We start from the raw sequence: 56,613 nt of genomic DNA on the forward strand, positions 1-56,613 counted from the left end.
TCCAGCGTCGCAATGACTTTCTCGGTCTCCGGCTTTGCTTTGCCGTCAGCTGACCAATAGTCCCACGGCATCGTGTTCATCAATGCTTCGGCATAGATAGCCGCCGCATCGTCATCATCCGGGTGGGCAGCCACGAATTTTTCCATGGCTTCGGCATATGCGAGATCCAGCGGTTCGCGGGCGGTTGACGGATCACCGTTATAGCGCTTCGCCTGTGCTTCGATCAGCGCCTGTTCCACTGGTGTGGCCGTGCCTTTCAGGGCCAAGGCGCGATTGATAGCGGCGAAGGCGGATTTCCGGTCGGCCTCGCTCATCACCGCTTTGCCCTTGCTGGTCACATTGATATTGGGACCGGTCGCCAGAGCCTCTCCCCAAAAGCACATTGCGCAACCGGGATCGAGCCGCTGGGCTGCCCGGAACGAGCGGATGCTTTCGGCATGATTGAAACCGAACGCCAGCACCATGCCCTGATTGAAATAGCGATTGGCGGCCGCGGAACTGGTCGAAATTTTGCGACTATAATTGCCCATGCCGTCAAATAGCGGCGCGCCCGCCATTTTGACGATCTCCGCATCAGTCGTGCTTGTAGCGGCAACAGAACCGGATTGAGCCTCTGCGGATGCGCCGCTGTACCCGCCTAATGCAAGTATAGCTGCACCCAATGTCAGATGTGATCTTTTCATATACGCCTCCCGTAAGTCAAAATGTGGGACTCATTAGATACGCAACGTTACACGGACGGTTGTAGCGTAATATGGCGACTATTTCGAGTCCCTCCGGCGGTATATCGGGCTCGGACGGTTTAAGCCGACCTGGCGGAAGGAGGTATCGTCGATATCGGGCAGCGACGCGCCTAGCTTTCCAGCTCGATATCCCAGTACAGCCAGTCATGCCATGTATCGTGCAGGAAATTGGGCGGGAACGCCCGGCCATGTTCCTGCAGGTGCCAGCTGGTCGGCTTGATCGGGCGATTGGCGAGCTGCATATGCGCTTCCTTCGGCGTCCGGCCGCCTTTCTTGAGATTGCACGGCAGGCAGGCAGTGGCGACATTCTCCCAGGTCGTGCGACCTTTCTGACGGCGCGGGATGACGTGGTCGAAGGTCAGATTGTCGGGTGATCCGCAATATTGGCACTCGAACTTGTCGCGCAGAAACAGGTTGAAGCGGGTGAAGGCCGGATATTCGGACGGCTTGATATATTTCTTTAGCGCAATCACCGACGGGATTTTCATGTCGAGATTGGGGCTGTGTACCTCGCGCTCATAGCTGGAGACGATATCGACCCGGTCGAGAAACACCGCTTTTATCGCAGTTTGCCAAGGCCACAGACTGAGCGGATAATAGGATAGAGGCGTATAGTCAGCGTTGAGGACGAGCGAAGGGCAGCTTTCCGGATGCCTTAGCAAGTCGGGGTGATACATAAATACTGTCTCCCTTGTCCTTTACTGCCCATTCTTTATCCCTAAGAACGTGACATGACTATGACACAAAGAACAATATCCTCATCATGACGTCAAGTGGGCAAATGAATCGAGATATTGTGGCGCGGTTCGCTCCAAGCCCCAACGGATTGTTACATTTGGGTCATGCCTATGCCGCGATGGTGGCTCATGATTTCGCTCGGGAGCGGGGAGGCCGGTTTCTGCTCCGGATCGAGGATATTGATGGCGGGCGCAGCCGGCCCGAATTTGTCGAGGCGATATTGGCGGATTTGCAGTGGCTCGGGCTGACATGGGACGGCGACGTGATTTACCAGTCCGACCGTTTCGAAAGCTACGCCGCTGCGGTGGAGCGGCTGAAGGATATGGATATGCTCTACCGCTGTTTCTGTACGCGGACGAGCATGCGGCAGGCACAGGAAGCGGGTCCGCAGCCGGAAGGGCCGGACGGTCCCGTCTATGCGGGCACCTGCCGTCATCTTGATCCTGCTCTGGCTCGGGAACGGGCGCGAACCGAGCCGCATAGCTGGCGCCTGGATGTTGCCAGGGCGATTGTCAGGACCGGGCCGCTCGACTGGTATGATGAGCGGCACGGCAAGCAAATTATCCATGCGGAAAAGCTGGGGGATGTTGTCATTGTCCCGAAAGATACGCCGGTTGCCTATCATCTGGCGGTGACGCTCGACGATGCAAGGGACGGGATTAGCCATGTGGTGCGCGGCGACGATCTTTTCGCTTCCACCGATATCCATCGCCTGCTGCAAGCCCTTCTGGACTTGCCAACCCCGACCTATTTTCATCATCCGCTGTTGCTCGACGAAAGCGGTGCGAAACTATCAAAAAGTCGCGATTCTGCCTCTTTGTCCGTATTGCGGACTGCGGGTCGCAGCGGATATGAATTGCTACAGGAACTCCGCGCAGCAAACTTCCCTGTTGGAATATCGCTTTCGGCGGCTTAAGGTGAATTTATGAGCTATATTTTGATATTGATGATCATCGTGGCAGCGGGCGCTGTCGTTTATGCACTGGTTCGCGGGCTGATCGCCTTCGCCAATATGGAACCGGGCGATGTTGATGCCGATGGCATCACGGCATCGCACAAGAAGCAGAATGAAATGATGTTTGCCCGCGTCAAATATCAGGCGATTGCGATCGTGCTGGTGGTCGTGTTGCTGGCACTGGCGGGCGGCCAGAGCTAGTCGGCTCCCCCGATGGTAAAACTCAACAAGATTTACACGAAAACCGGCGATGACGGTACGACCGGACTGGTCGACGGTTCGCGGCTGGCCAAGAATGCTCCGCGCATGGCAGCGATCGGCGATGTCGATGAACTGAACAGCGCCCTCGGTCTGGCGATTTGCGACATCACGGACGGTGCGCTGGTCCAGACTTTGCGGGTTGTCCAGAATGATCTGTTCGATCTGGGTGCCGATCTGGCAACACCGGCAGCAGAGGGTGATGATTTTGCGCCTTCGCAAATGGTGCTTCGCGTGGTGCCGTCACAGGTCGAGCGCCTGGAAACAGAAATCGATACGGTGAATGCCGATCTAAATCCTCTGACCAGTTTCATATTGCCCGGCGGCTCGAAAGCGGCCGCGGGCATTCATTGTGCGCGGGCCATTGCCAGACGCACCGAGCGTAGCTGTGTTGCCGCGGCTCAGGAAATGCGCATCAATCCACAGGCGCTTGCCTATATCAATCGCCTGTCCGACTATCTGTTCGTGCTTGGCCGGGCGCTGAACAATGGCGGCGCAGACGATATTTTATGGGTGCCCGGAGCATCGCGCTAGGCGGCAGTTTCGCAACGCTTTCCGAATTCCTGCAACCATCCGGCGCAAATATGCGTTGTTGACCCAGTCATTGTTCGCTCTATGTTCTGAAAGGAATCAGAGCATTCACCGGAGTAGGACCGATCGCAAGCCAATCTCAACGCCCGTTTCCGTCCTCGCCCGGTTCGGCCAATGCTCCCCGATCAAGCGTGCTGATGGATCGTTTCCGGGAGGTGAGGAACCATTCGGTGCGCCTCGCCGATGGCTTGAGCGATGCCGATGCAACCGCGCAATCGATGGATGATGCTTCACCGACAAAATGGCATCTTGCCCATATCAGCTGGTTTTTTGAAACCTTCCTGTTGCGCGATCATGTAGCGGGCTACCAACTGTTCAACGAGGCCTATCCCTATTTGTTCAACAGCTATTATGAAGCCGAAGGGGCAAGACATGCCCGGCCGGAGCGAGGCTTGCTGACGCGCCCGTCGCTGGCAGAGGTGATGGCCTATCGCAGCCATGTCGACAATGCGATGACCGAAGCGATGGCCGGTTTCTCCGACGAATTGCTCGATCTGGTCGAACTCGGTCTGCATCACGAACAACAGCATCAGGAATTGCTGCTGACCGATATATTGCATCTTTTCTCCCGCAATCCGCTGAAGCCTGCTTATTCCAGCGCAGCGCCCGTCCGTGCCGCTGAACCCGGACCCCTGCGATGGATCGAAGGCAGGGCTGGCGTCCACCAGATCGGTCATGATGGTCAGGGCTTTGCCTTTGATTGCGAAGGTCCTCGTCACGACGTGCTACTCCATCCCCACGCGATCGCCAGTCGTCCGGTGACCAATGGCGAATGGCTCGCCTTCATCGAGGATGGCGGTTATCGCGAGGCACGCCACTGGCTGTCCGACGGCTGGGCCTGGGTGCGGCAGCAAGCCATCGAAGCGCCATCATATTGGAACCAAAGTTCAGATCAGGAATGGGCCGAGTTCGGACTTTCGGGTAATCACAGGCTCGATCCGTCGGCACCGGTCAAACATGTCAGCCACTATGAAGCCGATGCCTTCGCAACATGGGCTGGCGCGCGGTTGCCGACCGAAGCGGAATGGGAAGTGGCCGCCGATGACGGCTTGCCTGGCACCGGTGCCGTCTGGGAATGGACCGGCAGCGCCTATTTGCCCTATCCCGGCTTCAAGTCCGCCGACGGCGCGGTCGGCGAATATAATGGCAAGTTCATGTCCGGCCAGTCGGTCCTGAAAGGTGGCAGTATCGCCACCCCGCCTCAGCATATCCGGCCCAGCTACCGGAATTTCTTCTACCCCCACCAGCGCTGGCAGTTCTGCGGACTGCGGCTCGCCAAAGATATTTGACGCAAAGGACGCCCCCTCCCATGGACATGACCACTTCAGTCGTTGATCATACCTTTCGCAAGGACGTAAGGCGCTGTTTCGAACAGCAGACCTATGCGATGCCGGCCCGCTGGCTCTATGATCGCCGCGGATCGGAACTGTTCGAGGAAATCACCGAGCTACCCGAATATTATCCGACCCGCACCGAGACAAAATTGCTGCAGGCGAACGGGGCCGCTTTCGCAGCGGCAGTGGGGCCGAACCGGGCGGTGATTGAATTCGGTTCCGGCAGCTCCACCAAGACTCCCCATCTGCTGAAGGCGATCGATCCGGCAGCCTATGTCCCGATCGATATTAGTGGCGAGTTTCTCGAGCATAGCGCATCGCAGTTGCAGGACGAGTTTCCTGACCTACCGATACATCCGGTCGAGGCCGATTTCATGAAGCGGGTTGAACTGCCCGAGGCCGTTGCGGGCATGCCAAAGCTCGGTTTCTTTCCCGGCTCCACGATCGGCAACATGATCGCCCGTACTTCGGTCGATCTGCTGCGCTTCATGCGGGAAACATTGGGTGAGGGTGCGCAACTTCTGATCGGCTTTGACCGGATCAAGGACCCGGAGATACTGGTCAACGCCTATGACGATAGCGCCGGTGTGACGGCGCAATTCTCGCTCAACCTGCTCCACCGGATCAATCGCGAACTGGACGCGGATATCCCCGTCGAGCAATTTCGGCATATTGCCGTCTGGAACGACCTTTATGCCCGGATCGAAATCTATCTCGAGGCCCAGGCCGACGTGGAATTTTCAATCGACGGCAAAGTCTACAAATTGGTCGAGGGCCAGAGGTTGCATATTGAAAACAGCCATAAATATGGCTTGCGCGATGCCAGGCTTATGTTGCGGGCGGGCGGCTGGACACCGTTGCACGAATGGAGCGACGAACGGGATTATTTCACGCTGATGCTCGTAGAGGCGCACCCGCTCAAGCACGCACCCTGAAATTTATTTGGTTGCCGGTCCGGCCGATTCGAGCTTCTGATAGTTTGCCCGCCAGATGGTGATCCAGTCATAGGCACCCCGGCATTCGGGCATCGCGGTGGCGTCGGTCATGCGGAACCGTTCCCCGTCCCAGACATAATTTTCAGCGCTGCCGCAATCACCCAGTCCACGGCCCTTACCGTAGCTGCTGAGCGTCTGGTCCTGCTCGTCCCAGCTGGCGTTGATCAGCAAGGGATCAGTGCCTTCGCCGCCCCAACTGGGCTGACGGTCAAATTTCGCGGGCGTGAAGGTCCAGCCCTCGGCACTGTCTTTCCGATATTCGCCGATAAATGGCGCGCTGGAAAAATTATAGGCGCCGGAGCCACAGGATATCAATATCAGTGCCCGGTGTAGATCACCGCGTTTGCCAAGCGGATAGGCTTGATCCTCGATCAGGCCATAGCGCTCCTGCTTGCATTTTGAATCCTCGGCGAGCGCGACAAGGGCGCTGGCTTCGGGCACCAGTTTTGCGGGTTCCCACCGGTCGACAAGGATCACCGGTATACTGGTGTTGGCCGGCTCGAACGTCCGGTTTCCCTTCGCGACCAGAGCGCTTTGGGTGCCGGCGCGGTTCTGTTTTTGGTCGATGTAACGCAGGGCGGCGGATGAACCGGCCAGAGACGTCCGGGTGATATTCTCGCCCGCCGGTCCTTGCAAAACCAGAAGCTTCCCTTTGATAATCGCCTGCGCCACTTTCCTGGCATCTTCGCCAACAATTTCGATCGGATAGTCGCCCTGGACAATTGCGCCTGTATCAACCAGCTTTCCGTCGATGATCATCTTGTAGCGGTCCATTCCCTTGGCCTCGAACAGGACGCGCACTTTGAAAATATCATCGCTGTCTGCGGTCCGGACGATGGAGACCGGCCCGCCCCAGTCATCAAAACCTGCTTCGCCATTCTCCGACATCAGCGAGACGGCTTCGCAATTGCCGCCATTGTCGCAGCCAGCGGCCCAGTCCTTGAACGTGCGGATTTCTCCCGGCTGTGGAACCGGCAAAGCAGCAGTCGTGGCGAGTATCGCGAATATTCCAGCGATGAAACTGATAGGGGGCATAATTGCAATCTAGCCAGTTTGACCGACAATCGCTAGTGGCTTGTTGAATCATAATGAATAGCCAGAAAGACATGAAATGAAAGCAATCGGCATTATCGGATCGGGACAAATGGGTGCCGGCATCGCACAGGTTTCAGCGCAGGCAGGCTATCATGTCTATTTGTCCGATGTCAGTCTCGAGATTGCCGAACGCGGCAAGGCCGGTATTGCCAAGCAGCTGGCGCGGCTGGTCGAAAAGGAAAAGATCGAACAGCAGGCGGCCGATATCGCATTGGGGCGTATCGAACCGATCGTGCAGCTCGACCCGATGGCCAATGCCGACATCATCATCGAGGCCGCGACCGAGCGTGAAGAAATCAAGCGCCAGATTTTTGCCGCAGCGTCCGAGGTTCTCGGCCATCAGGCGATCCTGGCGAGCAATACCTCGTCCATTTCGATCACCCGGCTGGCTCAGTCGGTCAAAGATCCATCGCGCTTTGTCGGCGTGCATTTCTTCAACCCGGTGCCGCTAATGGGACTGGTCGAGGTCATCCGTGGTCTTGCAACCAGCGACCAGACCGCAGCCATGGCGAGTGATTTCGCCAAAGCGGTCGGAAAAACGCCGGTGATGGCCAAGGATTCACCCTGTTTCGTCGTCAATCGTATCCTGCTGCCGATGCTCAACGAGGCTTTCTTCGCATTGGGTGAAGGCACGGCGTCGATGGAAGATATCGATCGCGGTGTTCAACTGGGACTTGGCCATCCGATGGGGCCGATCACCCTGGCCGATCTGATCGGTCTCGACACATTGCTGGAAATCATGCGCGTGCTGCAGAACGACTTTGGCGATCCGAAATATCGCCCCGCCCCGATCCTGATGAAATATGTCGAGGCCGGCTGGCTGGGTCGCAAGACGGGTAAAGGCTTTTACGACTATTCTGGCGAAGTACCGGTCCCGACGATGTGAGCGGATGACCGTTCATCCCGGGATTTTTCAAGGGATTAAAGGTTAGAATGAGTTTATCGTCCTGTGCAAGGCTCAGGTCGAACGGATATAGGATGACATATTATGAGTGACGAAATCAGAGACTATAATATTGATATCCCGAAGACCGCGCTGGACGATCTGGATATCCGGTTGCGCCATGTGCGCTGGCCTGATCCCGAGCCGGTTGACGACTGGTCGCAGGGCATTCCGCTCGATTATGTCAAAACCATCGTCGAACATTGGCGGACCAGCTATGACTGGCGGCGCTGCGAGGATGAGCTCAACCAATATAGTCATCATCTGACCGAGATCGACGGCGTCGACATCCATTTCATGCATATCCGATCGCCGGAAGCCGAAGCACGGCCCCTGATCATGACCCATGGCTGGCCGGGATCGATCGTCGAGTTCATGGATGTGATCGGTCCGCTCACCGACCCGGTGGCTTATGGCGGCGAAGCAAAAGATGCCTATCATCTGGTGGTCCCGACGCTGCCGGGTTTCGGTTTCTCGGGCAAGCCGACCGTGACCGGCTGGGGAATGGAAAAAATCGCCAAGGCCTGGGACGTGCTGATGACCCGGCTCGGCTATGACCGTTATTTCGCGCAGGGCGGTGACTGGGGCGGGATGGTGACATCGGTTATCGGCGCGCAAAACCTTGGCCATTGTGCAGGCATTCACGTCAACATCGTCGTGGTTGGGCCCCCTTCCGAAGAAATCATGGCTGATCTGACGCCGGCCGAGAAAGCATCGCTGGCGCATTTCGCTGTCTATCAGACGCAAGGCACCGGCTATGCAGAAATCCAGCGGACCCGGCCGCAGACGCTCGGCTATGGTCTGGCGGATTCGCCGGTCGGCCAGATGGCCTGGATCATGGAGAAATTCCAGGGATGGGCGGAAGGAGCCAAGGCGCCCGATGAAAATTTCGATCCTGACCGTCTGCTCGACAATGTCATGATCTATTGGCTCAACAATGCCGGTGCCTCGTCGGCGCGATTGTATCGTGAAAGTTTCGGCGCGCCCAATATTGACCCGGTCGACATTCCCTCCGGATGCAGTATTTTCCCCAACGAGATCATTACCCCCTCACGCCGATGGGCTGAACAACGGTTCAAGGATTTGCGCTACTGGGGCGAGCCCGAGAAAGGCGGCCACTTCGCAGCGATGGAAGTGCCGGAATCGTTCATCGCCGAAGTGCGGAGCTGTTTCGGCGCAATGGAGCTCTAGCGGCAGGTGCTGACCCTGATCACCCGGCGGCTGTTGACGGCAATCCCGACGCTGCTGGTGATCATATTGGCTTCCTTCTTTCTGATGCGGCTGGCGCCCGGCGGGCCGTTTGATGGCGAACGCCTGCTCGATCCGGCCACACAGGCGGCATTGCAACAGGCTTATGGTCTGGATCGACCGCTGTGGGAGCAGGCATGGCTCTATGTTTCGCGGCTGGTGCAGGGGGATTTCGGCCCGTCTCTGGTCTACCGCGACTTCACCGTATCGGAACTGATTGCGCAGGGCCTGCCTATCTCCCTGATGCTCGGGGGGCTGGCGATATTGCTGGCCCTGGCCATCGGCGTGACGGCAGGCCTGTTTGCCGCTGTGCGAGCCGGAAAAGCCGTCGACAAGACGATCATGATGCTGGCGACGGTTGCCACCGCGCTGCCGACCTTTGTCACCGGGCCGGCGCTCGCGCTATTATTCGGTCTGTGGCTGGGTATGTTGCCGGTCTCGGGAACCGGTGAAGGGGTCGCATGGCTGATCATGCCCGTGGTCGCGCTCGCGCTGCCGGTGTCGGGAGCGATCGCCAAGCTTACCCGCGCCGGACTGGCCAGCGTGCTCAAGCAGGATCATATCCGCACCGCGCGGGCACGCGGCCTATCCGAAACGAAAATCCTGATGAAACATGGATTGCGGCCCGCCCTGGTCCCGGTCGCCAGCTATCTCGGTCCGGCAGCGGCGGGTCTTTTGACCGGCGCGGTCGTAGTGGAAACCGTCTTCGGGCTGCCGGGCTTGGGCCGCTATTTTGTCCAGGGGGCGCTCAATCGCGACTATCCGCTCGTGCTTGGCGTGGTCACGCTCTACGCCGCGCTGATCATCCTCTTCAACCTGTTCGCCGACCTGATCTACGGCTGGCTCGATCCCAGAATGCGGGAAGGGTGAGGCGATGCTGAAACGCCATTTCCCTTTATCGATTGTCCTCGTGATTGTCGCATTGGCCTTGGTATTGCCGTTCTTGTTGCCTTGGACCTATGACCAGATCGACTGGGATGCCGTGCGTGCGCCGGCGTTCACCGGTTCGCATATTTTCGGTACCGACGAGATTGGCCGGGACCGTCTGGCACGGCTGGCCGCAGGAACGCAGATCACTCTGATGGTCGCTATTGCGGCGGCGCTGGTTTCGCTGATCGTCGGCATCACCTGGGGAGCGACCGCTGGCTGGATCGGCGGAAGAGTCGACGAGGCGATGATGCGGATTGTCGACGGTCTCTACGCGCTGCCCTTCATGTTCATTGTCATCCTGCTGATGGTTGTCTTCGGGCGGTCGATATTGCTGGTGTTCGTCGGCATCGGGCTGGTCGAATGGCTGACCATGGCGCGCGTGGTCCGGGGGCAGGTGATGGCGCTCAAGCAGCGGCCCTTCATTCTTGCTGCCGAGGCAGCGGGGACGCCGTCGATCATGATCATGCTGCGCCATATTTTGCCGAATATCGCCGGTGTCGCGTTGGCCTATTTGATGCTGACCGTCCCGCAGGTGGTGATGGTCGAGAGCTTTCTGTCCTTTCTCGGGCTTGGTGTGCAGGAACCGCTGACCTCGCTGGGCATCCTGGTCAAGGAAGGTGCCGATGACATGGATATGACACCGCTCGGTCTGTTGCTGCCCGGCGGTCTGCTGGTGGTGATACTGGTCTGCCTGACGATAGAGGGCGAGCGGCTGAGAGACCGCTTCTCGTGAGCCTTTATGAGATCCGCAATCTCGCCGTGGCCATCGCCGGCAACCGGCTGGTGGAGGATGTCAGCCTGACCGTCGAACCGGGCCAGTGCACCGCGATCATCGGTGCGTCCGGTTCGGGAAAAAGCCTGACCTGCCTGACGCCGTTCGGGCTGACACCCGGTATAGCGACCGGCTCGATCTGCCTGGACGGTATCGATCTCGCCAGTGCAGATGCCGATCAATTGAGAGATGCGCGGCGCAGGCTGAGCGGCTTTATTTTCCAGCAACCACTGACCGCGCTGACTCCCCATCTGACGGTCGGCGCGCAATTGCAGGAAGCGACGATGCAGGCGGGATCGGCGCGGCCTTCGCGGAGAGAGCTGGCACAAAAACTGGAGCGTGTCGGCCTGTCTCGCCCCGACGAGCGACTGGACCAGTTCCCGCATCGATTATCCGGCGGTGAACGGCAGCGGGTTATGATCGCCGCCGCTATCGCGCACAGTCCCAAATTGCTGATCGCCGACGAACCGACCAGCGCTCTCGATGCTTCCTTGCGAGCCGAGATCATGGACCTGCTCGATCAATTGCGCGCCGAGCGGGGGCTGGGGATGTTGCTGGTCAGCCATGACCTTGCTTCGGTTGAGGGCCATGCCGATCAGCTGCTGGTGATGGACAAGGGCAGGGTAGTGGAAAACGGGCCGACGGCCGACGTCATTGCCCATCCTGCCGAAGATTATACGAGGCGCCTGATCGCGGCCACGCCGCGTCTTGACGAGCCATTGCCGAAGCTAGCCGAGCCTGGTGATGAACTGCTTGAGACCAGAGATGTTGGTGTAGAATTTCAACGGCCCGGTTGGCGTCGGGGAAATATCCTCGCCGTAGAGAATGCGGGCATCATGATCCGGCAAGGCGAATCCCTCGCATTGTTAGGCGGCTCCGGTTCCGGAAAGTCGACACTGGGGCGCGCCATCGCCGGTATCGGGCCGGTGACCCGGGGCGAAATCCTGTGGCAAGGCAGCGCGCTTCCCGAGCGCCGGCAGCGCAGTCTGGAAATGCGGAGGCTTATCCAGCCGGTTTTTCAGGATCCGGTCGCCAGTCTCGATCCGCAGTGGCAGGTTCTCGACATCGTCACCGAACCGCTGCGCAATCTGAGGCCCGATCTGACAAAGGCCAAACGCGACGATCTGGCGCGGCAGGCGCTGTCCGATGTTGATCTGGCGGAAGGTTTCCTGACCCGTATGCCTGCCAGCCTGTCCGGTGGACAGGCGCAACGCGTAGCGATCGCCCGGGCGATCATTGCGGCTCCGCAATTGCTGGTGCTGGACGAGGCAACATCGGCGCTCGATCCGCTGGTCGGAGCAGAGATTCTGAAACTTCTTCACCGGTTGCAGGTAGAGAACGGGCTGAGCCTGCTATTCATCACCCATGACATCGCTGCTGCCCGCCGATTATGCCACCGGATCGCGGTGATGGATGATGGACGGATCGTCGAGACCGGCGATTTGCAGACAGTCATCGATAATCCGCGGCATGCGGCTACGCAAAAACTTGTCGCCGCTAGTTAAAAAAAAAGGCCGCCCGGTTGTCCGAGCAGCCCCCTTTTTCAGCGTGACGATGTGAATTTAGAAGGAGACGCCGAGAGTGAAGATGAACGCAGAATCGGTGAAATCTTTCTGGGCCGGGGAATCATCGGTATCCGTATAGGCTACTCCCAGCGTCAGGTTCGGGGAGATTGCATAATCAACACCCAGTGACCAATCGACGTAATTGCTGTCTGTGCCTTGCAGGGTACTGAGAAAGCTGTCGCCATCCGAATAGCCCAAATGAGCATTCAAGGTCAGCGGAGTGTTGGGAATGCCCGCACTCAGGTCTGTGTAAAGATAGATATTGTCTTCATCGGCCAGAGCGCTTTGCCCGCCCCATGAATAGGCAGCACCGACAGTGGCTTCAACTGGACCGAGGGTCGCAGAAACGGAAGCATAAGGTTCAAAGAAATCGGTTGCTCCACCGCCAACGCCGCCAGCGTCAGGATAGAAATAATATAGCAAACCAACGTCGGCGGAAATGCCCGACGCTATTTCACCGGACCAGCCGCCGTAAATATCAAGCTCGGTGCCGCCGGCAAAGTTGATCGAAGAGCCCCATGTTCCGACATAAAAGCCGCTTTCATGACCAATATCGATACCGCCTTGAATGGCTACGTCGCCGCCGGATTGGGCAACGCCACGAAAACGATAGTCGCTTGTGACGGCCGCGTTTCCGGAAATAGTGAAAGCACTGGCAGATTCCTCTGCGTCCTGTGCGAAGGCTGGTGCGGCCGTGCTGGCCAGCAAGATGGCCGAAAGGCCGACGATGGTGGACTTGGCTTTGCCGCCAAGGATAATTTTATTGGACGTGCGCATGGAAATACCTTTCTCGTTAATGCGTATCGCCCCTCCTGGCATAGTCTCAGCTGTTTTTTTATTACGCCAGATGCCCCGAACGCGAACAGTCTTTAAACATGCACGGGAAAGCTGCTCTATAATATTGCGGTGCACAAGAAAGAAAATGACAGGAAAGATGACATAATCATCGGTTGTTGCACTTGCGCCACAAACCGCATTTTCAACGCCTAAAATTTAGGCGAATTCGATTCAGGGTGATTAATAATGCGTCAATCGGTTGTGCGGGCCCTCCTGGACGGCGCCGATTTTTATGATCGTGTTTGGGCTGGCGAGAGGCGATTCTAGCGAGCGACCGGCCTATTTGGGGCCGGTCGCGAGCTTGACCGTCCCGCCTTCCGGTAATGACCGGATATGCACGTCGCGCTGCGGGAACGGAATTTCGACCCCATGTTCCTTGAACAGGTCCCAGACCCGTTTGAGGATCGCCGCCTTGAAATTGCCGACTCCCGATTGGGGATCCTTGATCCAGCAGCGGATCTCGAAATTGACGCTACTGTCACCAAATTCGAGCATCCAGACCACGGGTTTGGGGTGGTTCAATACCCGCGGCACGTCGACGCAGGCCTGTTTCATCAGGTCAATCGCCTGATCCATGTCCGTATCGTAAGACACTCCGATCGGGATGCTGATCCGCACATTGGGGCTGGAATAGGACCAGTTCTCGACTTCGCGCGTCATCAGATCCTCGTTCGGGATCAGATGCTCCTTGCCTTCGCGAGTCAGAACCGAAACCGCGCGGACGCCGATCTTGTTGACCCAGCCGTATGTATTGCCGACCGCGATCACGTCACCGGGCTTGATTGAACGGTCCATCAGCAGGATGATGCCGGCAATCAGGTTGCCGATTGTTTTCTGCATACCGAAGCCGATAGCCAGGCCAAAGGCGCCGGAAAATACCGCCAGCGCGGTCAGATCGATCCCGACCAAATCGAGGCCAAGAACAAAGGCACCGGCCAATATGGCGACGGTAGCCAGCTTCTGGCCCAGAAGCTTTTGCGCGCCGTCCAGCTCGCTGTTGCCGATGATATAGGTAACCAGTTTCATCAGTACGCGGGCAACCGCGAGCAGGATGACCGCGGTCATCGCCACGGTCACAAGCCAGAGCAGAGAGAATCTCTTCGTGCCGATGCCGAATCCGACCTTGTCCAATGCTTCGGTTATCGGAGCGATCCCGCCGACCAATCCCGATCCGATACTCACGAACAGCGCAAGGCCGATGACGGTCCCGAGCCAGTCCGGCATCCGCACGCCGCGGATCAGGTCATTGGCAAACAGGCCAACCGTGATGGCGATGGTCAGAGAAAAGACGACCTGGGCAATGAGGTGCCAGGGATAGAAGGACAGGAAAATGCCGCATAAAATGAAGGTCGTGGCGCGCCGCGTCATGTCGCGGATACGGCGACCCGCTAGCTCGCTCTCGTAACCTGCCCGCGCTTCCCAGAGGTGGCGCAGCTTGGGGCCGATATAATTGCTGAGATACCAGCCGGCGGTAAGAGATAACATGACCAGTGCGGCGGCAACGGCACCTTCTATATATTGGACGTTGCGGGGAGTGTCGGAAGTCAGAGTCTCCAGATATTGGAACGCATTGTCTATCATGGTTGCGCACTGTGGTAATGTTCGAAGCCTTTGGCAAGGTCCGCAGTCAGATCATCGGGGTCTTCCAGACCGATATTCAGCCGTACCAGCGGGCCTTTCCCCGTCCACGCGGTTGCCGTGCGATGCTTTGCCGGATCGACCGGCAGGGCGAGGCTTTCAAATCCGCCCCAGCTATAGCCGATGCCGAATAGCGTCAGCGCATCGATGAAAGCGGCGCGGGACTGGTCGTCACCATCCGGCAGCTCGAAGGAAAAGAGACCCGCAGACCCCTTGAAATCGCGCTTCCATATGTCATGCCCCGGGCAATCGGGCAGGGCAGGGTGGAGGACGAGGCCGACCTCGGGCCGGTTCTTCAGCCAATGCGCAATTTGCAAGGCGCTCGCTTCATGCTGCCGCAGACGGACGTCCAGCGTCCGCAATCCGCGTGCAGCCAGATAGGCATCATCGGGGGAGACGACCTGACCGAGTTGCTGGGCAGTCCGTCGCAGCCGAGTCCAATATTTGCTGTGCGTGGTCACGGCTCCCATCATCACATCGCTATGACCGACAATATATTTGGTGGCGGCGGTGATGGCGATATCAACGCCATGTTCCAGCGCCGGGAAAAAGCGCGATGTCGCCCAGGTATTGTCGAGAAGGGTGATTACGCCTGCCGCACGAGCCGCTTTGCAAATCGCCGGTACGTCCTGAACCTCGAAGGTCAGGCTGCCGGGGCTTTCCATCAATATGGCTTTTGTCTGCGGACCGATGAGATTGGCAATATCCGCACCAATCATCGGATCATAATAGCGCGTCGCAATGCCCATGCGTTTGAGAAAGGCATCGGCAAAACTGCGACTGGGATCGTAGCTGCTGTCGGTGAGCAATATTTCGTCGCCCGGCTGCAGAATGGCGAGCAAAGCGCAGGAAATGGCGGCGACACCGGAGGGGTAAAGCATGGTCCCGGCCGCGCCGGGCTCCATTTCGGTCAGTGCATCGGCCAGTGACCATTGGGTCGGAGACCCGCGCCGGCCATAGAAAAAGCGGCCGTCATCGTTGGATTTCAGGCCTTCCCGAAGATGGGCTACATCGTCGTAGAGATGCGTACTGCCACGCCAGACGGGCGGGTTGACGACGGCTCCGGTCCATATTTTCCGGCGACCACCGGTAACGACCTGGGTCGCGGGCTTTTTCGAACCAGAGCCGTTGTCAGCCAATTATAATTCCAGCAGCGCTGGCATATTCAGACGGTTTCTTTCGGGGTATCCGCATCGGCGCCCCATTCGGCCCAGCTGCCGTCATATAGTGCTGTTTTTTCGGCACCGGCAACCGCCGCTGCAAAGGATACAACCGCTGCGGTCATTCCCGATCCGCAGGTTGTGATCAGAGGTTTCGAGAGGTCGACACCAGCATCCGTAAAGATCGCCTTGATTTCGTCAGCGCTTTTCCATGTTCCGTCAGCGTTGAAGAAGCTGCTGTGCGGAATATTGGTCGAGCCGGGGATATGGCCAGAGGCTAAGTTGCCGCGCGGGTCCGGTGTTTCGCCGCTGAACCGGTCTGCGGGCCGTGCGTCGACAACCTGCTCGTCCTTGCTGTGCAGGTTCGCCAGCAGATCGGCCTTGGTGCGAACGTCCTTGTCGTCTTTCCAGACGGTAAAATGGCGGTGGCGCAATGCTTCCTTGCCGGTTTCCAGCGGCCGGCCTTCGGCCTTCCACTTGGCGATGCCACCATCAAGAATGGCAACTTCATGCGCGCCGAAAATCGTCAGCATCCACCAGGCGCGTGCTGCGCTCTGCAGCGGGCTGTCATCATAGAGAACCACGCGGCTGCCGTCGCCCAGACCGAGCGATTGCATCCGGCTGGCAAATTTTTCCGCCGGTGGGAGCATATTCTCGACGGGATTGCTGGAATCGGTCAAATCACTGAGGTCCATGAAAACTGCGCCAGGGATATGGCCAGCCTCATATTCGGCCGCAGGATTGCGTCCGGCATCCGCCATGAATTTTGTCGCGTCGACTACTCGTAAATCAGACGCACCCAGTTCGTTGGCTAGCCAGTCGGTCGATACCAACAATTCCATATTAAACTCCTCATGCCCGCAATTATTTGCGCTATTCGTCCCGCCGTTTAGCGATTCGATTTCCAGACGTCGAGGCTATAACGCATTGTCCCGCGAATCTACCGCTATGTGCTTTTTTTACATCGAATGTCGTCGAGGCCAGTAAAGGTTTGCGATGCAATCAACGGGGATCGTCGACGGAGAAGAAGAACTTATCCTGCAGCGAGCGGGCGGTGGCCTAGCGGGGTAAAGCTGCGCGGCCCCGTGTCGAGCCGGAAGGGTGCCATTTTCTGGCGCGGTGGCTGGTGTTCCTGGCCGACCAGATAGGCAGCGGTCTGAAAATGCTGGAATCCGGCACTATCGGTAAATTCGATCGAGATCTGGACCTGCGGCACGAATAAAGCCTGAGAACGGAAAACTATCGGAGCGATACTGGTCAAAGGGACACGAAATTCGCTGATAATTGTCTCGGATTGGTCGACCGGGAGGTTCGCGACCTCGTGCAATGGCGACAGATCGGTCAAACCGGGCGCGCCGGTGCCATGTTCCCCGGCCTGCACCATATTGCCGAACACCCTGATCCCGGTCAGCATCTCCTCACCGTGGTTGGAGAGTGTGAGCTCGAAGGCTAGCACCGCGTTGAACAAGGTCGCATTGGCCGTATGTGGCCGGAAGCCGATGGCAACGACAGGTGGAGCGACAGGCGCAACTACAGGAGCGATGACGGGGTCGAGCGGTGGTGGGTTTTTAGCCAGACGGGTCGTTGCGTGATCGGCTTCTGCGGCAGCCGATGGCTTCCGGGAGGCCTTTCGCGGCCGCCAAAATAATATCGCACCCAGCAAAAGGACGAACAGGGCTCCGGCCAGCAAAAGGCGCCAATCATATGCCGTCGCTGATGGGCGCGGATCCGTCGCGGCTTCCGGCGGCATCGGCTCCGGATCGATTGTCTCGGTCGGAACCTCGGGCGGTTGCAGAGGCTCGTCTGACGCAGCCTCAGGCCTTGTTTCCGAAAGCTCCGGTTCCGGCTGGGCTATCTCGTCCGCGGTTTTCGGGCGGGTTGGCGCTGGCTCGGTCGGTTGTTGCTGCCGACTGTTGCTGCTCTCGCTCGGACGGACCAGCGGGGTGTCGGATTGCGGGGGTATTCTTGCGGGGGCTGTGCGCGGCGTAACAATCGGTGGTTGGGCAAGTGGAATGTCGGCGTCTGCCGGTCCTTGCAAACCGTCATTCTGTGGCGTGCTGTCAGGTCCGGGCGGCAGCGAATAGCTTTCCACCGATGACGGGGTTCGCGGGTTTGGCAATGGTTCATCGGCCGATGTTTGCGCCACAGCCATTGCGCCCGGTAGCAGCAGCAAAGCTGCGCCGGTCAAAATATTCCTGAAGCGATTATGTGCGATCGACTGAAAAACAACCATGTCCCTGTGCATTCCCGGACCGAATTGCCACCCGAAGCGCTGAACCGTCGATGAATGCAGCAGGGGTGATGACATGAAGCGCCCCGTGCACTAGATAATCTGCATGAACCATGATCCTTCCGCTCCGCCAGCACCGAAATTTTTGGGCAAGACCAGTGCCATGCCCGCGTCGCCCGAAGAGGCGATACTTGACTATGTCCCCAATCCTCGCGCTGGCGAGCTCTATCTGACGCGCTTTGCCGTGCCGGAATTCACCTCGCTTTGTCCGGTGACCGGCCAGCCGGATTTTGCCCATCTGGTCATCGATTATGCGCCGGATCAGACGATCGTTGAATCAAAATCGCTCAAGTTGTTTCTCGGATCGTTCCGCGACCATGCTGCCTTTCACGAAGATTGCACGGTCGGCATCGGCAAGCGGCTGTTCGACGAGATGCAACCGAGATGGCTGCGGATCGGCGGCTACTGGTATCCACGCGGCGGCATTCCGATTGATGTGTTCTGGCAATCGGGCGAGCCGCCAAAGGGACTGTGGTTGCCCGACCAGGGTGTGGCCGCTTACCGGGGCCGAGGCTGATGACGCATAAATTCTACGGTGGACCACTGTCGCTCTATTCCGGCAAGGCGCGAGCCTATCTCGACTGGAAAGGGGTGGATTACGAGGAAATCCTCAGTAGCACGGAAGTCTACAAGACGATTATCGTGCCGAAAGTGGGCCGTCCGGTCATTCCGGTGATGGTAACCGAAACAGGCGAAACGCTTCAGGACACAACACTGATCATTGACCATTTCGAAGCCGAGATCGGCGGACCGTCCGTCTATCCCGATACGCCAAAACAGCGGCTGGTGGCGTTGCTTATGGAAGTATTCGGTGATGAATGGCTGGTGATTCCGGCGATGCACTATCGCTGGAACTATAATGAAGAATGGGTCTACGGCGAATTTGGTGCCGTCGCCGCGCCGGAAGCCAGCAAGGAAGAGCAACTGGCCATCGGTCGCGAGCGTGGCCAGACGTTCAAGGGCTTTTGCCCGATATTGGGGATTAACGAGCAGACGATTCCTGCGATTGAAGCGAGCTATGAAGCGCTTCTCGCCGATCTCGACCGGCATTTTGCCCAATATGATTATCTGCTGGGTTCACGTCCCTCGATTGGTGATTATGGGCTGATCGGGCCGCTTTTTGCCCATTTGTACCGCGATCCCGCTTCGGGCGAGATCATGAAAAGACTGGCACCGAAAGTTGCCGCTTGGGTCGAGCGGATGGTGGATGTACAGCAGCCGCTGTCCGGAGAATTTCTACCGGATGACGATATCCCGCAGACCTTGGTGCCCGTGCTGGAAAGAATGATGGCGGAGCAAATGCCATTCCTGCAGAAAACTGCGGACCTGTTTGCTTCCTGGGCCAAGGCCAATCCGGATATGGAAATCCCGCGCGCCGTCGGGATGGCGGACTTTGCCGTCGAGGGCGTGACCGGACAACGCATCGCGCCGCCGTTCAGTCTTTGGATGCTGCAGCGGCCGCTGGACTATTATCGGGATTTGCCTGATGCTGACAAACTGGCGGTGGATGAATTTTTGTCGACGATTGACGGTGCATCGGCGTTCCGGAATTTCACGGCGGAACGGCGAGTTGCGTTCGAAAACTTCAAGCTTGGCCTTGCCTGATATGACGATCTGCTCCCGGATTCCGGAGCATGAATCCAGTTTGCCCTATCAATCGGCCTCCGCTAATCTTATATATTGGTGATATGAACAGTATTTCACACCATCACAGCATTGCCATCGAGGCGTCTGACATTGATTTCATGGGACATGTCAACAATGCCAATTATCTGACGTGGGTGCAGGAAGCTGTGGTCGCGCATTGGCAGAAATTTGCGCCGTCCGAAGCCGTCGCCGATCATTTGTGGGTGGCGCTTAAACACGAGATAACCTACCGGAAACCGGCATTTCTCGACGATGATGTGATCGCCGAAGTGTTGCTCGAGAAAGTACATGGAGCGCGGGCCTTTTACAGCACGATCATTCGTCGCGGCGAAGAGGTGCTTGCCGAAGTGCAATCAAGCTGGTGCTGTATCGATGCCGATACCTTGCGTCCGACCCGTCTGGCGAAAGATATTGTAGCGCGATTCTTCGGTAGCAAGGATTAGCTGGTTTGCTGCGCCGTTAAAGCGCAGCATGATAGCGATTAGCGCATCAATCCGCCGATCAGATTGCGCACGAAACGTCCGGCCACAGGCCCGGCAAGATCCGTAACCACCGAACCAACCGCAGAGGTCACGCCTGACTGCACCGGATTGGCACGGGACTTTTTGCCCAGCATCGTCGAAGCCGCCATGCCGGCCGCTGAGCCCATCGCCACCTTTGCGCCACGACTGAAGGCTTTCTCCCAGATGCTCTTGCTCTTGCGCGAGCGTTTGCCGACTTCGGCTTCACCCTTTTCCTCGACTTCTTGTGCGGTTTCGGTGGCGTCGATCACCTTCTGCGCCAATATTTCCTCGGCGCTGTTCCGGTCGATCTCTTCGTCATATTTGCCGTCATAAGGCGAGATCGATTGCATGATCGCGCGTTCCTTGACGGTGACCGGCCCGAGGCGCGAGCGCGGCGGCTTGATCAGGGTCCGCTGGACAATCGAAGGTGCGCCGTCCTCGAGCAAGGTCGAGACCAGCGCTTCGCCGACGCGCAATTCGGTGATCGCCTGCTCGACATCGAGATCTGGATTGATCCGGAACGTGTCGGCGGCCGCCTTGATCGCTTTCTTGTCGCGGGGGGTGAAGGCGCGCAGGGCGTGCTGGACGCGGTTGCCGAGCTGGCCGGCGATTTTCTGGGGAATGTCGATCGGATTCTGGGTGACGAAAAACACCCCGACGCCTTTCGAACGGATCAGGCGGACGACCTGCTCGATCTTGTCTTCAAGCGCCTTGGGTGCATCGTCGAACAGCAGATGCGCTTCGTCGAAGAAGAAAACCAGCTTCGGTTTGGTCGGATCGCCGACTTCCGGCAGCGTCTCGAACAGTTCGGCGAGCAGCCAGAGCAGGAATGTCGCGTATAGTTTCGGACTGCGCATCAGCTGGTCGGCGGCGAGCACGTTGATATAGCCGCGACCCTGATCATCGCATTTGATGAAATCATCGATTTCCAGAGCGGGCTCGCCAAAAAACTGGCCCGCGCCCTGGCTATCGAGTTGCAGCAGCTGGCGCTGGATCGCGCCGACGCTGGCCTTGCTGACATTGCCATATTTGGCGGACAATTCTTTGGCATTTTCTGCGGTATAAGCGAGCATGGACTGCAGATCGTCGAGGTTGAGCAGCAGCAGGCCTTCTTCGTCGGCAAAGCGGAACACGATATTGAGCACGCCTTCCTGCGTGTCATTCAGGTCCATCAGCCGCGCGAGCAATAGCGGCCCCATTTCCGTAATCGTGGTCCGGATCGGATGGCCCTGCTTGCCGTAAAGATCCCAGAATATTGCCGGATTGTCGGAATAGGCATAATCGCTCATGCCCAGTTCGCTGGCCCGCTCCTCCAGCTTGTCGGCATGTTTGAATTGCGAGGAACCGGACATGGAGACCCCGGACAGATCACCTTTGACGTCGGCAACAAAGACCGGCACGCCGTTGGCGGAAAAGCTCTCGGCCAGCCCCTGGAGCGTCACCGTTTTGCCGGTGCCGGTGGCGCCGGCGATCAGACCGTGGCGGTTGGCGCGAGACAGGGCGAGGCTTTGCCGTTCGCCGCCGCCCAGTCCGAGAAAAATTTCTGTCGCATCGGCCATCGGCGAATTCCCTCAATTGTTTTGCAAAGCTGCGCCTAGCTTGACGCAAAAAAAAGGCCGGCGTCAAGCACCGGCCTTTTTCTGTTACATTTGTTTAGAAGTGGCTAGTCGTCTTGCAGACGGACCGCGACAAATTCCGGATCACGAGCACCACGGCGGACCTGTAGCAGCACCGCGTTGCGCTTGGCGCGTTTTACCTCGCCGATCGCCTTGTCCAGATCAGCCGCACTGTTCACCGGCTGGCGATTGACGCTGGTGATCAGAAAACCGCGTTTAATGCCTTTCTGGGCGGCATCGCTGTTCGGATTGACGATCGATACGACAACGCCTTTCGCCGCAGCAGGGACACCGATCTGTCGCGCAATTACCGGGGTCAGATCAACCACGGATAATCCCAGCGCATCGGCGGTTGCCTGCGCGCTGGCGCTGTCATCATCCTGATTCAGGGTATCGGCTTCTGCATCCGGATCGAAGGTGTTGCTGGCCAGCTCTTCTTCCGAAGGACGTTTGCCAAGCTTGGCATTGACCTTGATCGCCTTGCCATTGCGCACCAGTTCGATCGGAACATCGGTACCGACGGGAAGGTTGGCAACCAGATAAGACAAGGTCTGGTCAAGCGTAACCGCTTTGCCGTTCACCTTGGTGATCACATCGCCAGCCTGGATACCGGCTTTTGCAGCTGCTTCGCCCGGCTCGACCCGCTGGACAAATTCGCCGCTATTTTTCTTCAGGCCAAGCGAGTCCGCAAGATCTTCGGAAAGCGCGCTGATCTGGACGCCAAGATAACCGCGCTCGATCGTCTGTCCGGCTTTCAGCGTTTCGACGATTGGAGCCGCAACTTCTGCCGGAATGGCAAAGCCGATCCCGACATTGCCGCCGGTTGGTGAAATGATCGCGTTGTTGATGCCGATGACATTGCCGTTGAGATCGAACATCGGGCCACCGCTATTGCCGCGGTTGATCGATGCATCGGTCTGCAGGAAACGGTCATAAGCGCCGCCCTGACCGGTGTTCCTGTGGATTGCGGACAAAATACCGGTGGTCACCGTTCCGCCAAGACCGAACGGATTGCCGATCGCAATCACCCAGTCGCCAACGCGGGCGCCGGTGCTGTCGCCGAATTTTACGAATGGCAGAGGCTGTTTTGCCTTGATCTTCAGTACGGCGATATCCGATGCCGCATCGCGACCGACGAGTTCAGCGTCATATTCCGTCCGGTCCGGCATGATCACCGTGATCGATTCGATGGTGGCGTTGCGGTTACCCGGTGCGACAACATGATTGTTGGTGACGACATAGCCATCAGCCGAAATGATGAAGCCGGAACCCAGCGATTGTGCCTCGCGGGTCTGTTCACCACCGTTCCCGCCCTGGCGATTGCCGAACAGGCCGTCAAAGGGTGTGCCGGCGAACGGGTTGCTGGTGTTTACACGAACGCGCTGGGTGGTGGAGATATTGACCACTGCGGGCTGTAATTGTTCTGTGAGGTCGGCAAAGCTCATCGGCGCACCCGCGCGTGGTACGACGTTGCGCATCACCGAGCTGTCGTTTGCGGCGGTTTGTGCTCCGGCCGGCCCGATGCCGGTCAGGGTGGCTGCACTACCGGCCAAAAGCAAAGCTGCTGAAATTCCGTAAGCGTAACGCACTGATATTTTCCTCTCAAAATTCCGGCGGAAGAAATAAATGTCTGCCGCCAAATCCGTTCTAAATCGCAGTATGAATGGCGCAATTTTCATGAACGGCAATTGAATGTTACCATATTTGTTCGCCAATCCAAGTCACAGGACAGCGAGACATTCCCGATGCCAACCTATTTGGGTCCCCCAAAGTCTTTTCGCAAGCTGAGAATCGCCATTTTGTCGAAAAATACGGGCTTTGCGTAGAAAAAACGACAGTTGTAGTCGAATGGGGCTGCTGACGCACTCTCGGCCGTCAAAATTCAAACGGGCCGTCGTTTTCATACCGGGGCTTGCCGTGGAAGCCCAAGGCGTCATTGGCCAATTGGGTATCGAAAAATTCGTGAACCGAAGAGATTTTTCCGTCCCGGAACGAAAAAATATGCGCGTAGCGCTGGTCATAGCGCTGCCCGTTTCGTGCCAGGCCTTTGGCCTCCATGATCGCGGTCGCGCTATCCTGCGCTTCGTTCATCACCCGCCATTTTACCGCGAACTGGAAGCGATCGAAATCGAGTGCCGCGAAAATGGCCGGCAACACCTGTTTCAGCGCGGCAAAACTGTCGTACCGGCCCGAGATAATCGTATTGCCGGATATATTATATACGACATCGGGATGGTGCAGGGCTTCAAAGCGGTCCACATCCATAGCCGACAAGGCGCTATAATAAGCGTCGACTATCTCGCGGCTGGTTGCCAAAACTCCCTACTGACCGCGGAACTGGCGCAGATATTCATTGTCCGGAGAAAGAACGAATGAACTTTCCGGACCACCCGGACTGCTCGGCAGAAATGTCGTTTCATAGCTTTTCATGGCGCGGTAGAAATCATAGAATTTCGGATCCTTGCCAAAGCTTTCTGCATAGGTTCTCGCAGCACTCGCGTCGGCTTCGGCGCGAATGATCTGTGCCTGCTTCGCCCCTTGCGCACGAATGGTTCGCGCTTCCTGATCACGTGCTGTCCGCATTCTTTCAAAAGCGCTGTCCAGCGGCGTGCCGTCGGGAAGGTCGGCGCGTTTGATCCGCACGTCGACAATCTCTGCGCCATATTGGCGAGCGACGCGGTTGAGACCGGCCTGAATATTGTCCATCACCTGGCCACGTTCAGGGCTAAGCAGAGCGGCAAACGGCCGTTTGCCGAGTTCGTTTCGCAACGCGGATCCCAAAATCGGGCGAAGCTCTTCCGAAACCCGCTCTTCGCTGCCGGCTGCGATATACATGCGCAGCGGATCGGTGATCCGGAACCGGGCAAAGGCATCGACTTGCAGACGAAGCTGGTCGGTTGCCAGCACCTGTTGCTGTTCCATCTCGACGTCGAGGATGCGCTTGTCGATCCAAACAACCTGCTCGATGAACGGAATTTTCATCAGCAGTCCGGCGCCTGTCTGGCCGAAGGCGACACCACTCTGATATCGGTTGATGATGCGAACGGGTTCGCCGAAGCGGACAACCACGCCCTGCCGGGTTTCCGGCACGATGATGAGCGTATTCAATAATGTGAACAACAGGGCGATAGCGATCACGCCAAGCGCGACGGGATTCTGGAATATCCGGCTCATTATTTTGCCTCCACGGTAGAAATGGGGGCCTGTTGCGACCGTTTCTTCAGTTCGGGCAAGGCCAGATAAGGCGTTACGCCTCTCGCCTCGATTACAGTCTTGTCGACCTTGGACAGGACACGTTCCATCGTTTCATAATACATACGCTGTCTCGTGACCGTCGGCGCCAGACGATATTCTTCATAAACCTTGTCAAACGCAGCCGATTCACCTTGTGCCTGTGCGGTGAGTTGCTGCGCGTAAGCGCGGGCTTCGTTGAGATAGGTCTGCGCTGTCTGTTGAGCGGCGGACACTTCCTTGAAGGCGTCGTTGACCTTGGCAGGAGGATCGGCCTTCTTGATCGCGATGCCGCGAATGACAACACCGGCACCATAGCCGTCGAGCAATTGCTGCATGTTGCGTTCAACCTGCTGTTCGATTTCCGTCCGTTCGGAACCGATAGTGTCATCAAGAGTGAAGTTCGCAACCGATGCACGCATCGAGGCTTCGGCCACTTCCTTGATGGTTTCTTCCGGTTCGGCGATCTGGAAAAGGAAAAGCTCCGGCGCCTTGATGTTCCAGCGTACCGAATAGGCAAGATCGACGATATTCTGGTCGCCGGTGAGAATGAGCTTTTCTGCTTCTCCCTCCGGAATATCGATCGTCCGGATTTCCTCGACGTCTAGCTTGGTTACCTGCTCCAGCGGAGTGGGAAGCGAGAAATGCAGACCCGGCTGCATGGTCCGTGAATAGGAGCCCAGGAAGGTTACGACGCCGCGTTCCTGAGGGCTGACACGGTGGATGCTGGTTAGCAGGACCCAGAGGATTATGAAGGCAATCGCCATGAGAGGCCACCAGGACCGTCCGCCGGGACGTTTGGGTATGCCACCCTTGAATCCGCCGCCCGTGCCTTTTTTGAACAATTCTTCGAGAGAACCGGCGCCCTTGCGTCCGCCGCCGGACGAGCCGCCAGGAGGATTGCCCCATGGATTGCGGGGTCCGCCGCCATTGCCGCCATCATTGCCGCTGTCGCCGTTATTACCCCAAGGGCCCGCCATGTTCAGGATTGAGCCAAAAATCGATCTGCGGTGCGCTTCACCGTTAATATTATCATTCATAGTTTCTTTATAGGTAGCACGCGGCCAGAAAAACAGTGTCAATCCGAGAAAAGTGTAACTATGTCGATTGGATGACCGATATTTCAACAATCGAAGCCGCGCTGGACACTGTTGCCAAAGGCCGTTTCAGCGCTGTAAAATTTTCCGAAGGCCGTATCTCTCTGGTGCTCAACGTCGGCGGGCTCGACGTGCGCGAGCGTGGCCAGATCGAGATTGCCGTGAAAGGCAAATTGCTGTCGCTCGACGGTGTCGAGAAAGTTGATGTCGCGATGACCGCCGAGAAGGTCGAGCGGCGTCTGATCGCCGTGGCCAGTGGCAAGGGCGGCGTCGGCAAGTCCACGCTCTCCACCAATCTGGCGATTGCGATGCAGCGACTGGGCCGCAAGGTCGGGATGGTCGACGCTGATATCTATGGTCCGTCGCAGCCGCGGCTGCTCCATTGTGAAGGGAAGCGCCCCGAGGCCGAGGGCAAGCAGCTGATCCCGGTACCGAATGAATATGATGTTCCGGTATTGTCCATGGGCCATCTGGCGAAGCCGGGGCAGGCGATCGCCTGGCGCGGGCCGATGGCGGGCAAGGCGCTCGAGCAGTTGATCGACGCGCATTGGGGCGATGTCGAGGAACTGATCGTCGATATGCCGCCCGGCACCGGCGATGTGCAACTGTCGATGATGCAGAATCACAAACCGGTTGGCGCGGTGATCGTTTCAACGCCGCAGGATCTGGCGCTGATGGACGCAACCCGCGCGGTCGATCTGTTCAATCAGGCGAAAATTCCGATTATCGGCATGGTCGAGAATATGGCCGGCTATCAATGTCCGCATTGCGGCGAAGCGAGCGATCCTTTCGGAACGGGCGGGGCGGAAGCCGCTGCCAAAACGATGGGCATGCCTTTTCTGGGCAGAATTCCGCTCGACATCGAAATCCGCAAGTCAAGCGATGGCGGGACGCCTCCTGCCAGCACCGACGGTGCGGACGGACAGGCTTTTCGCGATATCGCCCGGAAGCTCGCGACATGGCTGGATAACCAATAAACGACAGGAATGGCATCATGCTGCTGAAAAGTGATCAGGAAATAGCTGAACTGCTGACGTCGACACGACGCATCGCACTGGTTGGCGCATCCGACAAGCCGGAGCGCGCGAGCAACGAGGTCTTCAAATTCCTGCTCGGACAGGGCTATGATGTGGTTCCGGTCAATCCGGTTCTTGCCGGGCAATCCTTATACGGTGTTCCGGTGGTTGAATCGCTGGCGGATATCGAGGGCGAGATCGATATGGTTGATATCTTCCGCAATTCCGAAGCCGCTGGTGAAACGGTTGACGAAGCGATTGCTGTCGGTGCCAAAGCGGTCTGGACGCAGCTTGCGGTGGTCAATGAACCGGCGGCAGCGCGCGCAACTGCAGCCGGTCTGAAGGTCGTGATGGACCGCTGCCCGAAAATTGAAATTCCCCGGCTAGGTTTGTTGAAGGAGCCCCATGGCGGCTGAAACAGACATTGAGCAGATCGAGGATTCTCCCAGCGGATTGAGTCGTCGCAAATTCCTGATCGGTGGCGCCGCCGGTGTCGGCTTGGTTGTTGCGTGGACAATCTGGCCGCGCAGTTACGAGCCCAATGTTGCGGCCACCGAGAACGAGCAGATTTTCGGCGCTTTTCTGAAAATATCCGAAGACGGGCAGGTCACGGTGATCGTGCCGCAAAGCGAAATGGGGCAGGGCGTCTATACCGTGTTGCCGCAAATTCTGGCGGATGAGTTGGGTGCCGACTGGCGCACCGTTGCGGTTGAACCGGCGCCGATCAATCCATTGTACAGCAATGGTCTGCTGGCCGAGCAATGGGCAGAAAGCCTAATGCCTGCCGGCACCGGTAAACTGGCAGAATATGAAGCGGTACAATGGATCGCGCAGAATGTAGGCATCCGCGATCAGTTTCTCGTGACGGCGGAGTCAACGTCGATCCCGGCTTTTGCCGAAAGCTTTCGCGAAGCGGGTGCCGCAGCGCGCGTTCTGCTGACCAAAGCAGCGGCAGCCCGATGGGATGTGCCCTGGGAGGCCTGCACGGTCGAGAATGGAGTTATCTCCGGTGGCGGCAAGAAACTGCGGTTCGGCGAAGTGGTTCGTGATGCAGTCGGGCAGGATTTGCCCGACCCGGTGCCGCTGCGACCGGCTGGCGAAGGCAATTTGATCGGGCAGGATGTGCCGCGTCTCGATCTGCCCAGCAAACTGGACGGCTCTGCCAATTTCGCCGGTGATATCCGGCTGCCGGACATGGTGTTTGCCGCGATCCGGCAGGGACCGATTGGCGAAACCCGGCTGAAATCATTCAACCGGGCGGGGGCAGGCAAGATCACCGGCTTTATCGACGTGGTGCAAAGCGACAAATGGATCGCCACTGTGGCGACCAACTGGTGGGCGGCCAATCGGGCGCTGGATAAAATCAGTCCGGTATTCGAAACCAAGGGATTCATGGCCAGTAGCGACAAGATCGACACGGCCCTGCAGGAGGCGCTGGAAGACGGGCCGGGCATACGTTTTGTGTCGCGCGGCAATACCAGAGACGTGTTCGACAACGATAATGTCTATCGGGCCCGTTACCAGGCCGATGCCGCTGTGCACGCACCGATCGAGACGCGGACGGCTACGGCAGAATATAAGGATGGCGGGTTGGAGCTGTGGATGGCCACCCAGGCGCCGGTTGCGGCCGTCAAGGCGGCGGCCAAGGTCTTGAACATCAGTCAGGACCGCGTGACTCTCTATCCGATGCTGAGCGGCGGTTCGTTCGACCGCAATCTCGACAATGAGATCGCGGGACAGGTGGCACAGATTGCGAAGAAGATGGGACGGCCGGTGCAACTGGTCTGGTCGCGCGCCGAAGATCTGATGCACGATCATTACCGGGCGCCGAGCCAAGCACGGCTGGATGCTGCGATGGCCAAGGCCGGGCGTGTCGAAGCGTTGCAGATCAAGATCGCCGCTCCGCCATCCTCTCGCGAACAGGTCAAGCGGCTGTTTGACGGGGTGGATCACGTGGAAGCAATGCGGTCCTCGATCGGGGAAGCCGATAGCAAGGCTGTGGCCGGTCTCGAGGTGCCTTATGATATTCCCAATCTGACCGTCGATCACCATAGCGCCTTCGTCGGCGTGCCGACGGGAAACTGGCGCAGCAATGCCCATAGCAGCAATATATTCTATCTCGAATCGTTCATCGACGAGCTTGCGGCAAAGGCCGGCATCGAGCCTTTGTCTTTCCGGATGCAGATGATGAACAATGCGCCACGACTGACCCGCTGCCTGACCGGCGTTGCCGCGATGGCCGGATGGGACGGCGGTCTGGACGGCAGCGGTCAGGGCATGGCCTGTCACAGCATGCGCGGCGGTCATATTGCCGTGATCGCGAGCGCCAGCAGGGGAACCGGCGGTCTTGAGGTCAGCCGCATTTCGGCGACCGTCGACATCGGCCGGATCATTCACCCTGACATCGCCCGGCAACAGATTGAAGGGGGTATTGTCTTCGGACTGGCGATGGCGCTGGGCAGCGCCACACGGTTTCAGGACGGGCTGCCGACGGCGAAGCGGTTGCGTGATCTGTCCTTGCCAAGGCTGGCGGAGATCCCGCCAATCCAGATCGAATTTCTCAGAAGCGACGAAGAGCCTGCCGGATACGAAGAACTCGGCGTACCGGCGGTCGCGCCCGCAGTTGCCAACGCGCTATTTTCGGCAACCGGCACAAGGTTCCGGCAATTGCCGCTGTTCGGAGAAGTGTCGTGACCATGCGTAAAACAGGACCTCTGCCATCGGACCATCCGCCGGTAGCAGCGAAGAAAATCGGCGTTTTGCTGGTCAATCTCGGCACGCCCGACGCGCCGGAGAAGAAAGCGGTCAAACGCTATCTCAAGCAATTTCTGTCGGACAAAAGGGTCGTGGAGATCCCCTCGATCATCTGGCAGCCGATATTGCGCGGGATCATTCTCAACACCAGGCCTGCGAAATCGGCCGAGGCTTACAGTCTGGTCTGGACCGAAGACGGTTCGCCGCTGGCGGCCTACACCCGCAAGCAAGCCGAAAAGCTTGCCCCGAAAGTTGAAGGGGTGATGGTCGACTGGGCAATGCGCTACGGCAATCCGAGCATCGCTTCCCGATTGGACGCGATGAAGGCCGCGGGCTGCGACCGCATATTGATCGCGCCGCTCTACCCGCAATATAGCGGTGCCACCACCGCCAGCGTCCATGATGCGGTATTTGACGCGATTGCCGCGATGCGCTGGCAACCGGCGATCCGGCTGCTGCCCGCCTATCATGATGACCCCGCCTATATCGATGCGCTGGCGACCAGTCTCGAACGCGATATCGCTGCGCTGGACTTTGTGCCCGATGCTGTAGTCGCCAGTTTCCACGGCATGCCGCAGCGTACGCTGGAACTGGGTGATCCCTATCATTGCCATTGCCAGAAAACCGCGCGGCTGTTGTCGGAGAAGATGGGCCGGGAACTCGTGGTCGCATTCCAGTCGCGATTCGGCCGGGCCAAATGGCTCGAACCGGCAACCGACACCACGCTGGAGTCGCTTGCAGGGCAGGGGAAGAAGAATATCGCGATTTTCGCTCCGGGCTTTTCCAGTGACTGTCTTGAAACCTGCGAGGAACTGGCGATCAGGGGCAAGGAGCAATTCGAAGCCGGTGGCGGCGAGAAATTTGCCTATCTGCCCTGCCTCAATGACAGCGAGACCGGCATCGACATGCTTGAGACACTGGTCCGGCGGGAATTGTCCGGGTGGATCTAGAAAAGCCCGAAATCTTCCACCCTCCGGTCAAACGCAGCATCACCATTGCCGCGCACCAGACGTCGATTTCGCTCGAGCCTCTGTTCTGGGACCTGCTTAAAGCAGCTGCCGATCAGCGCGGTCTGCCGGTCAACGCATTGGTCGCGCGGATTGATGTCGAACGGATCACCGCAGCACAACCGCCAGGGCTCGCAACCGCCATCCGCTTGTGGCTGACCAATGATCTGCTTGGAAAAATCACCCAAGCCGACTAAGGGACGCCCATGAACGCTACCCTTCTTGTCATGGCAGGCGGTGCGATGGGTGCGGCGGGACGCTATCATCTCGGCCGACTTGTCTTCCATCTTGCTCCGTTGGGTTATCCCATCGGTACCTTGGTGGCCAATGTGACCGGTGGTCTCTTGATGGGTGTGTTAGCGGGTGTTCTGGCCCGCAGTAATTTTATCGATGAGCCGTGGCGGCTATTGCTTGGCGTTGGCCTGCTGGGCGGTTTTACAACTTTTTCGGCCTTTAGTTTGGAAGTTCTCAATATGATTGAGCGGAATGAATGGGGCATGGCTGTCGGTTACGCCTTGCTCTCTGTTGCCGGTTCGGTGCTCGCATTATTTGCGGGTCTGATGGCCGTGAGGGCGCTGGCATGAGCGGTTTTGATCCCACAGCCGAAAGCGGCTCCGAAGAAGAATCGCCCCAGGGCTCGCCCAAGGAACAGATGCAGGCGCTGAAGACACTCGATGTCCGGCAATTCACGGTTTCTCCCGACGATGACGATATCCGCGTCGACCGCTGGTTCAAGCGCCACATGGAAGATGTGCCATTCAACATCGTTTCGCGCTGGGCGCGGACCGGGCAGTTGCGGCTGGATGGCAAAAGAGTGTCACCGGGCGATCGCGTTCAGGCCGGGCAAGTATTGCGCGTGCCGCCGCAGGAAATCGAGCGGCCGGGTCGCGTCGCCAAAGTGAAGACCGACTTGTCGCAGGACCAGATCGATTTCGTCCGCGAACTGGTGATCCACAAGGACAAGTCGGCGATCGTGGTCAACAAGCCTCCGGGCCTGGCGACCCAGGGCGGCAGCAAAACCACAACCCATCTCGACGGTCTGCTTGACGGGCTGAGCTATGATTTGAAATCGCGGCCCAAGCTGGTTCACCGGCTCGACAAGGACACCAGCGGTGTGATTCTGCTGGCGCGCTCACCGGGTGCTGCCTCCTTTTTCTCCAAACGTTTCGCCGGTCGCGATGTCCGCAAAGTCTACTGGGCGATCGTCATGGGCGTGCCGGAAATCGCCGATGGCGTGATCGACCTGCCGCTTTCGAAACAGCCGGGCTCCGGCGGCGAGAAAATGCACGTCGACGAAGAAAACGGCCAGTCGGCCAAGTCGCGCTACCGGATTATCGAACGCGCCGGAAACCGCGCTTGCTGGGTAGAGTTGCAGCCTTATAGCGGCCGCACGCACCAGCTGCGCGTGCATATGGCGGCGATCGGCCATCCGATCGTCGGCGACGGCAAATATGGCGGCAAGGACGCGTTTCTGACCGGCGCGATCAGCCGCAAGATGCATTTGCATGCGCGGCGGCTGCGGATCGAGCATCCCGACGGCCACAATCTCGACGTGACCGCCGATTTGCCAACCCATTTCGCGGAAACCATCGACAATCTAGGGCTCGACCTGATCCTTGGCGATCTTCCGCTCGACGAGAAGAAGCCGGGCGGCAAAATGGTCCGCAAACAGCAGGCCAAGGCGCACGCCAAGATGATTCGCAAGGACAAGCGCGGCGAACGTCGTGGCCGTGGCGAGAGCGACGGCAAGCCGACCAAGGCAGGCAAGCCGACCAAGCGTGAACGTCCGAATGCCGGTAAGGCGACCCACAAGAAGAACATGCCGCACAAGGCAAAAGTCAAACAGGCTCTCTACAAGAAACCCAAATAATGCATCCCGATCCCGCCTTCCGATGGCCCAAATCTGCCAATGATCATCAGGACGCCGACGAGCGGGCCGCGCTCGAGGCGATGATTGCGAATATCGGATTCGGGATGGTCTTTGCCGAAACGCCGGATGGACCGCGCGTCGCCCATGTTCCGGTATTCTCCACCGGTGACGGCGCGCTGCAATTCCATCTGTCGCGCGGCAATGCGCTGACGAAGCATATTGCGAAGAACAAGGCGCTGTGCGTGATCAACGGACCCGACGCCTATATCAGTCCGGACTGGTACGGGATCGACGATCAGGTGCCGACCTGGAATTATCTGGCTCTTGAGCTGGAAGGCACGGTCCGCCAGATGGAGCGCGAAGGCCTGATCAGCCTGCTGGACGACCTGTCTGCCCGGAATGAAGCGAAGCTGGCTCCCAAAAAGCCGTGGCATCGGGACAAGATGGATTCGGAAAAATTCGACAAGATGGTCGACGCGATTGTCGGCTTCGAAATGGAAATATTGGCCTGGCGCCCAACCGCCAAGCTTGGCCAGAATAAGCCGGCTGCGGTGCGGGAAAATGCCGCTGCCGCGCTGGATGCTACCGGTCGCCGCGCGATCGCCCATTTGATGAGGGAATTCGGAACAAGATGACCAACAAGCTCGCCTTGTTCGACTGCGACGGCACGATGGTCGACAGCCAGGCCAATATCTGCGCCTCGATGGATCAGGCCTTTGAAAAACACGGGCTGGTCCCGCCCGATCACCATCTGGTGCGCCGGATCGTAGGGCTCAGTCTGATGGAGGCCGTGGCGCAATTGCACCCCGAAGGCGACCAGCAGATTGTCGCTGCGGTGACGCAATCCTATAAAGACGGTTTCGTCGAACTGCGCCAGGCAGGCGGCGTTCACGAGCCGCTTTACGACGGATTGCTCGAGATATTGGAAGAGTTGGAAGCATCCGGCTGGGTTCTTGGCGTCGCCACCGGCAAGTCGGATCGCGGTCTTCGCCATGTGCTGGAAACCCACGGGCTTTCTGACCGTTTTGTCACCCTGCAGACCGCCGACCGGCATCCGTCCAAACCCCATCCGGCGATGGTCGAGCTGGCGATCGCGGAAGCCGGAGCCTCGCCCGAGACCACGGCGATGATCGGTGATACCAGCTTTGATATGGAGATGGCGGTCAATGCCAAAGTCCGCGCGGTCGGGGTCGACTGGGGCTATCATGACGAGCATGAACTGATCAGCGCGGGCGCAGAAGTGGTCGCGGCGACCATGGCCGATTTGAACGGAATATTGAACCGATGAGCGAACCGATTGACGAGCAGCCGGAATATATCCCCGATCCGGTGAAGGAAAAACAGGCGAAAGCCGTGCATTTCTTGGTCAGTATCGTCCGTTTGCTTGGCGTTGTGCTGGTGATGCTCGGACTGGCTATCGTGCTCGACCGCCTGCCTCCGGTTCCTCCGCTCGCGGGCTATCCGCTGATCTTCTTGGGCATGGCCCAGATGTGGGCAGCACCGGTCTGGATCATCCGCAAATATATTCGCGCGCGGGTCGCCGAAGAAGCAATGGCCAAAGCGGCAGAAGGCACGGACGCTCCATGAAACGCTTTTACAAGGACGTATCGGTATCGCCGGTCGGCGATGCCTTTGCGATCTCCCTCGACGACCGTCCGATGAAGACACCGCAGCGTAATCCGCTTGCTGTGCCAATGCAGGGACTTGCCGACGCAATTGCGGCTGAATGGGCTGCGCAAGGTGAGGATATAATTCCCGCATCGATGCCGCTGACCGGTCTGGCGCAGGGCGCGCTGGATCAGGTCGAAAGCGAGCGCGACCGGATTGTCGGTCGTATCGCCGCCTTTGCCGACAGCGATATGCTCTACTATCGCGCTGATGAAGGTCAGCAGGCGCTGATCGACCATCAGGCCGAACATTGGGACCCTTTGCTCGACTGGGCGCGGCAACGCTATGATGTCGGCTTCAATCTGATCCACGGCATCCGATATGAGGCGCAGCCGGAAGAAACGATCACGCGTCTGACCAATGTGGTCGAGGCGCAGGACGGCTTTACCGTCGCGGCGATGCTGTCGCTTGTCGGCTTGTCAGGCTCGTTAATTGCCACATTGGGGCTTGTTGAACAGACCCACGATAGCGAGACGCTTTGGCCAATCGTCAATCTGGAAGAGCTTTGGCAGGAGCAGCAATGGGGCCGTGACGATGTGGCCGTGGCCATGCGCGATCTCAAGCAGGCGGAATTCGAGGCAGCGGCCCGCTTTCTCGATCTTTCGCGCCGTTAGTTTTTCCCTTCGCTCCGTTTTTCCGTTAAAGGGCTGAAACTGTAACGGAGACTGCATGACAACCGATTCCACTCTATGCGCCACGCCAGCCGAAGCCGTGGCCTTGCTTGAAAAACTTTACGCGGAACAAATCGCTGTCACGGCGACACGCTTTGCCCGCTATGCGACATCGAAATTGTCCCAGGATGATCGCCAGCAGGGCCTTTACCCGCAGATCAGTGTCCAGATCCCGGCCGATCAGGCGACCGAGACCAGCCATCTGGCATCAGGCCATCTAGCCGATATCAACACTTACCGGACGACGATAACCGAACCGAAATTATACCGTCTCTATCTGCTCGACCAGCTGGAACGTATCCACACGACCTTCACCGCTAAAATCTGGGTCGGCCTGTCGGACACGCCGATACCGCTGGCCTTTGCGCTGGAGGATGCCGGTGCCGGGCTCGACCGGGCAAAAAAGGAAAAGCTGCCCAATTATTTCCACACACCCAATCTGGTCAAAACCAATGACGAGATCGTCGACGGCGGCCAGATATTCCAGGGCGAGGAAGCCTCTGCGCTGGCCTTGTTCACCGCCGAACGGGTCGATTATTCGCTCCACCGGATCCGCCATTATTGCGCGACGGCGCCCGAGCATTTCCAGCCATTCATCCTATTCACCAACTATCAGCGCTATGTTGACGAGTTCATCGAACATGGCCTGGCCGAAGTGACATCCGGCAAAGCCTCCATGCTGGTCGAACCGGGCAACCGGATCACCGGTCAGGATGGCAAACCCTCTGCCCCGCCGATCGCCAAGCCACCGCAAATGCCAGCCTATCATCTGGTCCGCAGCGACGGACGCCCCGGCGTGACCCTGGTCAATATCGGCGTCGGTCCGAGCAACGCCAAGACGATCACCGACCATCTCGCGGTGCTCCGCCCGCATGTCTGGCTGATGATCGGCCATTGCGGTGCGCTTCGCCGGACTCAGCGGCTCGGCGACTATGTCCTTGCCCACGCTTATTTGCGCGACGACAATGTGCTCGACGATGTCTTGCCGCCCAGCATCCCGCTGCCGACGATTGCCGAGGTGCAGCTTGCGCTCACAGAGGCGGTGCAGGCGGAGACCGGCATCGACAAGTCCAAGCTCAAGCAGCAATTGCGCACCGGTACGGTTGTCACCACCGGCGACCGCAACTGGGAGCTGCGTTTCGAACAAATTGCCAAGCGGCTCAACCAGTCCCGCGCCATCGCCATCGACATGGAATCGGCGACTGTCGCCGCCAACGGCTATCGCTATCGCGTGCCCTACGGGACATTGCTCTGCGCCTCGGACAAGCCGCTGCACGGCGAGATCAAGCTACCAGGCATGGCCGATGCTTTCTATCAGGAACGCGTGGGCCAGCATCTCGCGATCGGGCTGCGGGCGATTGATCTATTGGCGAAAGAGGCGGAAGCCGGGACGCTGCATAGCCGCAAGCTGCGCAGTTTCGGCGAGCCGTTGTTCAGGTAGGATATCATCCTCTCCCCTTGAGGGAGAGGATACCAAAGCCTTGGGATCTTGATGCCTAGGCGACGTTGGAGAGGGCGCGGCTTGCCGCCACCCTCGTCACCGTTCCCGCGCTCTTTTCGCCTCCGCGCTCACCGACCGCATCTCGCCGCGGGCTTGCCAGACTACCTGCCAGCCGCCGCTGATCGCCAGCGCCGCCAATAGGCCGGCGACCGCCAGATCGGGATAGGCGCTTCCGGTCTGGAACACGCCGAATGCCGCGATCATTACCGCGACATTGCCGATCGCGTCGTTGCGCGAACATATCCAGACCGAGCGCATATTCGCGTCCCCGGTGCGAAAGCGATAGAGTAGCAAGGCGACGCCGACATTGGCGACCAGCGCCATTGCGCCGACGATGCCCATCATTTCGGCATGCGGCGCGGTGCCGTTGATGAAGGCGAGGATTGCCGTCACCAGCACCCAGAGACCGAAGCCGAGCATCGTCAGCCCTTTCAGCATAGCCGTGCGGGCACGCCAGGTCAGGGCCATGCCGGCGACCGCCAGGCTGATCGCATAATTGGCGCTGTCGCCGAAGAAATCGAGCGCATCGGCTTGCAGCGCACGCGAGTCCGCCGCTGCCCCTGCGGCAAATTCGAAGATGAACATGCCCGCATTGACCGCCAGCGCTATCCACAGAGCCAGCCGCCAGCGCGGGTCGTTCAGGGACGCCTGATCGTCTGTTCCGCTTTCACAACAATTTCCGGCCATCAAATTTCCCTAGACAATTTGTGATTCGTTCCTAGCTATGCACCCTGTAGTAACTATAGGGTCAAGCGATGAAAATAGGGGAACTGGCAAAGGCGACGGGGACGAAGGTCGAAACCATCCGCTATTATGAAGGGGCTGGACTGCTGCCACAGCCAGCCAGAACGCAGGCCAATTATCGCGACTATGAGCTATCCCATCTCGAACGGCTGATGTTCATACGGCGGTCGCGCGACCTGGGCTTCACGCTCAAGTCTGTCCGCGAACTGCTGACACTGGCCGATGACAGTGCAGAGCCCTGCGGTGCGATCGATGAAGTGGCGTCGGCGCATCTTCTCGCGGTCGAACAGAAAATTGCCGATCTCACCGCGCTGCGCGACGAATTGTCGCTGATGCTGCAATGTTCCGGCGATGGCACGGTTGGCGACTGCCGGATCATTTCTTCGCTGGCGTCGAGGAGCTTACCGCAAAGCGGGGATCAAGCGAGCGGCGTCCAGGGCTGGCAGGAAATGGGAGCCGAATAGAGAGAAAATGTCTTCGCCCGTGGTCGACCTTTGCGCCAACCGTCCGGTGCAACGGCACGGGGACAGCGACAAGATCGCGCAACGTTTAACGCGCGAGGATATTCAATCTCGTGGCTTGTTCACAAAATCTAGTCGTTAAAATCGTCGTAAAATTGCGACAGGATGTTTGATAATTCCCTGTCACCTTCAGGTGTGAGCGTTACGTCACCGTCGTCCACTTCAACCAACCCCTTGCCGGCCATCAAGTTCAGATATCTGACCGTGATCGTGGAACTGCAGAATATATATCCGGACAGGCTTTCGACGTCCAGCTGGGCGCCATCAGTGGCCTGCAATGCGAATAGAATATCAAGGCAGGGCGCGGCCGGAATGTGCAGATTATCGAAAAAATGCTTCGATATCTGCCACCTTGTGCGGGCCACATTCCGGATGAACCGGTTCAACTGTTTTTCGGGAAGGTCAGTCAAGAGATTTCACCGGCTGCTATTTGTAAAGATACCACGATCGATTTCATGCCTGCAGCCTCGTAAAATATACCCCATTGTTTGAGGATGGACAGTTAACGCCACAATCGCGTCATTCACTTCGATCAATATAGCATAGCTCCGGCAACCGAAAGGCGTGTCGGGTAAAATATTGTATCCTCGATCTGGTCAGAGCTTGCCGCCTTTTTGGTGTTGGCGTAACGGTTCGCGAATTCAACAAACGTTCAGGTCAGCTTTATCCGTCGGAATATAAAGCGAATTTTCCAGAACTACAATATTTTAGAGAGTAGAGCTTATGCGGGTCGACCAGGCAGACGAGATATCCGAAATCGTTGATGCGCTAGGCCGGATGCTCAATCAGCTCGACGAGTCAGGCGAGGCGATTGCGGCGTTGAAGATAGCCGAGGCCCTGGAAACCCTGCAGCATTCGAATTCTTGCGACGCAACCGAGAAGGCGACCTAGGCCGGACCGGTCTGGCCAAAGGCGCTGTTCACCACGTACCGGTTGAACGCCTGCCTCTGTGCCTATATCCGATATATCCCGATCACCGGCTATCCCGTCCCTAAACCCCCAGTGCCGCTGCTGCTTCCCTGATCCTCTTCGCTTCCGTTCCGTCATTCTTGAACGCCTTCAGTCCCCGGTCCAGTGCCTGTTTCGCCTGCACCGTCTGGCCCAGCTGCATGCGGCTGCGGATCAGCATGATCCAGCCGTTGGCATCCTTGGGATTGGCTTGCAGACGCTTGTCGAGCCCGTCGACCATATTGGCGATCATCGCTTCCTGTTGGCCGGGGGGCAGGGCAGCCGCCTCCTGCATTTGCTCGCGGCTGGGCCCGGGGATCGCTGCGGTGGCGACTGCGGGGCCGTCGGTGGAGATGCCGCCGGTGGGTGCAGCCGGTGAGGCCTTGGCGAGGCGCGCGGCGACATCAATGCCTTCATTCTCGGCCACTTGTCCGATCACGCGGCGGATATCGGCGGCGTAAGGCGCGTCGGCCGGCGTGTCGGCGAGCAGCGCAAACCAGTCATCAATCGCGCCCTTGTGGTCACCGGCAATGTCTTTCTGCACCGCGAGAAAATAGCGGGCGCGCGGGTCCTTCGCGTCATGTTTCAAGGCATTGCGGAAAGCTTCGGCGGCGTCAGTCGGGACCTGCTGGCCATCGCTGGTCATGACCAGGGCTTCGCCCAGCATCGACCAATATTCCGAATTGTCGGGATCAAGCGTGGTTGCGCGTTTCATCGCGGTCGCCGATTCCGCAAATTTTTGCGTTTCAAAATAGCTCCAACCCAGCATCCGCCAGCTTTCCGCATCGTCGGGGTTTTCCTGCAGTTTCTTTTCCAGGCCGGCGATGACCTCGTCGACGCTCGGCGCCGTTTCTGTTTCCGTAGCGGCGACAGACGAGCTTGCGGCAGAGTCGTCGGACATGCTGCGATAGACCTGCACCGCGACCGCACCCACTGCCAGCAAAGCTGCTATTATCAGGGCGATGCGGCTGATATTCATCGAAAAAGCTGGTTTCGCCATGGTCAATCCTCAAGCTGTTTTATGTCGTGATATTGTCGCGCAGAGATACGGAGCCATCTGCTGCCTGACAAGCGCGGAGATGACTGTGATATTTTGCACTGGCAATGAAGAGGCTTTTTGGTAAGATACTGCCAAAGTTCAATCTTTTGGGTCGCGCTACAACCGGACAGTGAACTGGACCGGGACGACATGACGTATGAGGGTGCGTCTGTTCGGGAATCAATTGGGGGGAAGCAAGCGCGTGTCGGACAAGTTTCGAGTAGTCATAATCGGGTCCGGACCGGCCGGCATGAGCGCCGCTGGGCGCGCTGCGCAGCTGAAGCTGAAACATGTGCTGCTCGAGAAAACCGACCATCTGTCCGATACCATCTACAAATATCAGAAGGGCAAGCATGTCATGGCGACGCCCAGCCAGCTGGTGTTGCGCTCCGATATGGATTTTGACGCGGGCAAGCGCGAAGCCATTCTGGGAAAATGGGACGAGCAGACCGCCGGTCATGGCGTGAATGTCATGTATAAAGCCGAGCCGGTGAAGATCGAAGGTGACGAAGGCAATTTCACCATCACCCTGAAAAGCGGCGATGTGGTGCAGGCCGAGACCATCGTCATGGCGATCGGGACCCAGGGCAATCCCAACCTGATGCGCTGCCCCGGCGGCGACAACAAGCTGGTACAATATCAGCTCGACGATCCCGGCGAATATTATGACGAGCATATCACGGTGATCGGGTCGGGCGACGCGGGTATCGAGAACGCGCTGGGTCTGGCTGCCGATGCGGCGCAGAATAATGTCGTGACCATTCTCAACCGCTCGGCGGAATTTGCCCGGGCCAAGAAAGCCAATGTGAAGCTGCTGATGGAAGCGGGCGAACAGGGCAAGGTGATAATCCGCAACGAAACCACGCCGGCCGAGGTCAGGGATGGCGAGCTGGTTCTGGAAACCCGCGACGGTCAGGAAGTGATCAAATGCGACCGGATCATCGCGCGGATGGGCAGCGCGCCACCGCGCAAGTTCGTCGAAGAATGCGGGATCGAATTTACCAGCGAGGATCGCGAGGCCTATCCCAAATTGTCGCCGGCCTTCGAAAGTACCAAGAAGGGCATATATGTCATCGGTGCGCTTGCCGGCTATCCGCTGATCAAGCACTGTATGAACCAGGGCTATGATGTTATCGAGTTCATCAACGGCAACAGCGATCTTAAACCCGCCGACGAACCGATCCTCGAAGCGAAATTTGCCAGCCTGCCAAAACGACGCTCGGTCGACGAATGGCTGGAATTTTTCCGCTCCAACGTGACCATTCTTAACGATCTGTCACCTTTGCAGATGCGTGAATTCATGCTCGACAGCGAGCCGCAAAGCTATCGCCGGGGCGAGGTGATTTTCGAGAAAAGCGATCCGGGAAGCTCGCTGTTTGCCATTGCCGAAGGTTCGGTGGCGGTGGAAATCAATCCGGACGATCCCTCGATCACCGTGCCGATCGAACAGGGTTCGATCTTCGGCGAAGTCGGCCTGATTTCCGGACGCCGTCGCGGCGCGACGATTCGAGCGGCCGAAGATGTCATATTGGTCGAAATTTCGCGCACGGCAGCACTCAAATTGCAGGCTTCCGTCCCGGCCGCCAAGCGCCGGATCACCCAGATATCGACCGAGCGGCAGTTGCTGCAGATGTTCGGATCGGGCCTGACCAAGGAAGATATTGCCGAGGTCGTCGAATCCAGCGAGATTATCAATGTCCGGGCCGGCGAGGCGATTATCGAGGAAGGCGGCGACGGCAATGATATTTATGTCATTCGCGTCGGATCGATGGTGGTGGAGAAACAGATTGGCGGCAAGCCGGTGTTCCTGTCTTATCTGCCGGCCGGTTCCTATGTTGGTGAAATGACGCTGATCGCCGGTGGCTATCGCACCGCGACGGTCAAGGCCGCGATCAAGTCCGAAGTGATCAAGATCAACGGCGATGCGTTCAAGAAAGTGCTCGACGCCCATCCCGACCTTCTGCGCAAGGCGAAGAAGGAAATGGCTGCGCGTCAGGACATCAACGCCTTTGTCGAGGCGAAAAAGGACAGTTTCTCGGGCGTCGTCGACATGTATTCGGGCATTGCCAATTTCCTGGTGGACAACGGTATCGGCGAAGCCACCGACGTGTTGCTGATTGATGAAAATCTGTGCGTCGGCTGTGACAATTGCGAGAAAGCCTGTGCCGACAGCCATGAAGGCCTGTCACGCCTCGACCGCGAGGCCGGGCGCACTTATGCGCATCTCCACGTCCCGACCAGCTGCCGCCATTGCGAACATCCGCATTGCATGTCCGATTGTCCGCCCGACGCCATCCACCGCGGTCCCGATGGCGAGGTATTTATTGATGACACCTGCATCGGTTGCGGCAATTGCCAGCGCTATTGCCCTTATGGCGTGATCCGCATGGACAAGGTGCCGCCGAAGAAGCCGGGCATATTGAACTGGCTGCTGTTTGGATTTGGCCCCGGCCCCGGAGAGCCCGACAAGAATTGGGTTTCCGACCATAGCGATCCTTCGGTCGAAAAACCCAAAAAGGCGATCAAATGCGACATGTGCGCCGGGATCAAGGGCGGGCCTGCCTGCGTCCGCGCCTGTCCGACCGGTGCGGCTATCCGCGTGGCTCCGGAAGAATTTCTTACCGTCTCCAAACTTGAAGCGGAGGATGTATGATCATGCCACTTTCTGATCATACCGTTCGTTCTGCGTCTGTTTGTACCGTTCGTCCTGAGCCTGTCGAAGGACAGCTGGCAAGACACCATGCTTCGACAAGCTCAGCACGAACGGTAACAATAGAAGCTGAACCCGCCGCGCCGGGAGGGATTGTCTAATGGCCAGCAACGCCATCCCCGCCCCGTCCGGCCGCAAGAAAGTCGTGATGCACGACGGCTTCCTAAGGCATGCAGGTTTCCGCTGGCTGAAAATTTCGTCGGCGATCATGTTGATCTGCATCGTCAGCTATTTGTTCATTGATGTATCGCCGCGCCATAATGGCGGCAGCTGGTATGGCTATACGCTCGGCACGATTGGCGCACTGCTGATCCTCTGGCTGACCATGCTCGGGGTGCGCAAGCGGGCGATGACGCCGGGCCAATGGTCGCTGAAAGCCTGGACATCGGCGCATATCTATCTTGGTCTCAGCCTGATCGTGATCGGCACGCTGCACACCGGGTTCCAGCTCGGCTGGAATATCCACACCGCCGCCTATGTGTTCATGATGATCGTCATCATTTCCGGGATCGTCGGCATTTATTTTTACGTCACCATCCCGAAAGCGCTGTCCGACAATCGCAACGAGATGACCGAGACGGAGATGCTCGAGAATCTCCGCTCGCTCGACCGGCAGCTGCACGAGGCGGCACAGCCTCTTTCCGGCGAACATGCCGCTCTGGTGCTGCAGTCGCTCGAACAGGACCCGTTTGGCGGCGGCTTCTTCCGGCGGATATCCGGAAAATATCCCGATTGCGCAACCCGGCAGGCACAGGCTGATCTGCGCCGCGAGCGGGCCTATCAGCCGAAAATGGGCAGCGATGATCCGCTCGACAAGGTCGATGCGCTGCTCGAGAAAAAGGAAGCCACTCTTGCCCGCGTCCGTCGCCATCTGAAGCTCAAGGCGATGCTGCAGGTCTGGCTGTTTGTCCATGTTCCGATGACCTTCGCGCTGATCGCTTCGCTCACCGCGCATATCATCAGCGTCTTTTTTTACTGGTAGGATGGAGATCCAGATATGACCTTCATTGTTCGCCAGATCGCGACCACCGCAGATGGCCGGGAAATTATCCGGTCCAATCCCTTCCCGGCAGACGAGATTGGCATTGGCCGCAGCACAACCAACGCGATCCATTTGCCAGACCTTGCGGTCAATCCGGACCATGCCATCATCAGCAAGCGCGACGACGGGCAGATCATCGTCGAAAGCACTTCCGGCCAGAATTTCACGCTCGACGGCAAACACAGGATTTCGGTCACCATCGATCCGTCCGCCGGTGCCGAGCTCGGCTTTGGCGGCCATGTCATTGTCGTCAGCCAGGAGGGTGACGATATCGTCCTGACCGTCAAGCGGGTCGAGGCCTTGTCTGATTCTGCCGAAACGCGCGACGAGAAGACTCTCTATACGCTCAAGGACCTGCTGCCGAGCAAACGGCTCACCGCCTGGGGTTTTGTCGCGCTGGTGCTGGCCGCATTCCTGATCTGGCCGATCTATACCTGGTCTACGTGGCGCGGGGTCGAGGAACGGCCCGACCAGTTCCACGCCGACAGCATGTGGTCGTCCGGCGCGCTGAGCAGCGCCCATCATGCGCTCGAGAAGGACTGTCAGGCGTGCCATGTCGATGCCTTTGTCACGGTCAAGGACCAGACCTGCCTCACCTGTCACCAGGAAGATGCGCACGATCATGCCGCCAAACCCCGTCTGCTGACCGCACGCGGTGAACCGGAGGGTTTCGGAAAAATCGGAGCAGCCTTTGCGTCCGCATTTAACAAACCGCCGGGCAGGTGTGTCGAATGTCACAGCGAGCATGAGGGCAGCGGTGCTATGGAACCGACTGCGCAAAAATTCTGCGCGGATTGCCACAGCGGGATGGATGAACGTTTGACCGACACAAAACTGGAAAATGCGTCGGATTTCGGCATTGAACATCCACAGTTCCGGCCCGCCGTACTGGTGACTCCGGGTGGCAAGAATCCGCTGCGCAAGCGAGTCTCGCTCGACAGCAAGCCGACCGACAATAATGGTCTCAAATTTCCGCATGATGTGCATCTGTCAAAGACCGGCGGAGTCGCGCAAATGGGGCGGCGACTGTCGAAAGACTTTGGTTTCGGCTCTTCGCTGGTCTGCAAGGACTGCCACACGCCCGATCCAAAGGGCGTGCGCTTTGAGCCCGTCGACATGAAGGAAGACTGCAGCATGTGCCACAGTCTCGCTTTTGAAGAGATCGGCGGCACGGTGCGGACCTTGCGCCACGGCGAACCGGCGATGGTGCAGGCCGACCTTCAGGCTTATTATCGTTCCACCCGTCCGACCCGTCCGATCAATCTTGGCGGGATGACGCGCCGCCGCCCCGGGGCCAGCAACGATATCCGTGTTGCCAGCGACTATGCCCGCGCCGTCCAGTTCCGTCCGAGCCGTGCCAATCTGGCGATCAGTCAGGTCTTCTCGCGCGGCGGGGCCTGTTTCGACTGTCATGGCGTTACGCCACCAACCGCTCGCGGCCGGGTCGATTACGGCATCAAGCCGGTGACACAAACCGATCGCTATATGCACAATGGCTGGTTCAGCCATGATGCCCATATCGAGGAGACGTGCGAGAGCTGTCACAATGCGCCGACGTCCAAGCAAGCGAGTGATCTGCTGCTGCCGGGCATCAAGACCTGCCGCGAATGTCATGGCGGCGAATTCCAGAAAGCGTCCGACGTGCCTTCGACCTGCGCGATGTGCCACGACTATCACGCCGATGATGGCGCGCCCTGGCTGATCAAGGAACAACAGAAAGACAAGCAAACCAAGCCGGAGAAACAGATTGCCCGGAAATAGGGCAGAGGAAAAAAGGGGAGGGCGTCCATGTTGATGGCGCAGATCACGGATATTCATCTCGGTTTCGACCCTGATAATCCGGCGGAATTCAACCGCAAGCGGCTCGATCAGGCGATCAAGACCATTTGCGATATGAGCCCGCAGCCGGACCTGTTGCTGGCCACCGGCGATCTGGTGGACCGCGGCGATCAGGAAAGCTACCGGCGGCTCGAAACCGCGTTGGCCGCCGTGCCTTTCCCGGTCCACATGTGTCTCGGCAATCACGATCTGCGGGCGCCGTTCCGCAAGCAATTCCCCGAGGTCGCGACCGTCGACGGCTTTGTCCAATATGAGGTCGACACGCCGGAACTCCGGCTGCTGTTTCTCGATACGCTCGAGGAAGGCCGGCACGGGGGCGCGTTCTGCGAGGTCCGCGCGAAATGGTTGGCTGACAGGCTTGCGGAAAATAGCGAAAAGCCGACCATCCTGATCCTCCATCATCCGCCGATAGAAAGCGGTATCGACTGGATGGACACCCATCCGGACGAGCCATGGGTCGCGCGTCTGGCCGATACGGTTGCCGGCCATGACAACGTCAAGGGCATGATCACCGGACATTTGCATCGCAATATTTCAACCTGGTGGCAGGATATCAGTCTGGCGATTTGCGCTTCGACCGCACCACAGGTGGCATTGGATCTGGATCCGATTGACCCGGAAAATCCCGACGGCCGCAACATGATCGTCGCCGATGCGCCGGCCATTGCGCTGCACTGGTGGAACGGCCGCCAGCTGGTCAGCCATTTCGAGACGGCAGAAGAGCATGTCCTGCTGGCCCGCTACGACGAGAATCTGCAACCTCTGGTCCGCGCGCTGCTGGCCGAAAGGCCCTCATAACGCATTTTCTCGATGCGGTTCATCGATGGCTAATAGTCGTTCGTCTAAAAAATGATTTCGAGCGCAACCTTTTTTGCGTTTCCGCTTCGCATTGGCTAGACCATCCCCAAATACACATCAGGTGCTTTTGAGAGATCCGCGATAGCGGTCCCATATTTGGAGAAAAATACATGCGATTCACGATATCCACCCGCAAATTCTTTCTGGGCGTGTCCAGCGCCGCGCTATTCGGCGCGACCGCGGCACCCGCTCTGGCCGACGATCATGGAAAAAAAATGACAACAGCAGAATTGAACAAGATGAGCGCGATGCAGGCGACTACCGCAGCGGCCAGCGAAAACAGCATCCTCCAGAAATGGACCGGTCCCTATGATGGCGTACCGCCGTGGGATGAAGTGAAAGTCTCCGATTTCCCTGCCGCTTTTCAGGCGACCATGGACAAGATCCAGGCCGAAGTGAACGCGATCCGCGACAATCCGGCTCCTGCGACCTTTGAAAATTTCACCGTACCGATGGAACTGGTCGGCAATGAAGCCAATGACCTGTTCGCGATCTGGGGCGTGCACAGCAGCAACCTTTCCAACGATCAGGTCCGCGAAATCCAGGGCGAATGGCTGCCGAAAGTCTCCGCTTTCTTCGACCAGTTGACCCTCGACCCGAAATTGCTGGCCAAGACCAAGGCGGTTTATGACAATCGCGCATCCGCCGGACTGGACGCGCAGCAGACCCGTCTGGTCGAGCGCAATTATGAACAGCTTGTCCGCGATGGCGCTCTGCTAAGCGGTGCCGACAAGGAGCAGCTGATTGCCTACAACACCGAATTGTCAAAGGCGTTCAACGAATTTTCCAACAAGGTGCTGGCCGATGAGGAAAGCTTCATCTTCCTGACCGACGAAGCCGATCTGGCCGGCCTGCCGGACAGTTTCGTCGCTTCGCTCGCGGAAGCGGCAGAGGAACAGGGCAAGACCGGCTGGGCGCTGAAAAACACCCGTTCGGTGATGCAGCCGTTTCTGGAAAACAGCACCCGTCGCGATCTGCGGGAAAAAGTCTATACCGCCTATATCAACCGCGGCGACAATGGTGACAAGAATGACACCAACGCGACCATCGCCAAGATCCTGAAGCTGCGCGCCGACCGCGCCAAGCTGCTCGGTTTCAAGACCCACGCCCATTACCGCATGGCCGACACGATGGCGAAGGAACCGGAAGCGGCGATGGACCTGATGATGAAAGTCTGGCCAGCGGCCGTTGCCCGCGTCGGTGAAGAAGTCGCCGACATGCAGGAAATAGCCGATGCCGAAGGCGCCGGTATCACCATCGCGCCGTGGGATTACCGCTATTATGCGGAGAAGGTCCGCAAGGCGAAATATGACCTCGATTCCGCCGAGATCAAACCCTATTTCCAGCTCGACAAGATGATGGACGCGCTGTTCGACGCGGCTGGCAAGCTTTACGGCATGACCTTCACCGAAACCACCGGCAGTATTCCGGTATTCGATCCCGAGGTCCGCACCTTTGAAGTCAAACGCGGCGACAAGGTCATCGGCGTCCAGTTTTTCGACAATTATGCCCGCAACGGCAAGCGTTCCGGCGCGTGGATGACCACCTACAAGGATGCCTACAAGCTGGGTGGCCAGAATAAATATACGATTTCGTCGAACAACAACAATTTCGTCAAGGGCGGCGAGGGCGAGCCGACCCTGATCAGCCTCGACGACGCGTCGACCCTGTTCCACGAATTCGGCCACGCGCTGCATTATCTCAACTATGACATCACCTATCCGGGTCTTGCCAATACGCCGCGCGACTTTGTCGAATATCCGAGCCAGGTAAACGAGAACTGGCTGATGACGCCTTATATCCTCTCGACCTACGCCACCCATTACAAGACCGGTGAGCCGATCCCGGAAGCGCTGGTCGACAAGATACAGGCGTCAAAAACCTTCAACGAGGGATTTGCGACCGTCGAATATCTGTCCTCGGCAATTGTCGACATGAAGCTGCACAACCGCGCAGAACCGGTCACCGATCCCGACGCCTTCGAGCGCGAGACTTTGACCGAAATCGGCATGCCGAAGGAAATTGTGATGCGGCACCGTCTGCCGCAGTTCAACCATCTCTTCTCGTCAGACGCCTATTCGGCCGGCTATTACAGCTATCTCTGGTCGGAAACGATGGACGCAGACACCTGGGCCGCTTTCGAAGAAGCAGGCAGCCCTTGGGACAAGACCACGGCCGAACGCTTCCGCTCGATCCTGCTGGCGACCGGCAATGAAACCGACCGCAAGGAAGCCTATCGCAAATTCCGCGGCCGCGATCCGGAGGTCAAATATATCCTCAAGAAGCGTGGTTTCCCTGTACCGGGTGAGTGAGGCTGAGGGCGACGCGGCGAGATAGGCCGCTGTTGTCCGGATGAAGTTTGAAGAGGGGAGTGCAACTGCGCTCCCCTTTTTTGCGTGGGGTCGGGTGTCCTATACCGTCCCCGCAGGAACCGGCTATTTATAGACCACATCGTCCGGGAAGCGTGCGGCCTTGCGCAGCGCGGACAGGGCGGGGTGGTCGGCGTCATGGGTGGTGGCCGCATTCTGGCTCCAGCTCATGACCGGTTCACGATGTATGATTTTCCAGATGTCGCCGCGCTTCTCGAACCGGTCGAGATAGCGACCGAGATAGGTCATCTCGCTGTCTTCGCCATCCGGCCCGGCCAGATAGTGAAAGGCGACCAGATAGCTCTCCACCCGCGCCTGCGCGCCTTCAAAAGCGCATAGGATATTGGTGACCATATGGTGGGTGTGCCGGAATGTCTTGATCGCCGGAACAAGCTCCGCGCAGAAGCCGTGGGCCGGAACCGATTCCGGACCATAAGCGGTTGTTGCGTCGGGCCAGTAGCAGCTTTTCAGCGTCTCCTCGTCCGCCCGGTCAACGCCGCGGCAATGCAGGGCGATAATTTCCGCAATAGCGGCACGGTCGGCCAGTTCCGCTGTGCTCGGTACGCGGCCTGGTTCCTGTGCCCCTGTTTCATCCGACATATTATCACTCCTGCTATCGATAAGGGTAATTTACCTGATCTCTCCGGCACCTACTATGCCTCAAAAGAACAGGAGAGATGCGATTAGCGAAACCGAACTGGAGGCTATGACGGCCAATCTGGCGATCCGCGATCTGGCCGCGCTATATATGCGCGGGCTGGACCGGCTGGACCGCGATTTGCTCCGCGCGCAATTCTGGGACGATGCGTATTTGAGCTACGGCATCTATGAGGGCGGCCCGGACGGCTTTGCCGATTTCTGCATCGACGCCCTGAAAACACACGAGCGCAATCATCATATGCTTGGCCAGCATCTGGTCGAAATATCGGGAGATCAAGCCTTTGGCGAAGTCTATTATCAGGCCTATCACAAGCTGACCAACGAGGCAGGCGACAAGCGCGACCTGTTCATCAGCGGGCGCTATGTCGACCGGCTGGAGAAACGCGGCGGCGTCTGGAAATTCGCCTATCGGTCGGAACTGGTCGACTGGGTGCGCGACGATCCGTGTACCGACGATTTTCTGGGTGGCACGCCGATGATCGTCGGCTCGCGCAAGCCGTCCGACCCGCTTTATGACCGCACAGCAATGAACCGCAAATTGGAGCCAAACCATGGCCTATGACCTGACCAAGCCCTCCGACCCCGATCTCGCGCCGGGCGAGGCGCGTTGCCCCGGACCGTCGATGCAGGATATCATGGACGCAGACGGCGACAACCCGCCGCCCGCGATGCGGACCGAACAATATGAATTTCTCGGCGACGAGGATATCAGCTTCGACCGCTATATCGACCCCGCCGTCCATGAGCGCGAAATCGACCGGATGTGGAACCGGACCTGGCAATGGGCCTGTCGCGAGGAGCATATCCCCGCGCCCGGCAACCAGCATGTCTATGATGTCGGTCCCTATTCGATCCTGGTCGTGCACGGCGATGACGGCAAAATCCGCGCCTTCGTCAACAGCTGCCCGCATCGCGGCATGAAATTCGCCACCGAGGGCAGCAGCAGTGCCAGGCGCTCGCATATCCGCTGCCCCTTCCACGGCATGACCTTCAACCTCGACGGATCGCTCAAGGAAATTCCCTGCCGCTGGGATTTCCCGCATCTGAACGAGGATAATTTCGGCCTGACCGAGATCCGCTGCGAACTGTGGGGCGGCTTTGTCTTCATCAACATGGACGACGATGCGCCGCCGCTGGCCGACTATCTAGAAATATTGCCGGACCATTTCAAACAATGGCCGATGGATGACCGCTATGTTGCGCTGCACACGCAGAAGGTCCTGCCGGCCAACTGGAAGATGGCGATGGAGGCCTTTCTCGAGGCCTATCATGTGCTCGAAACCCATTCACAGGCGGTCTACACGGCTGGCGACGCCAATGCGCAATATGATATTTTCGGCAAGAATGTCAGCCGCTTCATGCACGCGATCGGCGTGCCCAGCCCGCATCTCAACCAGCCGGTCAGCGAGGCAAAGCTGTTCGAGAAGCTCGGCCGCGACCCGAAGGATCTGCCGGCGGGGGCATCGGCCCGGAAAGTCCATGCCGAAATGCTGCGCCAGGAACATGGCAGCGAGTTCAATGTAGACCTGTCCGGCGTGTCGACCAGCGAGATGATCGACAGTCTCGAATATTTTCTCTTCCCGAATATGTTCTTCTTCCCGGGCATAAACATCCGCCTCTGCTACCGCTTCCGCCCGATCGACGTCGATCACTGCCTGCACGAGATACTGGTGCTGCAACCGCTTCCCGCAAATGGCGAGCGCCCCGCGCCCGCAAAGCCGATACGGCTGGAAATCGAGGACAGCTACACCAGCGTTGAAGGCTTCGTCCTCGCGGATATCCTCGACCAGGACACCGACAATCTCGCGATGCAGAGAGATGGGGCCAAGGCCTCGAAGAAAGGTGCCCAGTCGCTCGGCAATTACCAGGAAGCCCGGATCAGGCGATTGCACAAGACTCTGGAAGAATATCTGCGCTGATTGCTGATCAGCATATCTCGATCCCGTCCGTCGACTGGCAAAACAAAAAAGGGTGCGCCGTCCACTGAACGGCGCGCCCTTCTGTTGCTAGCCTGGCTCCGGCTTAAAAGCGGAAGCCGACGCCCGCGACGACCTGGTGGCGGTCGAGGTCGACGCCGATTTCATTGTTATCGTTGAACAATGTGTCGTTATATTTGAGCGAGCTATAGTTGGAATAGCGATACTCGAGTTTGACGAACGCGCCGGAACCGTTGCCGGATCCGCCGGTTCCGATCAGCTGCTCGACGCCCGCACCGAGGCGATAGCCGTCAACCTGCTGGCTGTCGTCGAAGTTCAGGTCAACACCATCGGCTTCGGCCCGGTCCTGGAAGCGGGATTCGACTGCAGTGTTGGTATAACCGCCCTTGGCGTAGAGCAGGGTGGTCGGGGTGACCTTGGCACCGATACGCGCGCCGATATAGAGGTCGCGCTTCAGGTTGATGCGATAGCCGAACGGCGCGTTGACGTCTTCATCGCCTTCCTGACGGCCGGTCGAATCCATATATTCGCCTTCGAGGCCAAGAACCACAGGGCCGGCATCAATGTCATAGCCGAGAGCGACGCCATAAGCGAAGCCGTCGACCGACTGGTCGAGCGTGTTATTCTCGAAAATGCCGTCATTGTCGGTGTCGACATCGACGTCGCTGCCCGAACGCAACGTGTCATAGCCGCCAAGGATTTCAGCGCGCGGGCCGGTGAAGGCGGAGTCTGATTGCGCGGCGGCAGGAGCGGCGATGGCAACGGCGCCGACGACTGAGGACAGGATCAGGGGGGTGATCATGGGGGATTTCATAATATTACTCCAATTAACTAAATGTGGAACGAGGGCGTTCCGGCGATGCCCGCTATGATTGCGGGCTTATCGTCGATCCATGGCCAAATACTGGGCGTCATTGATCGACGAGTAGGGTGAACGGTCCACAGGCCAATGTCGTTCCATCACAAATCGGATAAATTTCGATAATGTCGAAAAGTTGCAAAAATAGCACATTTTGGCGGTTGGACGGACCGTCGAGGGCGACAGGTTCTGCTGTGCAATACCTCTTTCCTACAGACGGCTGTTGCGCTTATGCTCGGCATCGCGATGAGCCTGTCCTGCCTCTTCCTCTTTGATTGTCCGCGCTTCGTGGCGGGCAATTCGAAAGATTACACTAGGGAGGGCTTTGGTCTTGGTGAAAGCGCTGAATTACGGGCTTTTGAGGCAAAGATTACAGAAAATAAAAACGCCGATCTCCGTAAAGTTTCGCCAGAATTTCGTTCTTGCCATGGCGAACCTGCTATATTCGGCGCCATCCATCATCGCTTGACCGGCTTCCGATATATTGACAGGTTGCAGGTCGCAACTCGAGAGGAACCCCCGCCATGACGATCGCCGCTGTCCGCACGCCCGAAGACCGTTTCGCCGATATTCCGGACTTTGATTTTCCGCTATATTATGCCGATGATTTGCCGGGCTATGAAGGGTTGCGCGCCGCCTGGATCGATACCGGGCCAGCCGATGCCGAGAAGACTTTTCTCTGTTTGCACGGTGAACCGAGTTGGTCGTTCCTTTATCGCAAGATGATCCCGCATTTCACTGCCACCGGCGCGCGGGTGGTCTGTCCCGATTTCTTCGGCTTTGGCCGCTCCGACAAGCCGACCGACTTCGCGACTTACACGTTCGACTTTCACCGCAATCATATCCTGGCGCTGGTCGAGCGACTGGATCTGAAAAATATCACCCTGGTGGTGCAGGACTGGGGCGGGCTGATCGGCCTGACGCTGCCGGTGGACGAGCGTTTCAAGGCCCGGCTGTCGCGGCTGATCATCATGAACACCGCTCTGGGCCTCGGCACCGGTGCGGGGGACGGGTTCAACGCATGGAAAGAATATGCGCTGACCACGCCGGTCTTCGATGCCGGAGAGATTATTGCCCGCGGGACGCCGCAAATGACCGAGGCCGAGACCGCTGCCTATAATGCACCTTATCCTGATTCCAGCTATCAGGGCGGCGCGCGGACTTTCCCGGCGCTGGTGCCGGTATCGCCCGACATGGACGGCGTTGCGGTCAGCAAACAGGCGGCAGCTTTCTGGAGCGGCGAGTGGTTGGGTGACAGCTTCATGGCGATCGGCGGTTCCGATCCGGTACTCGGTCCTCCGGTGATGAACATGATGCGCGGCCTGATCAACGGCTGTCCCGAGCCTTTGCTGATCGAGGAAGCGGGGCATTTCGTGCAGGAATGGGGTGATGTGGTTGCGCCGGCTGCGTTGAAGTCGTTCGGGGATATTTGAGGGCGAAGCGGAGCCGGTTATCCGTTCGTGGTGAGCCTGTCGAACCATGCTTCTAGACGAGAGACGCCCTTCGACAAGCTCAGGACGAACGGAAACAGCCCTCGTTCATCAAGCGCAGAATGAAAGGAACCAACCCCCGTTCGTCCTGAGCCTGTCGAAGGACCCTCCGGTCGAACGACGCCGTTCGCTTTGCTGACCTCGGCCCCGGCAAGTGCGAGCCGAACAGCAAGGATTGATCGAGACTGTCCTACACCGCCAAGACCCGCTATAGTCCGGCAAAAGACAATATGGTCGCGCGTTTTGTTCCTGGATATAGGAGAAGCAAATGCCGCAATATTATTATCTCAAATATGTCCCCAAAAGCGACCGCGCGCGGGTTGTCGGCAATCTCGAGCGGCTGATCGGCCAGCTCGACCGGGAAGTGCCGGACAAGGACAGCGAGCAGACCTTGCTGCTCGCGACCTGGAACATCCGCAACTTCGGCAAGGTCCGACGGCTGCCGGAAAGCCTGATGTATATCGCCGAGATATTGTCGCGCTTCGACTTTGTCGCGGTGCAGGAAGTGGTCGATCTCGACGACTGGCGCGCAGTGATGGACCGGCTCGGGCCGGACTATGATTTCATCGCGTCGGACAAGACCCATCACAAGCTCGGCAGCGGCGGCGAGCGGCTGCTCTATCTCTATGACAAGCGCAAGTTGCGGTTCCAGAATATCGCCGGCGAAATCGTCCTGCCGACCGACATGCTGATCACCGATGATACCGCCGGGGAGGGCGGAGAGCTATATCAGGGGAAACAGTTCCGGCGATCCCCGTTCATCACCGCCTTCCAGTCCGGCTGGTTCAAGTTCGATATCTGCACCGTGCATCTGTTTTACGGCTCGTCGTCGGGATCGAAGCTGCAAGAAAGGGTGCAGGAGATTGACCGGGTCGCCGACTATTTCGGCGACCGGGCGGAGCAGGCGCAAAAGGAGGGCCGGTCGCTAATCCTGCTCGGGGATTTCAATATCGTCCATCCGGATCACGAGACGATGACCGCGCTGAAGCGGCACGGCTTCCGCATTCCCAATGCGCTCAACCGGCCATCGAACCTCGATCTCAGCAAATATTATGACCAGATCGCGTTCATGACCGATGATGACACATTGAACTTCATCGACCGCCAGACCGACGATCCGAAGAAAGCCAATGCCGGGATTTTCGAGATTTACAAGTCGGTGTTCCGCGACGGCGACACGCTCGAATATGAAAGCGAGCTGCGCAAGAAGGCCGGCGGCAAGGACAAGCAGGGCGCGGCGCTGACCAAATATTACAAGGGGAATTGGCGCACTTACCAATTGTCCGACCACAAGCCGATGTGGGTGCGGATCAAGTCAAATGCAGCAGCTTCCTATCTGGCGGGACTGAAGGCCGACTAGATGTTTGTTGTCAGGCCGCCATCGCGGTTTTGCTGAAATGCTCGGTAAAACGCGGCTGCATCGGCTGGCTGGCAACCATGGCCAGCGGCAAAGCGGTCTCGCAATGGGCGCATTCCGCACTGAACCGGCCGACATGCCAGCTTGATTTACCGCAACCGGGGCAGCGGTTGACAATGTCGAGATGATAGAGCGGCTGATATCCGCGCTGCGTTCCCTGTTCGGCCAATGTCTGAACAGGCTGATTGATGAATGATCTAGGCGATAAGTACATCGTTTCTTCCTTCTTGATTGTGCCAAACCTACTTCGCTTACTTCGCTTCAAATGGCATTTCGTTGCTGTACCAACGGTGAACCGTTTGTTTTGGTAGATGAAATGATATCTGCTTCTTTCAGAATCGATAGGAGTAATTCGACATTTTCCGGTGATAATTGTCACAATCATGGTCAACTGACTGATTTTGAGAGGGAATAATTTATCTGGTGAGTCCCGAATTGAGCCAGGGGATTAATGGAGAAGGTTGACGGATAATGTAAACGTTAACGTCACCGTATCGCCCGGCGCGACGAGTAGACGAATCAGCCGCCGTCACGCTCGATTCACCTTCCCGTTCGCTGGAACTCGCGAGGCGCTTATGATGCGCCCAGTTTCCGCCACGCCAGATCGGCAAATTCGCACAACAGGGGCCGTGTCTCGCGCGGGTCGATGATATCCTCGACGCTGAACTGCTCGGCGGTGCGGAATGGCGAGGTGACCTTGTCGAGCTTGGCCTTGATCTCTGCTAGCCGCGCGGCCGGATCTTCGGCGCTTTCGATATCGCTCTTGTAGGCGACTTCCAGACCGCCGGCGATCGGCAGCGAGCCCCAGTCGCCCGAGGGCCAGGCGAAGCGATATTGGAAATTCTCGGCATTGCTCATCGCGCTGCCGGCAATCCCGTAGGCGCGGCGGACGATGACGCTGGCCCAGGGCACGGTCGCTTTATAGACCGCGTTCATCGCCTGCACGCCATAGCGGATGGTGCCGGTACGCTCGGCCTCGCCACCGATCATGAAGCCGGGATTGTCGACCAGATGGACGACTGGCAAGTGGAACTGTTCGGCCAATTTGGCGAAGCGTTCGACTTTCTCCGATGATTTGGCTTCCCATGACCCGCCGAGAAAAGACGGATCATTGGCCAACACCGCAACCGGCCAGCCATCGAGCCGGGCAAAGGCGGTAATCGCGGCGCGGCCCCAGCGCTTGCCCATTTCGAACACGGAGCCCTCGTCGAATACCGATGTCATGATCTTGCGCATCGAATAGACCTGCTTGTCGGCGCGCGGAACGGCGGAGAGCAGGCTTTCGTCCTTGCGGTCGACGGGGTCCCAGTTCTCGGTGCGGGCGGATAGCTGGTTCGCATTGCTCGGAAGGTAGGACAGGAATTTGCGTGCGGTGACAAAGGCTTCCGCTTCGTTGGCGACTTCTTCGTCGATCACGCCATTGGTGGTATGAATGTCCGACCCGCCCAATTGCTCTTTGCTCAGATCATCGCCAATCGCGGCGGCTACCGCAGGGCCGGCTGCAAAT

General features: G+C 58.3%; 57 protein-coding genes (2 of these 57 running past the window's edge). 37 read left to right on the forward strand and 20 right to left on the reverse strand.

Features of this window, described 5'->3' with window-relative positions; translation table 11 throughout:
* Positions 1–683, reverse strand: the start of a protein-coding gene (locus tag AACZ86_RS02780; RefSeq protein ID WP_339689170.1) for a tetratricopeptide repeat protein. The gene continues 1,021 nt to the left of window position 1, outside the view; the window shows 683 of its 1,704 coding nt (coding positions 1–683); it begins with the start codon at positions 681–683; its stop codon lies beyond the left edge, outside the window.
* A gap of 170 nt (positions 684–853) precedes the next feature.
* Entirely contained in the window at positions 854–1,420 is a 567-nt protein-coding gene (locus tag AACZ86_RS02785; protein WP_339689171.1) for an HNH endonuclease, read from the reverse strand.
* Between the two features lie 104 nt (positions 1,421–1,524).
* Between AACZ86_RS02785 and gluQRS the strand changes: the two genes are divergently transcribed.
* The 5 genes from gluQRS to egtD all read left to right on the forward strand — a co-directional run bounded on the left by gluQRS (position 1,525) and on the right by egtD (position 5,554).
* Positions 1,525–2,397 (forward strand): tRNA glutamyl-Q(34) synthetase GluQRS, encoded by an 873-nt coding sequence (gene gluQRS, locus AACZ86_RS02790; RefSeq protein WP_339689172.1) that lies wholly within the window; start codon positions 1,525–1,527, stop codon positions 2,395–2,397.
* 9 nt (positions 2,398–2,406) lie between these two features.
* Positions 2,407–2,637, forward strand: coding sequence for an HIG1 domain-containing protein (locus tag AACZ86_RS02795; protein ID WP_339689173.1), 231 nt, complete (start codon positions 2,407–2,409; stop codon positions 2,635–2,637).
* A 12-nt stretch (positions 2,638–2,649) separates the two neighbouring features.
* A complete protein-coding gene (locus tag AACZ86_RS02800) occupies positions 2,650–3,228 on the forward strand; it encodes a cob(I)yrinic acid a,c-diamide adenosyltransferase (protein WP_339689174.1) in 579 nt (192 codons plus the stop codon).
* 194 nt (positions 3,229–3,422) lie between these two features.
* Complete coding sequence (gene egtB / locus AACZ86_RS02805; RefSeq protein ID WP_339689175.1) at positions 3,423–4,574, forward strand: ergothioneine biosynthesis protein EgtB; 1,152 nt, start codon at positions 3,423–3,425, stop codon at positions 4,572–4,574.
* A gap of 26 nt (positions 4,575–4,600) precedes the next feature.
* Positions 4,601–5,554, forward strand: coding sequence for an L-histidine N(alpha)-methyltransferase (gene egtD, locus AACZ86_RS02810; RefSeq protein WP_339689176.1), 954 nt, complete (start codon positions 4,601–4,603; stop codon positions 5,552–5,554).
* A gap of 3 nt (positions 5,555–5,557) precedes the next feature.
* Here the strand turns inward: egtD and AACZ86_RS02815 are convergent, their stop codons facing one another.
* A complete protein-coding gene (locus AACZ86_RS02815) occupies positions 5,558–6,649 on the reverse strand; it encodes a DUF1176 domain-containing protein (protein ID WP_339689177.1) in 1,092 nt (363 codons plus the stop codon).
* A 76-nt stretch (positions 6,650–6,725) separates the two neighbouring features.
* Here AACZ86_RS02815 and AACZ86_RS02820 point away from each other — a divergent pair, with 76 nt between their 5' ends.
* From AACZ86_RS02820 to AACZ86_RS02840, 5 genes are all read left to right on the forward strand, one after another.
* Positions 6,726–7,595 (forward strand): 3-hydroxyacyl-CoA dehydrogenase NAD-binding domain-containing protein, encoded by an 870-nt coding sequence (locus AACZ86_RS02820; protein WP_339689178.1) that lies wholly within the window; start codon positions 6,726–6,728, stop codon positions 7,593–7,595.
* Positions 7,596–7,697: 102 nt separating this feature from the next.
* Entirely contained in the window at positions 7,698–8,843 is a 1,146-nt protein-coding gene (locus AACZ86_RS02825) for an epoxide hydrolase family protein (protein WP_339689179.1), read from the forward strand.
* Positions 8,844–8,849: 6 nt separating this feature from the next.
* A complete protein-coding gene (locus AACZ86_RS02830; protein ID WP_339689180.1) occupies positions 8,850–9,770 on the forward strand; it encodes an ABC transporter permease in 921 nt (306 codons plus the stop codon).
* Between the two features lie 4 nt (positions 9,771–9,774).
* Positions 9,775–10,563: an ABC transporter permease subunit gene (locus AACZ86_RS02835; protein WP_339689181.1), complete on the forward strand. Its 789-nt coding sequence runs from the start codon at positions 9,775–9,777 to the stop codon at positions 10,561–10,563.
* Positions 10,560–12,107, forward strand: coding sequence for an ABC transporter ATP-binding protein (locus tag AACZ86_RS02840; protein WP_339689182.1), 1,548 nt, complete (start codon positions 10,560–10,562; stop codon positions 12,105–12,107). The genes AACZ86_RS02835 and AACZ86_RS02840 overlap by 4 nt, the downstream gene beginning before the upstream one ends.
* Before the next feature lie 57 nt (positions 12,108–12,164).
* Here the strand turns inward: AACZ86_RS02840 and AACZ86_RS02845 are convergent, their stop codons facing one another.
* The 5 genes from AACZ86_RS02845 to AACZ86_RS02865 form a co-directional block, all read right to left on the reverse strand.
* Entirely contained in the window at positions 12,165–13,079 is a 915-nt protein-coding gene (locus AACZ86_RS02845) for a TorF family putative porin (RefSeq protein ID WP_339689184.1), read from the reverse strand.
* 204 nt (positions 13,080–13,283) lie between these two features.
* Positions 13,284–14,585, reverse strand: a complete 1,302-nt coding sequence (locus AACZ86_RS02850; RefSeq protein WP_339689186.1) for a mechanosensitive ion channel domain-containing protein — start codon at positions 14,583–14,585, stop codon at positions 13,284–13,286.
* Entirely contained in the window at positions 14,582–15,781 is a 1,200-nt protein-coding gene (gene metC, locus AACZ86_RS02855) for a cystathionine beta-lyase (protein WP_339689187.1), read from the reverse strand. Before metC ends, AACZ86_RS02850 begins: the two co-directional genes overlap by 4 nt.
* 26 nt (positions 15,782–15,807) lie before the next feature.
* Positions 15,808–16,644, reverse strand: a complete 837-nt coding sequence (gene sseA / locus AACZ86_RS02860; RefSeq protein WP_339689188.1) for a 3-mercaptopyruvate sulfurtransferase — start codon at positions 16,642–16,644, stop codon at positions 15,808–15,810.
* Between the two features lie 191 nt (positions 16,645–16,835).
* Positions 16,836–17,990: a hypothetical protein gene (locus AACZ86_RS02865; RefSeq protein WP_339689189.1), complete on the reverse strand. Its 1,155-nt coding sequence runs from the start codon at positions 17,988–17,990 to the stop codon at positions 16,836–16,838.
* A 148-nt stretch (positions 17,991–18,138) separates the two neighbouring features.
* Between AACZ86_RS02865 and queF the strand changes: the two genes are divergently transcribed.
* The 3 genes from queF to AACZ86_RS02880 all read left to right on the forward strand — a co-directional run bounded on the left by queF (position 18,139) and on the right by AACZ86_RS02880 (position 20,182).
* A complete protein-coding gene (gene queF / locus AACZ86_RS02870; protein ID WP_339689190.1) occupies positions 18,139–18,609 on the forward strand; it encodes a preQ(1) synthase in 471 nt (156 codons plus the stop codon).
* Positions 18,609–19,697 (forward strand): glutathione S-transferase, encoded by a 1,089-nt coding sequence (locus tag AACZ86_RS02875; protein WP_339689191.1) that lies wholly within the window; start codon positions 18,609–18,611, stop codon positions 19,695–19,697. The genes queF and AACZ86_RS02875 overlap by 1 nt, the downstream gene beginning before the upstream one ends.
* A gap of 83 nt (positions 19,698–19,780) precedes the next feature.
* The gene (locus tag AACZ86_RS02880; protein ID WP_339689192.1) at positions 19,781–20,182 is read left to right on the forward strand and encodes a thioesterase family protein; all 402 of its coding nucleotides are present in this window, start codon (positions 19,781–19,783) and stop codon (positions 20,180–20,182) included.
* Positions 20,183–20,220: 38 nt separating this feature from the next.
* Here the strand turns inward: AACZ86_RS02880 and AACZ86_RS02885 are convergent, their stop codons facing one another.
* The 5 genes from AACZ86_RS02885 to hflK all read right to left on the reverse strand — a co-directional run bounded on the left by AACZ86_RS02885 (position 20,221) and on the right by hflK (position 26,069).
* Positions 20,221–21,801, reverse strand: a complete 1,581-nt coding sequence (locus tag AACZ86_RS02885; RefSeq protein WP_339689193.1) for a helicase HerA-like domain-containing protein — start codon at positions 21,799–21,801, stop codon at positions 20,221–20,223.
* Between the two features lie 104 nt (positions 21,802–21,905).
* Positions 21,906–23,447 carry a Do family serine endopeptidase gene (locus tag AACZ86_RS02890; RefSeq protein WP_339689194.1) on the reverse strand — a complete coding sequence of 514 codons (1,542 nt, stop codon included), beginning with the start codon at positions 23,445–23,447 and terminating at the stop codon, positions 21,906–21,908.
* Between the two features lie 286 nt (positions 23,448–23,733).
* Entirely contained in the window at positions 23,734–24,174 is a 441-nt protein-coding gene (locus tag AACZ86_RS02895) for a nuclear transport factor 2 family protein (RefSeq protein WP_339689195.1), read from the reverse strand.
* A gap of 6 nt (positions 24,175–24,180) precedes the next feature.
* Positions 24,181–25,032 (reverse strand): protease modulator HflC, encoded by an 852-nt coding sequence (locus AACZ86_RS02900; RefSeq protein ID WP_339689196.1) that lies wholly within the window; start codon positions 25,030–25,032, stop codon positions 24,181–24,183.
* Positions 25,032–26,069, reverse strand: a complete 1,038-nt coding sequence (gene hflK, locus AACZ86_RS02905; protein ID WP_339689375.1) for an FtsH protease activity modulator HflK — start codon at positions 26,067–26,069, stop codon at positions 25,032–25,034. Before hflK ends, AACZ86_RS02900 begins: the two co-directional genes overlap by 1 nt.
* Positions 26,070–26,200: 131 nt before the next feature.
* Between hflK and AACZ86_RS02910 the strand changes: the two genes are divergently transcribed.
* The 12 genes from AACZ86_RS02910 (at position 26,201) to AACZ86_RS02965 (ending at position 36,613) form a co-directional block, all read left to right on the forward strand.
* Positions 26,201–27,163: an Mrp/NBP35 family ATP-binding protein gene (locus AACZ86_RS02910; RefSeq protein WP_339689197.1), complete on the forward strand. Its 963-nt coding sequence runs from the start codon at positions 26,201–26,203 to the stop codon at positions 27,161–27,163.
* A 17-nt stretch (positions 27,164–27,180) separates the two neighbouring features.
* Complete coding sequence (locus AACZ86_RS02915) at positions 27,181–27,618, forward strand: CoA-binding protein (RefSeq protein WP_339689198.1); 438 nt, start codon at positions 27,181–27,183, stop codon at positions 27,616–27,618.
* Complete coding sequence (locus AACZ86_RS02920; protein ID WP_339689199.1) at positions 27,608–29,896, forward strand: molybdopterin cofactor-binding domain-containing protein; 2,289 nt, start codon at positions 27,608–27,610, stop codon at positions 29,894–29,896. Before AACZ86_RS02915 ends, AACZ86_RS02920 begins: the two co-directional genes overlap by 11 nt.
* A 2-nt stretch (positions 29,897–29,898) precedes the next feature.
* Positions 29,899–30,906 (forward strand): ferrochelatase, encoded by a 1,008-nt coding sequence (hemH, locus tag AACZ86_RS02925; protein WP_339689201.1) that lies wholly within the window; start codon positions 29,899–29,901, stop codon positions 30,904–30,906.
* On the forward strand, positions 30,897–31,160 hold the full coding sequence (locus AACZ86_RS02930; protein WP_339689203.1) for a ribbon-helix-helix domain-containing protein: 264 nt from the start codon (positions 30,897–30,899) through the stop codon (positions 31,158–31,160). Before hemH ends, AACZ86_RS02930 begins: the two co-directional genes overlap by 10 nt.
* Positions 31,161–31,169: 9 nt before the next feature.
* A complete protein-coding gene (gene crcB / locus AACZ86_RS02935) occupies positions 31,170–31,547 on the forward strand; it encodes a fluoride efflux transporter CrcB (RefSeq protein WP_339689205.1) in 378 nt (125 codons plus the stop codon).
* Positions 31,548–31,615: 68 nt separating this feature from the next.
* Positions 31,616–32,833 (forward strand): RluA family pseudouridine synthase, encoded by a 1,218-nt coding sequence (locus AACZ86_RS02940; protein ID WP_339689377.1) that lies wholly within the window; start codon positions 31,616–31,618, stop codon positions 32,831–32,833.
* The gene (locus AACZ86_RS02945; RefSeq protein ID WP_339689207.1) at positions 32,833–33,468 is read left to right on the forward strand and encodes an FMN-binding negative transcriptional regulator; all 636 of its coding nucleotides are present in this window, start codon (positions 32,833–32,835) and stop codon (positions 33,466–33,468) included. Before AACZ86_RS02940 ends, AACZ86_RS02945 begins: the two co-directional genes overlap by 1 nt.
* Positions 33,465–34,121, forward strand: a complete 657-nt coding sequence (locus tag AACZ86_RS02950) for an HAD-IA family hydrolase (protein ID WP_335652292.1) — start codon at positions 33,465–33,467, stop codon at positions 34,119–34,121. Before AACZ86_RS02945 ends, AACZ86_RS02950 begins: the two co-directional genes overlap by 4 nt.
* Positions 34,118–34,420, forward strand: coding sequence for a hypothetical protein (locus tag AACZ86_RS02955; RefSeq protein WP_339689208.1), 303 nt, complete (start codon positions 34,118–34,120; stop codon positions 34,418–34,420). Before AACZ86_RS02950 ends, AACZ86_RS02955 begins: the two co-directional genes overlap by 4 nt.
* Positions 34,417–35,115 carry an ATP12 family protein gene (locus AACZ86_RS02960; protein ID WP_339689210.1) on the forward strand — a complete coding sequence of 233 codons (699 nt, stop codon included), beginning with the start codon at positions 34,417–34,419 and terminating at the stop codon, positions 35,113–35,115. The genes AACZ86_RS02955 and AACZ86_RS02960 overlap by 4 nt, the downstream gene beginning before the upstream one ends.
* 55 nt (positions 35,116–35,170) lie before the next feature.
* The gene (locus AACZ86_RS02965) at positions 35,171–36,613 is read left to right on the forward strand and encodes an AMP nucleosidase (RefSeq protein WP_339689211.1); all 1,443 of its coding nucleotides are present in this window, start codon (positions 35,171–35,173) and stop codon (positions 36,611–36,613) included.
* 96 nt (positions 36,614–36,709) lie between these two features.
* On the opposite strand, the gene AACZ86_RS02970 is transcribed toward AACZ86_RS02965, so the two are convergent.
* The gene (locus tag AACZ86_RS02970) at positions 36,710–37,360 is read right to left on the reverse strand and encodes a cation transporter (protein WP_339689212.1); all 651 of its coding nucleotides are present in this window, start codon (positions 37,358–37,360) and stop codon (positions 36,710–36,712) included.
* Between the two features lie 68 nt (positions 37,361–37,428).
* Here AACZ86_RS02970 and AACZ86_RS02975 point away from each other — a divergent pair, with 68 nt between their 5' ends.
* Complete coding sequence (locus AACZ86_RS02975; protein ID WP_339689213.1) at positions 37,429–37,881, forward strand: helix-turn-helix domain-containing protein; 453 nt, start codon at positions 37,429–37,431, stop codon at positions 37,879–37,881.
* A 128-nt stretch (positions 37,882–38,009) separates the two neighbouring features.
* On the opposite strand, the gene AACZ86_RS02980 is transcribed toward AACZ86_RS02975, so the two are convergent.
* Positions 38,010–38,348 (reverse strand): hypothetical protein, encoded by a 339-nt coding sequence (locus AACZ86_RS02980; protein WP_339689215.1) that lies wholly within the window; start codon positions 38,346–38,348, stop codon positions 38,010–38,012.
* Positions 38,349–38,661: 313 nt separating this feature from the next.
* On the opposite strand from AACZ86_RS02980, the gene AACZ86_RS02985 reads away from it, so the two are divergent.
* Positions 38,662–38,829, forward strand: coding sequence for a hypothetical protein (locus AACZ86_RS02985; RefSeq protein WP_339689216.1), 168 nt, complete (start codon positions 38,662–38,664; stop codon positions 38,827–38,829).
* A gap of 100 nt (positions 38,830–38,929) precedes the next feature.
* On the opposite strand, the gene AACZ86_RS02990 is transcribed toward AACZ86_RS02985, so the two are convergent.
* Positions 38,930–39,886, reverse strand: a complete 957-nt coding sequence (locus tag AACZ86_RS02990; protein ID WP_339689217.1) for a tetratricopeptide repeat protein — start codon at positions 39,884–39,886, stop codon at positions 38,930–38,932.
* A 196-nt stretch (positions 39,887–40,082) separates the two neighbouring features.
* Between AACZ86_RS02990 and AACZ86_RS02995 the strand changes: the two genes are divergently transcribed.
* The 5 genes from AACZ86_RS02995 (at position 40,083) to AACZ86_RS03015 (ending at position 48,686) form a co-directional block, all read left to right on the forward strand.
* Positions 40,083–42,578 carry a cyclic nucleotide-binding domain-containing protein gene (locus tag AACZ86_RS02995; RefSeq protein WP_339689218.1) on the forward strand — a complete coding sequence of 832 codons (2,496 nt, stop codon included), beginning with the start codon at positions 40,083–40,085 and terminating at the stop codon, positions 42,576–42,578.
* A 157-nt stretch (positions 42,579–42,735) separates the two neighbouring features.
* Positions 42,736–43,617 (forward strand): hypothetical protein, encoded by an 882-nt coding sequence (locus tag AACZ86_RS03000; RefSeq protein WP_339689219.1) that lies wholly within the window; start codon positions 42,736–42,738, stop codon positions 43,615–43,617.
* Positions 43,618–43,632: 15 nt separating this feature from the next.
* Positions 43,633–45,438 (forward strand): cytochrome c3 family protein, encoded by a 1,806-nt coding sequence (locus AACZ86_RS03005; RefSeq protein ID WP_339689221.1) that lies wholly within the window; start codon positions 43,633–43,635, stop codon positions 45,436–45,438.
* A 27-nt stretch (positions 45,439–45,465) separates the two neighbouring features.
* Positions 45,466–46,314 carry a phosphodiesterase gene (locus tag AACZ86_RS03010; protein ID WP_339689222.1) on the forward strand — a complete coding sequence of 283 codons (849 nt, stop codon included), beginning with the start codon at positions 45,466–45,468 and terminating at the stop codon, positions 46,312–46,314.
* A gap of 170 nt (positions 46,315–46,484) precedes the next feature.
* The gene (locus AACZ86_RS03015) at positions 46,485–48,686 is read left to right on the forward strand and encodes a M3 family metallopeptidase (protein WP_339689224.1); all 2,202 of its coding nucleotides are present in this window, start codon (positions 46,485–46,487) and stop codon (positions 48,684–48,686) included.
* Positions 48,687–48,809: 123 nt separating this feature from the next.
* Here AACZ86_RS03015 and AACZ86_RS03020 read toward each other — a convergent pair whose 3' ends face one another.
* Complete coding sequence (locus AACZ86_RS03020; protein WP_339689225.1) at positions 48,810–49,343, reverse strand: nuclear transport factor 2 family protein; 534 nt, start codon at positions 49,341–49,343, stop codon at positions 48,810–48,812.
* Between the two features lie 55 nt (positions 49,344–49,398).
* Here AACZ86_RS03020 and AACZ86_RS03025 point away from each other — a divergent pair, with 55 nt between their 5' ends.
* Positions 49,399–49,965, forward strand: coding sequence for a nuclear transport factor 2 family protein (locus AACZ86_RS03025; RefSeq protein ID WP_339689226.1), 567 nt, complete (start codon positions 49,399–49,401; stop codon positions 49,963–49,965).
* Positions 49,955–51,322 carry an aromatic ring-hydroxylating dioxygenase subunit alpha gene (locus tag AACZ86_RS03030; RefSeq protein ID WP_339689227.1) on the forward strand — a complete coding sequence of 456 codons (1,368 nt, stop codon included), beginning with the start codon at positions 49,955–49,957 and terminating at the stop codon, positions 51,320–51,322. Before AACZ86_RS03025 ends, AACZ86_RS03030 begins: the two co-directional genes overlap by 11 nt.
* A 103-nt stretch (positions 51,323–51,425) precedes the next feature.
* On the opposite strand, the gene AACZ86_RS03035 is transcribed toward AACZ86_RS03030, so the two are convergent.
* Positions 51,426–52,154, reverse strand: coding sequence for a porin family protein (locus AACZ86_RS03035; RefSeq protein ID WP_339689228.1), 729 nt, complete (start codon positions 52,152–52,154; stop codon positions 51,426–51,428).
* Positions 52,155–52,430: 276 nt separating this feature from the next.
* On the opposite strand from AACZ86_RS03035, the gene AACZ86_RS03040 reads away from it, so the two are divergent.
* The 3 genes from AACZ86_RS03040 to AACZ86_RS03050 all read left to right on the forward strand — a co-directional run bounded on the left by AACZ86_RS03040 (position 52,431) and on the right by AACZ86_RS03050 (position 55,049).
* Positions 52,431–52,727 (forward strand): hypothetical protein, encoded by a 297-nt coding sequence (locus AACZ86_RS03040; protein ID WP_339689229.1) that lies wholly within the window; start codon positions 52,431–52,433, stop codon positions 52,725–52,727.
* The gene (locus tag AACZ86_RS03045) at positions 52,724–53,632 is read left to right on the forward strand and encodes a haloalkane dehalogenase (RefSeq protein WP_339689230.1); all 909 of its coding nucleotides are present in this window, start codon (positions 52,724–52,726) and stop codon (positions 53,630–53,632) included. Before AACZ86_RS03040 ends, AACZ86_RS03045 begins: the two co-directional genes overlap by 4 nt.
* A 325-nt stretch (positions 53,633–53,957) precedes the next feature.
* Complete coding sequence (locus AACZ86_RS03050; protein WP_339689231.1) at positions 53,958–55,049, forward strand: endonuclease/exonuclease/phosphatase family protein; 1,092 nt, start codon at positions 53,958–53,960, stop codon at positions 55,047–55,049.
* Between the two features lie 10 nt (positions 55,050–55,059).
* Here the strand turns inward: AACZ86_RS03050 and AACZ86_RS03055 are convergent, their stop codons facing one another.
* Positions 55,060–55,320 carry a hypothetical protein gene (locus AACZ86_RS03055; RefSeq protein WP_339689232.1) on the reverse strand — a complete coding sequence of 87 codons (261 nt, stop codon included), beginning with the start codon at positions 55,318–55,320 and terminating at the stop codon, positions 55,060–55,062.
* 359 nt (positions 55,321–55,679) lie between these two features.
* Positions 55,680–56,613: the 3' portion of a carboxyl transferase domain-containing protein gene (locus AACZ86_RS03060; protein ID WP_339689234.1), read on the reverse strand. It continues 590 nt past the right edge of the window; only the last 934 of its 1,524 coding nucleotides appear in the window; its start codon lies beyond the right edge, outside the window; its stop codon occupies positions 55,680–55,682.

Origin of the sequence: uncultured Parasphingorhabdus sp. (assembly GCF_963975735.1) — a bacterium.
Classification (GTDB): domain Bacteria; phylum Pseudomonadota; class Alphaproteobacteria; order Sphingomonadales; family Sphingomonadaceae; genus Parasphingorhabdus.

Excerpts from the sequence above, each read along its gene's own strand:
- AACZ86_RS02900 (WP_339689196.1), bottom strand. The coding sequence starts at position 25,032 with ATGAGCCGGATATTCCAGAATCCCGTCGCGCTTGGCGTGATCGCTATC.
- AACZ86_RS02825 (WP_339689179.1), top strand. The coding sequence starts at position 7,698 with ATGAGTGACGAAATCAGAGACTATAATATTGATATCCCGAAGACCGCG.
- AACZ86_RS03000 (WP_339689219.1), top strand. The coding sequence starts at position 42,736 with ATGGCCAGCAACGCCATCCCCGCCCCGTCCGGCCGCAAGAAAGTCGTG.
- gluQRS (WP_339689172.1), top strand. The coding sequence starts at position 1,525 with ATGAATCGAGATATTGTGGCGCGGTTCGCTCCAAGCCCCAACGGATTG.
- queF (WP_339689190.1), top strand. The coding sequence starts at position 18,139 with ATGAACCATGATCCTTCCGCTCCGCCAGCACCGAAATTTTTGGGCAAG.
- AACZ86_RS02960 (WP_339689210.1), top strand. The coding sequence starts at position 34,417 with ATGAAACGCTTTTACAAGGACGTATCGGTATCGCCGGTCGGCGATGCC.
- AACZ86_RS02815 (WP_339689177.1), bottom strand. The coding sequence starts at position 6,649 with ATGCCCCCTATCAGTTTCATCGCTGGAATATTCGCGATACTCGCCACG.
- AACZ86_RS02785 (WP_339689171.1), bottom strand. The coding sequence starts at position 1,420 with ATGTATCACCCCGACTTGCTAAGGCATCCGGAAAGCTGCCCTTCGCTC.
- AACZ86_RS03040 (WP_339689229.1), top strand. The coding sequence starts at position 52,431 with ATGCTCGGCATCGCGATGAGCCTGTCCTGCCTCTTCCTCTTTGATTGT.
- AACZ86_RS02850 (WP_339689186.1), bottom strand. The coding sequence starts at position 14,585 with ATGATAGACAATGCGTTCCAATATCTGGAGACTCTGACTTCCGACACT.
- AACZ86_RS02955 (WP_339689208.1), top strand. The coding sequence starts at position 34,118 with ATGAGCGAACCGATTGACGAGCAGCCGGAATATATCCCCGATCCGGTG.
- AACZ86_RS03050 (WP_339689231.1), top strand. The coding sequence starts at position 53,958 with ATGCCGCAATATTATTATCTCAAATATGTCCCCAAAAGCGACCGCGCG.
- AACZ86_RS02880 (WP_339689192.1), top strand. The coding sequence starts at position 19,781 with ATGAACAGTATTTCACACCATCACAGCATTGCCATCGAGGCGTCTGAC.
- AACZ86_RS03005 (WP_339689221.1), top strand. The coding sequence starts at position 43,633 with ATGACCTTCATTGTTCGCCAGATCGCGACCACCGCAGATGGCCGGGAA.
- AACZ86_RS03020 (WP_339689225.1), bottom strand. The coding sequence starts at position 49,343 with ATGTCGGATGAAACAGGGGCACAGGAACCAGGCCGCGTACCGAGCACA.
- AACZ86_RS02910 (WP_339689197.1), top strand. The coding sequence starts at position 26,201 with ATGACCGATATTTCAACAATCGAAGCCGCGCTGGACACTGTTGCCAAA.
- AACZ86_RS02970 (WP_339689212.1), bottom strand. The coding sequence starts at position 37,360 with ATGGCCGGAAATTGTTGTGAAAGCGGAACAGACGATCAGGCGTCCCTG.
- AACZ86_RS02945 (WP_339689207.1), top strand. The coding sequence starts at position 32,833 with ATGCATCCCGATCCCGCCTTCCGATGGCCCAAATCTGCCAATGATCAT.
- AACZ86_RS02875 (WP_339689191.1), top strand. The coding sequence starts at position 18,609 with ATGACGCATAAATTCTACGGTGGACCACTGTCGCTCTATTCCGGCAAG.
- AACZ86_RS02940 (WP_339689377.1), top strand. The coding sequence starts at position 31,616 with ATGCAGGCGCTGAAGACACTCGATGTCCGGCAATTCACGGTTTCTCCC.
- AACZ86_RS03010 (WP_339689222.1), top strand. The coding sequence starts at position 45,466 with ATGTTGATGGCGCAGATCACGGATATTCATCTCGGTTTCGACCCTGAT.
- AACZ86_RS03055 (WP_339689232.1), bottom strand. The coding sequence starts at position 55,320 with ATGTACTTATCGCCTAGATCATTCATCAATCAGCCTGTTCAGACATTG.
- AACZ86_RS03015 (WP_339689224.1), top strand. The coding sequence starts at position 46,485 with ATGCGATTCACGATATCCACCCGCAAATTCTTTCTGGGCGTGTCCAGC.
- AACZ86_RS02795 (WP_339689173.1), top strand. The coding sequence starts at position 2,407 with ATGAGCTATATTTTGATATTGATGATCATCGTGGCAGCGGGCGCTGTC.
- AACZ86_RS02995 (WP_339689218.1), top strand. The coding sequence starts at position 40,083 with ATGAGGGTGCGTCTGTTCGGGAATCAATTGGGGGGAAGCAAGCGCGTG.
- AACZ86_RS03025 (WP_339689226.1), top strand. The coding sequence starts at position 49,399 with ATGCCTCAAAAGAACAGGAGAGATGCGATTAGCGAAACCGAACTGGAG.
- AACZ86_RS03035 (WP_339689228.1), bottom strand. The coding sequence starts at position 52,154 with ATGAAATCCCCCATGATCACCCCCCTGATCCTGTCCTCAGTCGTCGGC.
- AACZ86_RS02990 (WP_339689217.1), bottom strand. The coding sequence starts at position 39,886 with ATGGCGAAACCAGCTTTTTCGATGAATATCAGCCGCATCGCCCTGATA.
- AACZ86_RS02800 (WP_339689174.1), top strand. The coding sequence starts at position 2,650 with ATGGTAAAACTCAACAAGATTTACACGAAAACCGGCGATGACGGTACG.
- AACZ86_RS02920 (WP_339689199.1), top strand. The coding sequence starts at position 27,608 with ATGGCGGCTGAAACAGACATTGAGCAGATCGAGGATTCTCCCAGCGGA.
- AACZ86_RS02915 (WP_339689198.1), top strand. The coding sequence starts at position 27,181 with ATGCTGCTGAAAAGTGATCAGGAAATAGCTGAACTGCTGACGTCGACA.
- AACZ86_RS02820 (WP_339689178.1), top strand. The coding sequence starts at position 6,726 with ATGAAAGCAATCGGCATTATCGGATCGGGACAAATGGGTGCCGGCATC.
- egtD (WP_339689176.1), top strand. The coding sequence starts at position 4,601 with ATGACCACTTCAGTCGTTGATCATACCTTTCGCAAGGACGTAAGGCGC.
- crcB (WP_339689205.1), top strand. The coding sequence starts at position 31,170 with ATGAACGCTACCCTTCTTGTCATGGCAGGCGGTGCGATGGGTGCGGCG.
- AACZ86_RS03045 (WP_339689230.1), top strand. The coding sequence starts at position 52,724 with ATGACGATCGCCGCTGTCCGCACGCCCGAAGACCGTTTCGCCGATATT.
- hflK (WP_339689375.1), bottom strand. The coding sequence starts at position 26,069 with ATGGCGGGCCCTTGGGGTAATAACGGCGACAGCGGCAATGATGGCGGC.
- AACZ86_RS02985 (WP_339689216.1), top strand. The coding sequence starts at position 38,662 with ATGCGGGTCGACCAGGCAGACGAGATATCCGAAATCGTTGATGCGCTA.
- AACZ86_RS03030 (WP_339689227.1), top strand. The coding sequence starts at position 49,955 with ATGGCCTATGACCTGACCAAGCCCTCCGACCCCGATCTCGCGCCGGGC.
- AACZ86_RS02885 (WP_339689193.1), bottom strand. The coding sequence starts at position 21,801 with ATGGCCGATGCGACAGAAATTTTTCTCGGACTGGGCGGCGGCGAACGG.
- sseA (WP_339689188.1), bottom strand. The coding sequence starts at position 16,644 with ATGGAATTGTTGGTATCGACCGACTGGCTAGCCAACGAACTGGGTGCG.
- AACZ86_RS02835 (WP_339689181.1), top strand. The coding sequence starts at position 9,775 with ATGCTGAAACGCCATTTCCCTTTATCGATTGTCCTCGTGATTGTCGCA.
- egtB (WP_339689175.1), top strand. The coding sequence starts at position 3,423 with ATGGATCGTTTCCGGGAGGTGAGGAACCATTCGGTGCGCCTCGCCGAT.
- AACZ86_RS02975 (WP_339689213.1), top strand. The coding sequence starts at position 37,429 with ATGAAAATAGGGGAACTGGCAAAGGCGACGGGGACGAAGGTCGAAACC.
- AACZ86_RS02965 (WP_339689211.1), top strand. The coding sequence starts at position 35,171 with ATGACAACCGATTCCACTCTATGCGCCACGCCAGCCGAAGCCGTGGCC.
- AACZ86_RS02950 (WP_335652292.1), top strand. The coding sequence starts at position 33,465 with ATGACCAACAAGCTCGCCTTGTTCGACTGCGACGGCACGATGGTCGAC.
- hemH (WP_339689201.1), top strand. The coding sequence starts at position 29,899 with ATGCGTAAAACAGGACCTCTGCCATCGGACCATCCGCCGGTAGCAGCG.